Annotated in this window: 49 protein-coding genes and 1 other RNA gene (2 of these 50 running past the window's edge); 27 read left to right on the forward strand and 23 right to left on the reverse strand. The window is 64.2% G+C overall.

What is annotated here, in order from left to right:
• Positions 1-261, reverse strand: the 5' portion of a protein-coding gene (locus SO180_RS00830; protein WP_449376947.1) for a YebC/PmpR family DNA-binding transcriptional regulator. The gene continues 486 nt to the left of window position 1, outside the view; 261 of the gene's 747 nt are visible here — the first part of the coding sequence; the start codon lies at positions 259-261; its stop codon lies beyond the left edge, outside the window.
• Between the two features lie 212 nt (positions 262-473).
• Here SO180_RS00830 and SO180_RS00835 point away from each other — a divergent pair, with 212 nt between their 5' ends.
• Together SO180_RS00835 and SO180_RS00840 are read left to right on the forward strand one after the other, a co-directional pair.
• The gene (locus tag SO180_RS00835; protein ID WP_449376948.1) at positions 474-2,216 is read left to right on the forward strand and encodes a methyl-accepting chemotaxis protein; all 1,743 of its coding nucleotides are present in this window, start codon (positions 474-476) and stop codon (positions 2,214-2,216) included.
• Between the two features lie 219 nt (positions 2,217-2,435).
• A complete protein-coding gene (locus tag SO180_RS00840; RefSeq protein WP_449376949.1) occupies positions 2,436-3,860 on the forward strand; it encodes a methyl-accepting chemotaxis protein in 1,425 nt (474 codons plus the stop codon).
• 199 nt (positions 3,861-4,059) lie between these two features.
• Here the strand turns inward: SO180_RS00840 and SO180_RS00845 are convergent, their stop codons facing one another.
• The 5 genes from SO180_RS00845 to SO180_RS00865 form a co-directional block, all read right to left on the reverse strand.
• On the reverse strand, positions 4,060-4,884 hold the full coding sequence (locus tag SO180_RS00845) for a TIGR00282 family metallophosphoesterase (protein WP_449376950.1): 825 nt from the start codon (positions 4,882-4,884) through the stop codon (positions 4,060-4,062).
• Positions 4,862-5,458 (reverse strand): 5-formyltetrahydrofolate cyclo-ligase, encoded by a 597-nt coding sequence (locus SO180_RS00850; protein WP_449376951.1) that lies wholly within the window; start codon positions 5,456-5,458, stop codon positions 4,862-4,864. Before SO180_RS00850 ends, SO180_RS00845 begins: the two co-directional genes overlap by 23 nt.
• A 208-nt stretch (positions 5,459-5,666) precedes the next feature.
• A non-coding RNA gene (gene ssrS / locus SO180_RS00855) (6S RNA) lies at positions 5,667-5,827 on the reverse strand.
• A 49-nt stretch (positions 5,828-5,876) separates the two neighbouring features.
• Positions 5,877-6,260 (reverse strand): cell division protein ZapA, encoded by a 384-nt coding sequence (locus SO180_RS00860; RefSeq protein ID WP_027521843.1) that lies wholly within the window; start codon positions 6,258-6,260, stop codon positions 5,877-5,879.
• Positions 6,257-6,577 (reverse strand): DUF4164 domain-containing protein, encoded by a 321-nt coding sequence (locus tag SO180_RS00865; RefSeq protein WP_449376952.1) that lies wholly within the window; start codon positions 6,575-6,577, stop codon positions 6,257-6,259. The genes SO180_RS00860 and SO180_RS00865 overlap by 4 nt, the downstream gene beginning before the upstream one ends.
• A 370-nt stretch (positions 6,578-6,947) precedes the next feature.
• On the opposite strand from SO180_RS00865, the gene tkt reads away from it, so the two are divergent.
• The 8 genes from tkt to SO180_RS00905 all read left to right on the forward strand — a co-directional run bounded on the left by tkt (position 6,948) and on the right by SO180_RS00905 (position 16,594).
• Positions 6,948-8,930 (forward strand): transketolase, encoded by a 1,983-nt coding sequence (gene tkt / locus SO180_RS00870; RefSeq protein WP_449376953.1) that lies wholly within the window; start codon positions 6,948-6,950, stop codon positions 8,928-8,930.
• 147 nt (positions 8,931-9,077) lie between these two features.
• Positions 9,078-10,085 carry a type I glyceraldehyde-3-phosphate dehydrogenase gene (gene gap, locus SO180_RS00875; protein ID WP_449376954.1) on the forward strand — a complete coding sequence of 336 codons (1,008 nt, stop codon included), beginning with the start codon at positions 9,078-9,080 and terminating at the stop codon, positions 10,083-10,085.
• A 138-nt stretch (positions 10,086-10,223) separates the two neighbouring features.
• Positions 10,224-11,420 carry a phosphoglycerate kinase gene (locus tag SO180_RS00880; protein WP_449376955.1) on the forward strand — a complete coding sequence of 399 codons (1,197 nt, stop codon included), beginning with the start codon at positions 10,224-10,226 and terminating at the stop codon, positions 11,418-11,420.
• 39 nt (positions 11,421-11,459) lie between these two features.
• Positions 11,460-12,527: a class II fructose-bisphosphate aldolase gene (gene fba / locus SO180_RS00885; protein WP_449376956.1), complete on the forward strand. Its 1,068-nt coding sequence runs from the start codon at positions 11,460-11,462 to the stop codon at positions 12,525-12,527.
• A gap of 244 nt (positions 12,528-12,771) precedes the next feature.
• On the forward strand, positions 12,772-13,797 hold the full coding sequence (locus SO180_RS00890; protein WP_449376957.1) for a class I fructose-bisphosphate aldolase: 1,026 nt from the start codon (positions 12,772-12,774) through the stop codon (positions 13,795-13,797).
• A 3-nt stretch (positions 13,798-13,800) separates the two neighbouring features.
• On the forward strand, positions 13,801-14,475 hold the full coding sequence (locus tag SO180_RS00895) for a thiamine phosphate synthase (RefSeq protein ID WP_449376958.1): 675 nt from the start codon (positions 13,801-13,803) through the stop codon (positions 14,473-14,475).
• A 9-nt stretch (positions 14,476-14,484) separates the two neighbouring features.
• On the forward strand, positions 14,485-15,600 hold the full coding sequence (locus SO180_RS00900; RefSeq protein WP_449376959.1) for a tetratricopeptide repeat protein: 1,116 nt from the start codon (positions 14,485-14,487) through the stop codon (positions 15,598-15,600).
• A gap of 199 nt (positions 15,601-15,799) precedes the next feature.
• Positions 15,800-16,594 (forward strand): inositol monophosphatase family protein, encoded by a 795-nt coding sequence (locus tag SO180_RS00905; protein ID WP_449376960.1) that lies wholly within the window; start codon positions 15,800-15,802, stop codon positions 16,592-16,594.
• Positions 16,595-16,717: 123 nt separating this feature from the next.
• Here SO180_RS00905 and SO180_RS00910 read toward each other — a convergent pair whose 3' ends face one another.
• The 3 genes from SO180_RS00910 to SO180_RS00920 form a co-directional block, all read right to left on the reverse strand.
• Positions 16,718-19,870, reverse strand: coding sequence for a multidrug efflux RND transporter permease subunit (locus tag SO180_RS00910; RefSeq protein WP_449376961.1), 3,153 nt, complete (start codon positions 19,868-19,870; stop codon positions 16,718-16,720).
• 6 nt (positions 19,871-19,876) lie between these two features.
• On the reverse strand, positions 19,877-21,067 hold the full coding sequence (locus SO180_RS00915; protein WP_449376962.1) for an efflux RND transporter periplasmic adaptor subunit: 1,191 nt from the start codon (positions 21,065-21,067) through the stop codon (positions 19,877-19,879).
• Positions 21,068-21,445: 378 nt separating this feature from the next.
• Positions 21,446-21,607 carry a hypothetical protein gene (locus tag SO180_RS00920; protein WP_449376963.1) on the reverse strand — a complete coding sequence of 54 codons (162 nt, stop codon included), beginning with the start codon at positions 21,605-21,607 and terminating at the stop codon, positions 21,446-21,448.
• Between SO180_RS00920 and SO180_RS00925 the strand changes: the two genes are divergently transcribed.
• Complete coding sequence (locus SO180_RS00925) at positions 21,597-21,842, forward strand: hypothetical protein (protein ID WP_449376964.1); 246 nt, start codon at positions 21,597-21,599, stop codon at positions 21,840-21,842. The genes SO180_RS00920 and SO180_RS00925 overlap by 11 nt on opposite strands.
• A gap of 299 nt (positions 21,843-22,141) precedes the next feature.
• Positions 22,142-23,044: a polyphosphate kinase 2 family protein gene (locus SO180_RS00930; RefSeq protein WP_449376965.1), complete on the forward strand. Its 903-nt coding sequence runs from the start codon at positions 22,142-22,144 to the stop codon at positions 23,042-23,044.
• 25 nt (positions 23,045-23,069) lie between these two features.
• Here the strand turns inward: SO180_RS00930 and SO180_RS00935 are convergent, their stop codons facing one another.
• Positions 23,070-25,820, reverse strand: coding sequence for an HAD-IC family P-type ATPase (locus SO180_RS00935; protein WP_449376966.1), 2,751 nt, complete (start codon positions 25,818-25,820; stop codon positions 23,070-23,072).
• A 366-nt stretch (positions 25,821-26,186) separates the two neighbouring features.
• The gene (locus SO180_RS00940) at positions 26,187-27,215 is read right to left on the reverse strand and encodes an SAM-dependent methyltransferase (protein WP_449376967.1); all 1,029 of its coding nucleotides are present in this window, start codon (positions 27,213-27,215) and stop codon (positions 26,187-26,189) included.
• 435 nt (positions 27,216-27,650) lie between these two features.
• On the opposite strand from SO180_RS00940, the gene SO180_RS00945 reads away from it, so the two are divergent.
• The 3 genes from SO180_RS00945 to SO180_RS00955 all read left to right on the forward strand — a co-directional run bounded on the left by SO180_RS00945 (position 27,651) and on the right by SO180_RS00955 (position 30,297).
• The gene (locus SO180_RS00945) at positions 27,651-28,670 is read left to right on the forward strand and encodes a flagellar motor protein MotA (protein ID WP_449376968.1); all 1,020 of its coding nucleotides are present in this window, start codon (positions 27,651-27,653) and stop codon (positions 28,668-28,670) included.
• 155 nt (positions 28,671-28,825) lie between these two features.
• Positions 28,826-29,854 (forward strand): peptidoglycan -binding protein, encoded by a 1,029-nt coding sequence (locus SO180_RS00950; RefSeq protein ID WP_449376969.1) that lies wholly within the window; start codon positions 28,826-28,828, stop codon positions 29,852-29,854.
• A complete protein-coding gene (locus SO180_RS00955; RefSeq protein ID WP_449376970.1) occupies positions 29,854-30,297 on the forward strand; it encodes a GNAT family N-acetyltransferase in 444 nt (147 codons plus the stop codon). The genes SO180_RS00950 and SO180_RS00955 overlap by 1 nt, the downstream gene beginning before the upstream one ends.
• 139 nt (positions 30,298-30,436) lie before the next feature.
• On the opposite strand, the gene SO180_RS00960 is transcribed toward SO180_RS00955, so the two are convergent.
• Positions 30,437-32,281, reverse strand: a complete 1,845-nt coding sequence (locus SO180_RS00960; RefSeq protein ID WP_449376971.1) for an ABC transporter ATP-binding protein/permease — start codon at positions 32,279-32,281, stop codon at positions 30,437-30,439.
• A 198-nt stretch (positions 32,282-32,479) separates the two neighbouring features.
• Here SO180_RS00960 and rpmE point away from each other — a divergent pair, with 198 nt between their 5' ends.
• Positions 32,480-32,707, forward strand: coding sequence for a 50S ribosomal protein L31 (gene rpmE / locus SO180_RS00965; protein ID WP_027521816.1), 228 nt, complete (start codon positions 32,480-32,482; stop codon positions 32,705-32,707).
• Between the two features lie 189 nt (positions 32,708-32,896).
• Here rpmE and rcdA read toward each other — a convergent pair whose 3' ends face one another.
• Positions 32,897-33,406 (reverse strand): protease adaptor protein RcdA, encoded by a 510-nt coding sequence (gene rcdA, locus SO180_RS00970; protein WP_449376972.1) that lies wholly within the window; start codon positions 33,404-33,406, stop codon positions 32,897-32,899.
• A gap of 513 nt (positions 33,407-33,919) precedes the next feature.
• Complete coding sequence (locus SO180_RS00975; RefSeq protein WP_449376973.1) at positions 33,920-34,111, reverse strand: DUF1192 domain-containing protein; 192 nt, start codon at positions 34,109-34,111, stop codon at positions 33,920-33,922.
• A gap of 116 nt (positions 34,112-34,227) precedes the next feature.
• Here SO180_RS00975 and SO180_RS00980 point away from each other — a divergent pair, with 116 nt between their 5' ends.
• Together SO180_RS00980 and SO180_RS00985 are read left to right on the forward strand one after the other, a co-directional pair.
• Complete coding sequence (locus SO180_RS00980; protein ID WP_449376974.1) at positions 34,228-35,226, forward strand: NAD(P)H-quinone oxidoreductase; 999 nt, start codon at positions 34,228-34,230, stop codon at positions 35,224-35,226.
• 141 nt (positions 35,227-35,367) lie between these two features.
• Positions 35,368-38,244 (forward strand): EAL domain-containing protein, encoded by a 2,877-nt coding sequence (locus SO180_RS00985; protein WP_449376975.1) that lies wholly within the window; start codon positions 35,368-35,370, stop codon positions 38,242-38,244.
• Between the two features lie 99 nt (positions 38,245-38,343).
• Here SO180_RS00985 and SO180_RS00990 read toward each other — a convergent pair whose 3' ends face one another.
• The gene (locus SO180_RS00990; RefSeq protein ID WP_449376976.1) at positions 38,344-38,607 is read right to left on the reverse strand and encodes a DUF7662 domain-containing protein; all 264 of its coding nucleotides are present in this window, start codon (positions 38,605-38,607) and stop codon (positions 38,344-38,346) included.
• 146 nt (positions 38,608-38,753) lie between these two features.
• Here SO180_RS00990 and SO180_RS00995 point away from each other — a divergent pair, with 146 nt between their 5' ends.
• Entirely contained in the window at positions 38,754-40,253 is a 1,500-nt protein-coding gene (locus tag SO180_RS00995) for a diguanylate cyclase (RefSeq protein WP_449376977.1), read from the forward strand.
• Between the two features lie 149 nt (positions 40,254-40,402).
• Here SO180_RS00995 and SO180_RS01000 read toward each other — a convergent pair whose 3' ends face one another.
• Positions 40,403-41,278: a UTP--glucose-1-phosphate uridylyltransferase gene (locus tag SO180_RS01000; protein WP_449376978.1), complete on the reverse strand. Its 876-nt coding sequence runs from the start codon at positions 41,276-41,278 to the stop codon at positions 40,403-40,405.
• Between the two features lie 234 nt (positions 41,279-41,512).
• On the opposite strand from SO180_RS01000, the gene SO180_RS01005 reads away from it, so the two are divergent.
• On the forward strand, positions 41,513-42,868 hold the full coding sequence (locus SO180_RS01005) for a lytic murein transglycosylase (RefSeq protein WP_449377021.1): 1,356 nt from the start codon (positions 41,513-41,515) through the stop codon (positions 42,866-42,868).
• Positions 42,869-43,028: 160 nt separating this feature from the next.
• Positions 43,029-44,738 (forward strand): SGNH/GDSL hydrolase family protein, encoded by a 1,710-nt coding sequence (locus SO180_RS01010; RefSeq protein WP_449376979.1) that lies wholly within the window; start codon positions 43,029-43,031, stop codon positions 44,736-44,738.
• A gap of 18 nt (positions 44,739-44,756) precedes the next feature.
• Here SO180_RS01010 and SO180_RS01015 read toward each other — a convergent pair whose 3' ends face one another.
• Together SO180_RS01015 and SO180_RS01020 are read right to left on the reverse strand one after the other, a co-directional pair.
• Complete coding sequence (locus SO180_RS01015; RefSeq protein WP_449376980.1) at positions 44,757-45,131, reverse strand: CsbD family protein; 375 nt, start codon at positions 45,129-45,131, stop codon at positions 44,757-44,759.
• A 64-nt stretch (positions 45,132-45,195) separates the two neighbouring features.
• Complete coding sequence (locus SO180_RS01020; RefSeq protein ID WP_449376981.1) at positions 45,196-45,930, reverse strand: SDR family NAD(P)-dependent oxidoreductase; 735 nt, start codon at positions 45,928-45,930, stop codon at positions 45,196-45,198.
• Positions 45,931-46,030: 100 nt separating this feature from the next.
• On the opposite strand from SO180_RS01020, the gene SO180_RS01025 reads away from it, so the two are divergent.
• The 3 genes from SO180_RS01025 (at position 46,031) to SO180_RS01035 (ending at position 49,458) form a co-directional block, all read left to right on the forward strand.
• Complete coding sequence (locus tag SO180_RS01025; RefSeq protein ID WP_449376982.1) at positions 46,031-46,810, forward strand: SDR family NAD(P)-dependent oxidoreductase; 780 nt, start codon at positions 46,031-46,033, stop codon at positions 46,808-46,810.
• 107 nt (positions 46,811-46,917) lie between these two features.
• Complete coding sequence (locus tag SO180_RS01030) at positions 46,918-47,802, forward strand: TauD/TfdA dioxygenase family protein (protein WP_449376983.1); 885 nt, start codon at positions 46,918-46,920, stop codon at positions 47,800-47,802.
• A gap of 588 nt (positions 47,803-48,390) precedes the next feature.
• Positions 48,391-49,458, forward strand: coding sequence for a lysozyme family protein (locus tag SO180_RS01035; protein ID WP_449376984.1), 1,068 nt, complete (start codon positions 48,391-48,393; stop codon positions 49,456-49,458).
• Between the two features lie 220 nt (positions 49,459-49,678).
• On the opposite strand, the gene SO180_RS01040 is transcribed toward SO180_RS01035, so the two are convergent.
• On the reverse strand, positions 49,679-50,188 hold the full coding sequence (locus SO180_RS01040; protein WP_449376985.1) for a YqgE/AlgH family protein: 510 nt from the start codon (positions 50,186-50,188) through the stop codon (positions 49,679-49,681).
• A 207-nt stretch (positions 50,189-50,395) separates the two neighbouring features.
• Between SO180_RS01040 and SO180_RS01045 the strand changes: the two genes are divergently transcribed.
• The 3 genes from SO180_RS01045 to SO180_RS01055 all read left to right on the forward strand — a co-directional run bounded on the left by SO180_RS01045 (position 50,396) and on the right by SO180_RS01055 (position 53,882).
• Positions 50,396-51,235, forward strand: coding sequence for a protein-disulfide reductase DsbD domain-containing protein (locus tag SO180_RS01045; protein WP_449376986.1), 840 nt, complete (start codon positions 50,396-50,398; stop codon positions 51,233-51,235).
• 210 nt (positions 51,236-51,445) lie between these two features.
• Positions 51,446-52,822, forward strand: coding sequence for a flippase (locus SO180_RS01050; RefSeq protein WP_449376987.1), 1,377 nt, complete (start codon positions 51,446-51,448; stop codon positions 52,820-52,822).
• A gap of 235 nt (positions 52,823-53,057) precedes the next feature.
• Positions 53,058-53,882, forward strand: a complete 825-nt coding sequence (locus tag SO180_RS01055) for a sulfite exporter TauE/SafE family protein (RefSeq protein ID WP_449376988.1) — start codon at positions 53,058-53,060, stop codon at positions 53,880-53,882.
• Positions 53,883-54,120: 238 nt separating this feature from the next.
• On the opposite strand, the gene SO180_RS01060 is transcribed toward SO180_RS01055, so the two are convergent.
• From SO180_RS01060 to SO180_RS01075, 4 genes are all read right to left on the reverse strand, one after another.
• Positions 54,121-54,909 carry a 3-hydroxybutyrate dehydrogenase gene (locus tag SO180_RS01060; protein WP_449376989.1) on the reverse strand — a complete coding sequence of 263 codons (789 nt, stop codon included), beginning with the start codon at positions 54,907-54,909 and terminating at the stop codon, positions 54,121-54,123.
• Positions 54,902-56,092 (reverse strand): DUF3734 domain-containing protein, encoded by a 1,191-nt coding sequence (locus tag SO180_RS01065; protein WP_449376990.1) that lies wholly within the window; start codon positions 56,090-56,092, stop codon positions 54,902-54,904. Before SO180_RS01065 ends, SO180_RS01060 begins: the two co-directional genes overlap by 8 nt.
• A 79-nt stretch (positions 56,093-56,171) precedes the next feature.
• Positions 56,172-56,675, reverse strand: a complete 504-nt coding sequence (locus tag SO180_RS01070) for a CAP domain-containing protein (protein ID WP_449376991.1) — start codon at positions 56,673-56,675, stop codon at positions 56,172-56,174.
• Positions 56,676-56,847: 172 nt separating this feature from the next.
• Positions 56,848-57,456 carry the 3' portion of a sulfate/molybdate ABC transporter ATP-binding protein gene (locus SO180_RS01075; RefSeq protein ID WP_449376992.1) on the reverse strand. It continues 429 nt past the right edge of the window, so only the last 609 of its 1,038 coding nucleotides appear in the window; its start codon lies off the right edge, out of view — the gene reads right to left on this strand; it ends in the stop codon at positions 56,848-56,850.

A 57,456-nucleotide genomic window follows, 5' to 3' on the forward strand; every position in this document is an offset into this window, starting at 1 on the left:
CTCGTAGCGGATCTCGTCATAGTTCTCGCCGTCGCTGCCGAGCGCCTTCTTGATGGCGCGTTCGATATTGTCCTTCGGCATGTTCTCCTGGCGCGCCGCGATCACGGCCGCGCGCAGGCGCGGATTCATGTTGGGATCCGGCGTGCCGAGCTTGGCCGCGACGGTGATTTCGCGAGCGAGCTTGCCGAAGAGCTTCGACTTCTGCGCATCCTGCCGCCCCTTGCGGTGCATGATGTTCTTGAATTGGGAATGTCCGGCCATGCGTGGTCTCTCGAGGAATCGTCAGCCAAGGTCAGGGGCAATGTAAGGGATCGAAGCGCGGGCCTTATAGGCCGCGAGCCCCCTGGAATGAAAGAGTATACTTGAAGGTAGCATCGTAGGGCCAGATGCCGCGCCATCAGGCACCTGTTAACCCTGACTTCATTTCGGGATGTGAAAATATCCACATCCCGTCCCCCGACAAGAGCAACCTGATGGCCTTCGGATTCCTTCGGAAGCGTCTGCCGGAACAGGCCGCGGCAGCGCCGCAGGTGACCCAGGCCGTGGCCGAGCCCGTTGCTGCGCCGGAAGGCGATTCGGCCAAGGAAATTCTTGAGCTTCTGGAACTCGAGCTCGGCGCGATGATCCGCCAGCTCGAGCGCGCCGCCCAATCGGTCGCCGGCGGGGCGGAAGCGACCGCCAACACGCTCGCGACGATCCGCGAACGCACCGATGCGCTCACGGGGCGCAGCAGCGCCGCGCAATCGACCGCCACCACCTTTGCCACCGCGGCCGACAAATTCACCCAGTCCGCGCGGGGCATCGGCGCCCAGGTCCGCGAGGCCGGCAAGCTTGCGGATGCTGCCAGCGCCGCCGCGCAGGAAGCCCGCGCCAATGTCGACCGCCTGCGCGAATCCTCCGCCGCGATCGGCAACGTCGTCAACCTGATCGCGCAGATCGCGCGCCAGACCACGCTGCTCGCGCTGAACTCGACCATCGAGGCGGCGCGCGCCGGCGCTGCCGGCAAAGGCTTTGCCGTTGTTGCGACCGAGGTGAAGGCGCTCGCGGTGCAGACCCAGAGCGCGACCGACGAGATCACCAGGAAGATCGAAGCGCTGCAAAAGGATGCAGAAGGCTCGGCGGAAGCCGTGCACCGCATCTCGCAGGCGATCGAGGCGATCCGCCCGGTGTTCGACACCGTCAACGGCGCCGTCGCCGAGCAGACCGCGACCACCAGCGAAGTCTCCGGCAACGCCGCGACCGCATCCCAATTCATCGTATCCGTCGGCGACAGCGCCGCCGAGATCGATGCCGCCACCAAGGCGGCGGAAGCGCATGGCGAAAGCGTCTCCAGCGCCGGCAAGGCGGTCACGACGTTCGCGCAGAAGCTGAAATCGCGCTGCACGGTGCTGCTCAGGCAGAGTGACGGCGACGACCGCCGCAAGACCGAGCGCCTGCCCTGCCATCTCAAGCTCGAGATCAGGGGTGGCCGCGCATTGATGCCGGTCTACGAGATTGCGATGGACGGCGTCCTGATCGGCGGCGCGGACGCAGCGAGGCTTTCGGTGCACGAGACCATCGACGGCCTGCTCCAGGATATCGGCGCCTGCCGCCTGCGCGTCGCCGAGCAGTCCAAGGCCGGCGCGCGGGCGCAGTTCCAGGCGCCGAATGCCGAGCTGCGCGAAAAGATCGAGGACAAGCTCTGGTCGATCCACGAAGAGAACACCGAGTTCGTGACCCGCGCAATGGAAGCGGGCGCTGCGCTGACGAGGATCTTCGAGCAGGCGGTCGCGCGCGGCGAGGTCAGGCTCGACGATCTCTTCGACACCGACTACGCGGAAATATCAGGCACCAATCCGCAGCAGTACCGCACAAGATATCTCGACTGGGCCGACCGCGCCCTCCCCTCCTTCCAGGAAGCATTCCTGGCGAAGGATCCACGCATGGCGTTCTGCGCCATGGTCGACCGCAACGGCTTCCTGCCGGTGCACAACAAGATCTATTCGCATCCGCAGTGCCCGGGCGATGTCGCCTGGAACACGGCAAACAGTCGCAACCGGCGCATCTTCAACGACCCCGCGGGCCTCGCTGCGGCGCGCAATCTGCGCTCCTATCTGGTGCAGAGCTACGCGCGCGACATGGGCAACGGCAACACGGTGATGATGCGCGAGATCGACGTGCCGATCCGCGTGCAGGGCCGACACTGGGGCGGGTTCCGGACCGCCTACAAACTTTAAAGCATGATCCCGGAAAGTACGGAGCGCTTCCGAAAAGACCGTGCACGAGCAAAGACCTGAAGCGCGATGACAATTCACCCTGACGTTATCGCGCACCTAGTGCACGCTCAGGCAAGACGGCAAAGCGCGAATCAGCATTAAAACGAATCACGCTTTGAAATGGGAATGGGAATGCCGTTGGTGAGTCGATAGGCGACTCCGACTGGAGGAAGTTCAAACATGTCCGTCGTGCAGCGTGCAGTCATGGACGCGTCATCCAACCGGACGCTGGCCGAACGCCTCATAGACCAGCTCGCCGATCGCATTGGCGGCCTCGGGGTTGAGCTCGCCGACATCGCCGGCAACGTCCAGGAGGTCGCCAACCGCGTCGCCGGTCAGTCGGAGCGGTTCCACCATCTGCAGAAGACGGCCGAGACCATGGTCTCGGCCAATCGCGAGATCGCCAATGCCTCGCAGGCGGTGCAATCGACGACATCCACCGCGGTCGGCGAGATCGCGCAGTCGCGCGACGTGGTCGAGACCGCGGTCAGCCACATCTCCGAGCTCGTTGCAGCCGTCGCTCGCATCGAGGCACGGCTTGCCGCGGTCGGCTCGGCGCTGAGCCAGGTCGCCAAGGTCTCCGGCTCGATCGAGGCGATTGCGAAGCAGACCAACCTGCTCGCGCTCAACGCCACCATCGAGGCGGCACGCGCCGGCAGCGCCGGCCGCGGCTTCGCCGTCGTGGCGAGCGAGGTGAAGAGCCTTGCGGAAGCAACCCGCCAGGCCACGCAACAGATTTCGGACACCGTGCGCGATCTCGACGGCCAGATCGGCAGCCTGATCGGCGAAAGCGGTGATGCCTCGCTACGTGCGAAGAACGCCGGCGACGGCGCGCAGCAGATCTCCGGCATCATCAGCCGCGTGCAGCAGGGCTTTGCGTCCGTGGGGGCGGAGATCGACAGCGTCGCCCGCGCTGCGACCTCCAATCTCGGCCATTGCGACACCGTGATCTCGGAGCTCAGCGAGCTCGCCAAGGGCGTCGATCTCTCCTCGCGCGATCTCAGGAATGCCGATGAGCGGGTGGCAAAGCTGCTCGACACCTCCGAGAGCCTGATCGCGCTGATCGCCGACAGCGGCGTGGAGACGTCGGACGCGCCTCTGATCCGCGTCGTCGTCGACACCGCCAAACGCATCTCGGCCGAGTTCGAGGCAGGGATCGACCGCGGCGAGATCACGCTCGATCAGCTCATGGACGAGAAATATCGCGAGATTCCCGGCACCGATCCCAAGCAATTTCTCACCAGCTACGTCGACTTCACCGACCGCGTGCTGCCGGCGATCCAGGACCCGATCCAGAAGTCGGACCCGCGCATCGTGTTCTGCGTCGCCTGGGCGAAGGGCGGCTATCTGCCGACCCACAATCCGAACTATCGCCTGCCGCAGGGCAAGGACCCCGTCTGGAACAACGCCAATTGCCGCAACCGCCGCCTGTTCAACGACCGCGCGGTGAAGAAGGTCGCGGCGAACACAAAGCCGTTCCTGCTGCAAACCTACCGCCGCGACATGGGCGGCGGCCAGTTCGTGCTGATGAAGGATTTGTCCTCGCCGATCATCGTCAAGGGAAAGCACTGGGGTGCCTTCCGGATGGGGTTTAGGCAGGGGTGAGCGGCAGGAAGTGCCGTGCAGTGGAGACACGGTGCAATGCTCCCCCAACGTCGTCCTGGCGAAAGCCAGGTCCCATAACCACAGGCAGTCGTTTGGCGAAGACTGGTCGGGGACTAGCACTAACCATAATCGATAGATCACGCGGTATGGGTCCTGGCTTTCGCCAGGACGACACCGAGCGGGTGGCGTCGCGGATCAGCTAACTCAACCAGAACCTCGGCGTCGCCGGCTCGAGCCGGCCACCCGCGCGCACCGGCGCAATCTTCAACGCCAGCCCCGTTGCATCGTCCGTCTCCACCGCGACCCCGCTCAGCGTCGCCGTGCCCATCGCCGGCTCGAACCGGCCGGAGGGAATTCCTGACGTGAAGCGGCGCAGCGGCTCTTCCTTCTGCATGCCGATGATCGAATCGTAGTCGCCGGTCATGCCGGCATCGGTCATGTAGGCGGTGCCGCCGGGCAGGATCTGGTGATCGGCGGTCGGCACATGCGTATGTGTGCCGACGACGAGGCTGGCGCGGCCGTCGCAGAAGAAGCCGATGCCCTGCTTCTCGCTGGTCGCCTCGCAATGGAAATCGACCACGATCGCATCGGCCGCCTCGCGCAGCGGACAGGCGCTGAGCTCGCGCTCGAGCGCGGCGAAGGGATCGTCGAACGGCGTCATGAAGACACGGCCCAGCGCATTGACGACGAGCGCGCGGCGGCCGTTCTTGGTCTCGACCAGGGCGGCGCCGCGGCCCGGCGTGCCACGCGGATAGTTCGCCGGCCGCACCAGGCGCTCGGCGCGCTCGATGAACACCAGCGCCTCGCGCTGGTCCCAGGAATGGTTGCCGAGCGTGACCGCGTCGGCGCCAGCGTCGAGCAACTCCTGATAGATTGCTTCCGTGATCCCGAAACCGCCGGCGGAATTTTCGCCGTTGACGACGACGAAATCGAGCGACCAGTCGCGAACCATGTTGGGCAGGTGTTCGGCGATCGCCGCGCGGCCGGCCCGGCCGACGACGTCACCCACGAAGAGAATGCGCAACTTCAGAACTCCGGAAATCGAACACGTCCGTTTCCGTTAGCACATAATCCAGCGCGACGTCGTGCGATAGTGCGGGGACAGTCTCGATCTCCTGCGCCGCGAATGCGAGCCCGACGCCGACGACGTGCTTGGTCTTGCGCAAATGCGCGAAGGTGAAGTCGTAATGTCCCGCGCCATAGCCGATGCGGTGGCCGAGACGATCGAACGCGGCAAGCGGTGTCAGCATGATGTCGGGGATGACCTCGGCCGCCGCCGGCGAGGGCTCGGGAATGCCGAGCGGGCCGAGCATCAGCCGGTCGCTCGGATGCCAGATGCGGAAGATCAGTGACTTGCCACGCGTGGTGACGCATGGCAGCGCCAACCGCGCGCCGTCGGCCGCGAGCTTCTGCATCAGGGGCACCGGATCGATCTCGCTGCGGATCGGCGAATAGCCGGAGACGATGCTGCCGGGCGCGATCTCGAACGGCAGGCCGCGCTTGCCGAGCTTCGCGGCGGCAGCACTGCGCTTCTTCTCGCTGAGCGCATCGCGCTTGGCGAGAGCCTTGGCACGGAGTTCGGCTTTGGAGTTGGTCATCAGCGTTTTCCCTGAGGCAGAAGCCTGTTCTGCCGTCATCGCCCGCGAAAGCGGGCGATCCAGTATTCCAGAGACGCCAGAGCATGAACCTCGACAGCGCGGCATACTGGATGCCCCGCTTGCGCGGGGCATGACACCGAGACTAACTTCAACCGCAGGCGTGTCGGGGACGCAAATTAGACAGGCACAAGTCGGAAGCAAACAAGAGCGCGAAGCCGTAAACGCCGTTGAAGCACTCGATCCCGGAGTTCCCTACGAAAGTAGGTGGGCACCATATGTCCGAGCCCACGGGCCCGGCCAGGGACAGTTCCCTAAAGGATCGATAAGGCCCCGGGGATATATGGCTCCTGACGCGCGCCACAGCTTCGCTCGAGGCAATGTAGCAACGACGCTGGCGAATCGCCAGCCCGCTCCTTGGTCAGCCGATCGCAATCCCGTTGCCGACGGTCCGGTTCAGGACCTGGGTCGATTTCTCGATGCGCTCGGCCGCGGCGTTGAGCGCATTGACCACCGCGGTCTGCGTCATCCGGGCGCGCTCGGCGGCAGCATTGCGGAAATCCCGCAGTTCGTTCACCTCGGCTTCCAGCGTGCGGATGCGGTTGCCGGCATCGACCAGCTCGTCGCATGCGGTGAGCGCCGCCATCACGGTGAGCCGCGCATCGCCGATCTCGCCGAATTTTCCGCGCAGGTTCTGAATCCGCGATTCCAGGCCTTCGGCGAGCTTCAGCAGCCGCACCTCCTGCCCTTCCTCGCAGGCCATGCGATATTGCCGGCCGTTGATGGTGACGTTGATATGGCTCATCCATCCTCTCCGGTATCGAGCACCGAGCGTATCGTGACGATCGCCGAATCCAGCCGATCGGAGATTTCGCGATTGGTGCGCTCGAGCTTGCGCGCCTTCATCAGCGCACCGTCGAGCTCGTCCGCGAGTCGCGAGCGATCCGTGCCCAACGCCTGAATGCGCGTCGCGAGCTCGTTCTCGTCGCGATCGGCATCGCGCCGTCGCTCGACCGCGCTCTCCAGCGCATCGAGCGCCGCCGTGAGTCTGCGCGTCGCGATCTCGATCTCGACGGCGGCGGACTCCGTCATAGCGGAACTGTTGGCAGCGCGATCGCTCATGCAGTCAGCGACGGACCTTTGTGTTGGCCTTTTCACCGGGACTTGCCGCCCGGCAAAAGACTCGGTTCGGCAAGCGCTTAGAAGCAGAAATTTACGTGGCAGGGAAGCGAAGCGCAACGCCGCCGCGAAACTATGCACCGATAGATCGGGATCGAGCATCCCGCCCCGACCGGTTCCTGTCGCGCGCGATCACGGTCGCTGCCTTCCGGATCGCGCCTTGAAGCAACTTTTCGCCCGGGGATGACGTTCGATTGCCTTGGACTCCCGGAACCGAGATGCTATCCACCCCCCGACCTTCAGCGGCCGAAAGGCTCCTTCCCGCGCGGGCGTACACCGCCACCAAGCGCCTCATTTCAGACGGATTTCAGACATGACGCAGGTCGATCCCACCCGTATGGCCAATGCGATCCGCGGGCTCGCGATGGACGCGGTCGAGAAGGCCAAGTCCGGCCATCCCGGCCTGCCGATGGGCGCCGCCGACGTCGCGACCGTCCTGTTCACACAGTTCCTGAAATTCGACGCCCAGGCCCCCGCCTGGCCCGACCGCGACCGCTTCGTTCTGTCGGCCGGCCACGGCTCGATGCTGCTCTATTCGCTGCTGTTCCTGACCGGCAATCCGGACATGACGCTGGACCAGCTCAAGCACTTCCGCCAACTGGGATCGCTCACCCCCGGTCACCCCGAGAACTTCCACACCAAGGGCATCGAGACCACCACCGGCCCGCTCGGCCAGGGCATCTCGACCGCAGTCGGCATGGCGCTCGCGGAGAAGATGCTGGCCGCCGAGTTCGGCAAGAAGATCGTCGACCACCACACCTACGTGCTCGCCTCCGACGGCGACCTGATGGAAGGCGTGTCGCAGGAAGCCATCGCCATGGCCGGGCACTGGAAGCTGAACAAGCTGATCGTGCTCTATGACGACAACGGCATCTCGATCGACGGCCCGACCTCGATCGCCGATTCCGTCGACCAGGTGAAGCGCTTCAAGTCGGCGGGCTGGGCCGCCGAGAAGATCGACGGCCAGGACCAGGCCGCGATATCAGCCGCGATCACGCGCGCGAAGAAATCCAACAAGCCGACGCTGATCGCCTGCCGCACCACCATCGGCTACGGCGCACCGCATAAGGCCGGCACCGCGAAGGTGCATGGCGAGGCGCTCGGCGCCGACGAGCTCAAGGCCGCCAAGGAAAATCTCGGCATCTCGCTCGAGCCGTTCTCGGTGCCCGACGACGTGCTCAAGGCGTGGCGTGAGGTCGGTAGCCGCGGCGCGGTCGCACGGCAGGAATGGGAAGGACGGATCAGTGAACTTGGCAGCCGCAAGCGCGCCGAGTTCGAGCGCCGCCTGCGCCACGAGCGCCCCGCTTCGCTCGCAAAGGCGCTGAAGGCGCACAAGAAGGGCCTTCTGGAAAACCCGCTCAACGTCGCGACGCGCAAATCCTCGGAAGCGGCGATCGAGGCGATCGCGGCCGCGATGCCGATGGAATTCTTGGCGGGTTCAGCCGACCTCACCGGCTCCAACAACAACAAGGCGAAGTCGGCCGTCGCCTTCTCCGCCAGGACGCCGAAGGGCCGCTTCATCCATTACGGCATCCGCGAGCACGGCATGTGTGCCGCGATGAACGGCATCTTCCTGCACGGCGGCTTCGCGCCGAACGGCGCGACCTTCCTGGTGTTCACGGACTACGCACGGCCTGCGATGCGGATTGCCGCCTTGATGGGCGCTGGCGTCGTCTACGTGATGACCCACGATTCCATCGGGCTTGGCGAAGACGGTCCGACCCATCAGCCGGTCGAGCATCTCGCAGCGTTGCGCGCGATTCCGAACATGCGCGTGTTCCGCCCGTGCGACTCCATCGAGGTCGCCGAGTGCTGGGAGCTGGCGCTGAACCGCATCGACGGGCCGACGGTGCTGGCGCTGACGCGCCAGAATCTGCCGCAGCTCCGCACCAGCGCCAACGACAACCCCTGCCAGTACGGCGCCTACGAGCTGGTCGCAGCCCAAGGCGAAGCCAAGGCGACGCTGTTCGCCTCGGGCTCCGAGGTGGAGATCGCGGTCGCCGCCCAGAAGCAGCTCGCCGAGCGCGGCATCCCGACGCGGGTGGTCTCGGTGCCCTCGCTCGAACTCTTGTTAGCGCAACCAGAGGCCAAGCGTGCGGCCATCATCGGCGACGCTCCCGTCAAGGTCGCGATCGAGGCCGCAGTGCGCTGGGGCTGGGATGCCGTGATCGGCCAGGATGGTGAATTTATCGGCATGCACTCCTTCGGCGCGAGCGCGCCTGCCAAGGACCTTTTCAAGCACTTTGGAATTACCGCCGAGGCTGCGGTTAACGCTGTCCTGAAGCGCGTTTCCTGAGAGTTGAGCTTGCCGGAAAAAAGGACTACCAAGCTCCCCATATGATCAAGTACCGCCCGGCCGAACCGGGCGTCCGCCCTAAAAAACCCTCGCATGCGCGCTAGCTGCGTTCTGCGGGATGACAACGGTCATTGAAGGAGACGAAAGATGGCAGTCCGCGTTGCAATTAACGGTTTTGGCCGCATCGGCCGCAACATCCTGCGGGCCATCGCCGAGTCCGGCCGCAAGGACGTCGAGGTGGTCGCCATCAACGATCTCGGACCGGTCGAGACCAACGCGCATCTGCTTCGCTTCGACTCCGTGCACGGCCGCTTCCCGGGAACTGTGACTGTCGACGGCGACACGATCAATCTCGGCAACGGCAAGATTAAGGTGACCGCCGAGCGCGATCCCTCGAAGCTGCCCTGGAAGGATCTCGGCATCGACATCGCGATGGAGTGCACCGGCATCTTCACCGCCAAGGAGAAGGCCTCCGCGCATCTGACCGCAGGCGCCAAGCGCGTGCTGGTCTCCGCGCCCGCTGACGGCGCAGACGCGACCATCGTCTACGGCGTCAACCACGAGACGCTGACCAAGGATCATCTGGTCGTCTCGAACGGCTCCTGCACCACGAACTGCCTCGCGCCGGTCGCCAAGGTACTGAACGACGTCGTCGGCATCGAGACTGGCTTCATGACCACCATCCACGCCTACACCGGCGACCAGCCGACGCTGGACACGCTGCACAAGGACCTCTACCGCGGCCGCGCCGCGGCGATGTCGATGATCCCGACCTCGACGGGTGCCGCGAAGGCGATCGGCCTGGTGCTGCCCGAGCTGAAGGGCAAGCTCGACGGTGTATCGATCCGCGTACCGGCCCCGAACGTCTCGGTCATCGACCTCAAGATCGTCGCCAAGCGCGCGACCGACGCGAAGGAAATCAACGCGGCGATGAAGCGCGCCTCCGAGCAGCAGCTCAAGGGCATCCTCGGCTACACCACGGCGCCGAACGTCTCGATCGACTTCAACCACGACCCGCACTCCTCCACGTTCCACGAGGACCAGACCAAGGTGCAGAACGGCACGCTGGTGCGCGTGATGTCCTGGTACGACAACGAGTGGGGTTTTTCGAACCGCATGGCGGACACCGCCGTCGCGATGAGCAAGGTGATCTAAGCAAGCTTTCGTGTCCCGGACGCGGTGCAGCGCATAGCGCCGCTCCGCAGAGCCGGGACCCATGTCACCGTCGTAGGTCCCGGTTCAGCACAGCGGCACTTCGCGCCGCTAGTAGCGCCCGGGACAAGAGAGCCGAACATGACCAAGACATTCCGCACCCTCGACGACGTCGACGTGAAGGGCAAGCGCGTGCTGCTGCGCGTCGATCTCAACGTGCCCATGGACAACGGGCGCGTCACTGACGCAACGCGGCTCGAGCGCGTCGCGCCGACCATCACCGAAATCTCCGACAAGGGCGGCAAGGTCATCCTGCTCGCGCATTTCGGCCGGCCGAAGGGCCGCGACGCCAAGGACTCGCTGAAGCCGGTTGCGGATGCGTTGTCCAAGGTGATCAAGAAGCCCGTCGCGTTTGCCGACGACTGCATCGGCGAGCCCGCGGCCAAGGCCGTTGCGGCATTGAACGAGGGCGACATCCTGTGCCTGGAAAACACGCGCTTCCACAAGGAAGAGGAGAAGAACGATCCCGCCTTCGTCGCGGAGCTCGCAAAGCTCGGCGACGTCTGGGTCAATGATGCCTTCTCCGCCGCGCACCGCGCCCACGCCTCGACCGAGGGCCTTGGCCACAAGCTGCCGGCCTATGCCGGCCGCACCATGCAGGCCGAGTTGGATGCGCTGGAGAAGGCGCTGGAAGCGCCGACCAAGCCCGTGATCGCGATCATCGGCGGCGCCAAGGTCTCGACCAAGATCGACCTTCTTGAAAACCTCGTCAGCAAGGTCGATGCGCTCGTGATCGGCGGCGGCATGGCCAATACCTTCCTGCACGCCCAGGGCGTCGCGGTCGGCAAGTCGCTGGCCGAGAAGGATCTCGCCGCAACGGCGGTGCGCATCATGGAGAAGGCAGAGGCCGCGAATTGCGCCATCATCCTTCCCGTGGACGCCACCGTTGCCTATCATTTCGCTGCCAACGCGCCATCGCATGCCTATGGCCTCGACGCGATCCCGGCCGACGGCATGATTCTCGACGTCGGCCCGCAATCGGTGGTGCGCATCCATGCCGCGATCGACGATGCGGCCACACTCGTCTGGAACGGACCGCTCGGGGCTTTCGAGTTGCAACCATTCGACCGCGGCACCGTGGCCGCCGCCAAGCACGCCGCCGAGCGCACCAAGGCCAAGAAGCTGATCTCGATCGCAGGCGGCGGCGACACCGTCGCGGCGCTCAACCAGGCTGGTGTCGGCTCCGATTTCACCTATGTCTCGACCGCCGGTGGCGCATTTCTTGAATGGATGGAAGGCAAGCCCCTGCCCGGCGTCGAGGTTTTGCGCACCAAGTAAGTTAGTTGGCCGGAAGGCCCAAACGGGAGAAAAACACAGATGGCTCGGATCACGTTGCGTCAATTGCTCGACCATGCTGCGGAGAACGATTACGGCGTACCGGCCTTCAACATCAACAATATGGAGCAGGCGCTGGCGATCATGGACGCGGCCAACCAGGTCGACGCACCCGTGATCATTCAGGCCTCGCGCGGCGCGCGCTCCTACGCCAACGACGTCATGCTCAAGCACATGATGGACGCGGTCACCGAGATCTATCCGCATATTCCGGTCTGCGTGCATCTCGACCACGGCAACGAGCCCGCGACCTGCATGACCGCGATCCAGGCCGGCTTCACCTCCGTCATGATGGACGGCTCGCTGAAGGCCGACGGCAAGACGCCTGGCGACTGGGGCTACAACGTAGGCGTCACCAAGACCGTGACCGACATGGCCCATCTCGGTGGCATTTCGGTGGAAGGCGAGCTTGGCGTGCTCGGCTCGCTCGAGACCGGCATGGGCGACAAGGAAGACGGCCACGGCGCCGAGGGCAAGCTGAGCCACGACCAGCTCCTGACCAATCCGGACGAGGCCGTGAAGTTCGTCAAGGAGACCCAGGTCGACGCGCTCGCGATCGCGATGGGCACCTCGCACGGTGCCTACAAGTTCACCCGCAAGCCGGACGGCGACATCCTCGCCATGAACGTGATCGAGGAGATCCACCGTAAGCTGCCGAACACGCATCTTGTGATGCACGGCTCCTCGTCGGTGCCGCAGGAGCTTCAGGAGATCATCAACGCCAATGGCGGCAAGATGAAGCCGACCTGGGGCGTGCCGGTCGCGGAGATCCAGCGCGGCATCAAGAACGGCGTGCGCAAGATCAACATCGACACCGACAATCGCATGGCGATGACCGGCCAGATCCGCAAGGTCCTGAAGGACAATCCGGAAGAGTTCGATCCGCGCAAGTACCTGAAGCCGGCCATGGAAGCCATGACCAGGCTATGCAAGCAGCGGCTCCAGGAGTTCAACACCGCGGGCCAAGCCTCCAAGATCAAGCGCGTCCTGACCACAGCCGAAATGGCCAAGCGCTACGCCAAGGGCGAGCTCAACCCGAAGATCGCGTAAAGCCGGGAAACACACTCCTTCGTCATTCCGGGGCGCCGCAAAGCGGCGAGCCCGGAATCCGTAACCACAGTCCGGGGTTATGGATTCCGGGCCTGCGCCTTACGGCGCATCCCGGATGACACCGTGCTTTGTGACACGACTCTCCCTCCCACCCTTTTACCCTGCGACCAACGTTAACTCGGCAATTGCCCGAGAACGGTCTATTTTCGCGGGCAAGGCAGCATCGTTTTGGGAGGACCTCTCGATGAATCTGACTGAGCTCAACAAGGTCGCACAGGCCATGGTTACGCCCGGCAAGGGCATCCTCGCCGCCGACGAATCCTCCGGCACCATCAAGAAGCGTTTTGATGCAATCGGCGTTGAATCCACCGAAGACAACCGCCGCGACTACCGCGAGATGCTGTTTCGCGCCAAGGACGCCATGAGCCAGCACATCTCCGGCGTCATTCTCTATGACGAGACGATCTGGCAGAACGCCAAGGACGGCACCCCGCTGGTGAAGCTGATCGAAGCGAGCGGCGCCATTCCCGGCATCAAGGTCGACGAAGGCACGCAGGCCCTGCCGATGTGCCCGGGCGAACTCGTCACCGTCGGCCTCGACAAGCTCGCCGAGCGGCTGAAGAAGTACTACGAGCGCGGCGCGCGCTTTGCCAAATGGCGCGCGGTGATCGACATCGGCAGCGGCATTCCCTCGATGACCGCAATCGGCGTCAACGCGCACGCGCTGGCGCGCTACGCGGCGCTGTGCCAGGCCGCGCAGATCGTGCCGATCGTCGAGCCGGAGGTGCTGATGGACGGCGACCACGACATCGACCGCTGCTATGACGTCACGCAGCGCGTGCTCAACAAGACGTTCCAGGAGCTGCGCGTGCAGCGCGTCGCGCTCGAAGGCATGGTGCTGAAGCCCAACATGGCAGTCTCAGGCAAGAAGTGCCCCAAGCAGGCCTCCATTGCGGAGGTCGCGGAGAAGACCGTGCGTCTCCTCAAGGCCTGCGTGCCGGCCGCAGTGCCCGGCATCGCGTTCCTCTCGGGCGGGCAGTCGGACGAGGAGGCAACAGCGCATCTCGATGCCATGAACAGGCCCGGGCCACTGCCTTGGCGGCTGACCTTCTCCTATGGCCGCGCGCTCCAGGCCGCGCCGCAGAAGGCCTGGTCGGGCAAGGCGGAAAACGTCGCGTCCGGTCAAAAAGCCTTCTCCCATCGTGCGCGGATGAACGCGCTCGCCAGCCGCGGCGAATGGGACAGCGGGCTCGAAAAGAAGGCGGCCTAGACTTTGTCGAACAATTCCGCTCCCGCGCGCCCGGCGCCGCGGCTTTATCTGGCGACGCCGCTCGTCGACGATCCGGCTTCGCTTGTCGGCGAGCTGCCAGCCCTGCTCGCCGCCGCCGACGTCGCGGCCGTGCTGGTACGATTGAAGGAAACCGACCAGCGCACGATGATCTCGCGGGTGAAGGTGCTGGCGCCGGTCGTGCAGAAGGCCGGCGCGGCGCTGCTCGTCGACGGCCATGTCGAGCTGGTCGCGCGCGGCGGGGCCGACGGGGCGCATCTGATCGGCATCGCCGCATTCGAAGAAGCCGTGCCGTCGCTGAAGCCGGATCGCATCGCCGGCGTCGGCGGACTCGCCACCCGGCATGATTCCATGAGCGCAGGCGAGATGGGCGCGGATTACGTGCTGTTCGGCGAGCCGGACGCGAACGGCCAGCGGCCCTCGGTGCAGGCGATCGCGGAGCGGCTGGACTGGTGGGCCGAGCTGTTCGAGCCGCCGTGCGTCGGCTTCGCCACCTCATTGGCGGAAGCCTTCGAATTCGCGGCTGCGGGAGCGGATTTCGTACTGGTCGGCGATTTCATCTGGGCCGATCCGCGCGGGCCGAAGGCTGCACTCGTCGATGCGGAAGCCGCGATCAAGAAGGCCTATGCGGATGCGCCCGCGGGCCGGGGGCATGGCTAGCAGCCGATCATGAAGCCCCTGCTCTCCACGTCGTTCCTGGCTCTTTTGCTCCTCGCCGCGCCTGCGGCCGCGCAGCTCTCGTTGACGCCGCCGGCGGCAACGCCCAGCCCTGCGCCCGAGAAGCCCAAGGAAAGCTCCAAGGAAAGCTCCAAGGAAAATCCCAAGGAAAAATCTACGGCCAAGCCGCACGCGATCACCAAGAAGAAGGAGGCTGCGCCTGCGCCAAAGCCCTCGGCCTCGCCCAGCCCGCCAGCGGCCGCGACGGTGATCCCGGCGCCGCCGACCGACAATTCCAATGCCGACCTGGTGTACGGCGCGTATCAGCGCGGCCAGTACAAGACCGCCTTCGATCTTGCGATCACGCGAGCGCAAGCCGGCGATCCCAAGGCGATGACCATGCTGGGCCAGCTCTATTCCAACGCCCTCGGCATCAAGCGCGACTATGTCAAGGCCGCCGAATGGTACAAACGCGCGTCGGATGCCGGCGACCGCGAGGCGATGTTCGAGCTCGCGATGATGCGCATGGCCGGCCGCGGCGGCCCGGTCGACAAGGGCGATGCGGTAAAACTGCTCGCTTCATCCGCCAAGCTCGGCGCGCCCAAGGCCGCCTATAATCTCGCGCTGCTCTATCTCGACGGGCAGACGCTGCCACAGGACGTCAAGCGTTCCGCTGAGCTGCTGCGCCAGGCCGCGGACGCAGGCCTGCCCGAGGCGCAATACGCGCTCGCGACCTTCTACAAGGAAGGCACTGGCGTGCCGAAGGACGTCGAGCGGGCCGTGCGGCTCTTGCAGGCGGCCTCGCTCGCCGACAATGTCGATGCCGAGCTCGAATATGCCATCGCGCTGTTCAACGGCACCGGCACGCCGAAGAACCAGCCCGCGGCAGTGGCGTTGCTTCGCAAGGCGGCCCGACAAAACAGCCCGATCGCGCAGAACCGGCTGGCTTGGGTGCTGATCAACGGCATGGGGACCCCGGCCGACAAGATCGAGGGCTTCAAATGGCACCTGGTCGCAAAGACCGGCGGCAAGGGCGATCCCGATCTCGACAAGCAATTGGCCGATCTGCCGCCCGAGGACCGGGCCAAGGCCGAGGCCGCCGCCAAGAAATGGCTCGGGACCAAATGACTTGACGCCAGCCCGGCCGCAGGGCACCCAGTCCCCAAATCCAGCGGCTAGAGCATGATCCGGACCCGGTGGGCCGCGTTAGCGCAAAGTGCGTAGCGGTTTTCCGAAAAAATCATGCTCAAACAACAACCTGAAGCGCGATGACGATTTATCCCAATCGCGCCTTAGGGCCGAATTCCCGCAAATCAAGACTGATCTCATGCTGTATTCCGCAACTATCAACGTCATGGTCAAAGCCGCGCGTCGCGCCGGCCGCAGCCTCAAGCGCGATCTCGGCGAGATCGAGCACTTGCAGGTCTCGCTGAAGGGACCTGCGAATTTCGTCTCGCTCGCCGACAAGCGCGCCGAAGAGATCCTCTACCAGGACCTCGCCAAGGCCCGCCCCGGCTATGGTTTCATCGGCGAGGAAGGCGGCACGCGAGAAGGCACCGACAAGAGCCACACCTGGATCGTCGATCCCCTCGACGGCACCACCAACTTCCTGCACGGCATTCCGCAATTCGCGATCTCGATCGCGCTGGCGCGCGAGGGCACGGTGATCGCGGGTGTGATCTACAATCCCGCCAATGACGAGCTCTACATCGCCGAACGCGGCAAGGGCGCCTTCCTCAACGATCAGCGGCTGCGGGTGGCCGGCCGGCGCCAGCTCAACGAATGTGTCATTGCCTGCGGCCTGCCGCATATCGGCCGCGGCGACCACGAATCCTTCCGCCGCGAGATGACCGCGATCCAGGACCAGGTCGCAGGCCTGCGCCGCTTCGGCGCCGCCTCCCTCGATCTCGCCTTCGTCGCTGCCGGCCGCCTCGACGGCTACTGGGAGCGTAATTTGCAATCCTGGGACATCGCCGCCGGCCAGATCATGGTCCGCGAAGCGGGCGGCACCGTCAGCGACATCGAAACCCCTGGCGATGCGCTGGTCACCGGCCACGTCGTGTGTGGCAACGAGTTCGTGCACCGGGAATTGGTGAAGATTTTGCGCAAGTCGGCCGGGTAGGCACAAGGGCTGCGCCGCGTCCTCCGCTGTCATCATCCGCGACCCGGCTACGCCAAGGCTTCGCCGAGGTTTACACGCTTGGCCCGCCGAAGCTTTAGCGAAGGCGGGGCATGACACCGTACTTTATGACTTCACCGGAGACGGCGGCCCATACGCCTCGCCTTTCCCCGTCGCCACCTTCTCCCGATCTCCCGCCAGCACACGCTGCACGGACACGAAGAACACCGGCACCATCAATAGGGCGAGAATGACCACCGCGATCATGCCGCCCATCACGACGGTGCCGAGCGATTGCTGGCTGGCGCCGCCGGCACCATGCGCGATCGCCATCGGCAGCACGCCGCAGATGAAGGCAAGGCCAGTCATCAGGATCGGGCGGAAGCGCAGGCGGCAGGCCTCGATGGTGGCTTCCACCAGCGGCTTGCCTTCCTTACGCAAATCCTTGGCGAACTCGATGATGAGGATCGCATCCTTTGCCGCAAGGCCGATGATGGTGATCAGGCCCACGGTGAAATAGACGTCGTTCGGCAGGCCTCGCAGCATCGCCGCGATCACGGCACCGGTGACGCCGAGCGGCACGGTCAAGAGCACCGCGAGCGGAATGGTCCAGCTCTCATAGAGCGCGGCCAGACACAGGAACACCACGAGCACCGACAGCGCCAGCAGGAACGGTGCCTGCGAGCCCGACAGCTTTTCCTGCAACGACTGACCGGTCCATTCATAGCCGAAGCCGCGCGGCAATTTGCCGGCAAGCCGCTCCATCTCGGCGATCGCATCGCCCGAGGTGAAGCCGGGTTTTGCCTCGCCCGATATGCGCACCGCCGGATAGTAGTTGAAGCCCGCGATCTGCGTTGGCCCACGCGACCATTCGACCGTCGCGAAGGAGGAGAACGGCACGAGCTGGCCGCGGCTGTTCTTGACGTTGTAGTTGAGGATGTCCTCGGTCTTCATGCGGTCGCGTGCGTCGGCCTGCACCACGACACGCTGCATGCGACCGCGGTTCGGGAAGTCGTTGATGTAGTTCGAGCCGAGATTGGTCGAGATGGTGTTGTTGATGTCTTCAAACGTGACGCCGAAGGCGCCGGCCTTCTCGCGATCGATCACGAGATTGACCACGCCCGCCTCGGGCAGGCCCTCGATATAGACTTTTTGCAGCACCGGGCTCGCATTGGCTTCCGCGATGAGCTGGTCGGCCGCGCGCATCAGCGCCGCATAGCCCTTCTGGCCGCGATCCTGAAGGCGGAACGAGAAGCCCGAGGAGTTGCCGAGATTGTCGATCGGCGGCGGCTGCAGCGCCGAGATCTTTGCGTCGCGGATCGACGACAGGTCACGGTTGATGTCGGATACGATCGCGGCGGCAGACTCCTTCGGACCGCGCTCCGACCAGTCTTTCAGCGTGATGAAGGCCTGCGCTGTGTTCATGCCCTGGCCGGAGAAGCTGAAGCCGGTGAGGAAGGTGACGTCCTTCACACCGGGACGCATCGCGAGATATTTTTCGACCTTTTCGATCACGGCCTCGGTGCGGGCATAGGACGAATCCGACGGCGCCTGCACGTCGGTGGTGACAAAGCCCTGGTCGTCGACGGGCAGGAAGCCGCCGGGGAGGTTGACGAAGGCCCAGGACAGGCCGACGAGGAGCGCGGCATAGACCAGCATCAGCCGGCCCGTGCGCTTCAGCGAGAAGCCGACGGTGCGGGAATAGCCTTCCTTGCCGCCTTCGAGCATGCGGTTGAACCAGCCGAACACGCCCTTCTTCGCGTGACCGTGGCCGGCCGCGACGGGCTTGAGCAGCGTGGCGCACAGCGCCGGCGTCAGCGACAGCGCGAGGAACGCCGAGAAACCGATGGCGGCGACCATGGTGACCGAGAACTGACGGTAGATGATGCCGACCGAGCCCGGGAAGAACGCCATCGGCACGAACACCGCCATCAGCACCAGCGTGATGCCGATGATGGCGCCTGATATCTGCGACATCGCCTTGCGCGTCGCCTCCTTCGGCGGCAGGCCTTCCTCGGCCATGATGCGCTCGACGTTCTCGACCACGACGATGGCGTCGTCGACGAGGATGCCGACCGCGAGCACCATGCCGAACATCGAGAGCATGTTGATGGAATAGCCGGCGAGCAGCAGCGCGGTGCAGGCGCCGAACAGCGCCACCGGCACGACGATGGTCGGAATGATGGTGTAGCGGATATTCTGCAGGAACAGGAACATCACCACGAACACCAGCACCACGGCCTCGACCAGCGTCGACAGCACCTTCTTGATCGAGGCCTCGACGACAGGCGTGATGTTGTAGGGAATTTCATAACTGATATTGGCGGGGAAGAAGCGCGACAGCTCCTTCATCTTGGCCTCGACTGCGCTCGCAGTCGCCAGCGCATTGCCTGTCGGAGACAGCAGCACCGAGAGGCCCGCGGTCGGCTTGCCGTTCAGGCGGGTGTTGAACTGATAGCTGAGGCCGCCGACCTCGACCCGCGCGACGTCGCGCAGCCGAACGGTCGAGCCATCGGGATTGGCCCGCAGGATGATGGCACCGAATTCATCCGGGGAGGAGAGCTGGCCCTTGACCAGCACCAGCGCGGAGATGCGCTGGTCGGCCGTCGACGGCTCGGCGCCGATGCTGCCCGAGGCGACCTGCGCGTTCTGCGCGCTGATCGCCTTGTTGACGTCATCCGCCGTCAGCCCGTAGCCGACGAGCTTGGCCGGATCGACCCAGACGCGAAGCGAGCGCTCCGTCGAATACAGCGTGGCGCGGCCAACGCCGGGGATACGGCGGATCTCGCCGAGCACGTTGCGGATCATGAAGTCGCCGAGCCCGACCTCATCCAGGCTGCCGTCGGTCGAGTTCAGCGTGATGATCTGAAGCACCGCGCTGGAGGCTTCCTCGATCAAAATGCCCTGCTGGATCACCGCGCGCGGCAGGCGTGCCTCGACGCGCTTGATTCGGTTCTGCACCTCGACCGAGGCCGCGCCCGTATCAGTTCCCGGCACGAAGTTGGCGATGATCTCGACCTGGCCGAGCGAGTCGCTGGTCGATTCGAAATTCAGGATGCCGGAGGCGCCGTTGAGCTCCTCCTCGATCAGTCGCGTGACGCTGTTGTAGAGATTTTCCGGCGAGGCGCCGGGATAGCTCGTCGAGATCGAGATCGAGGGCGGCGCGATGATCGGATATTGCGCGACCGGCAACAGCGGGATCGAGATCGCGCCGATCAAGCAGATGAACAGCGCGACCACCCAGGCGAAGATCGGCCTGTCGATGAAGAAGCTCGGCATGGCGCGCTACCGCAACGTCTGCGCGTGCTGGGCATCCGCCGTGGCGTCGGCCTCGGCCCAGGACTGCGGCTTGACCTTGTCGCCGGCAGCGAACTTCTGGAAACCTTCGACCACGACCTTGTCGCCGGCCTTCAGTCCGTCGGTGACGAACCAGATGCCGTCCTGCACCGAGCCGGTGCGCACCGGCTGCACCGCGATGCGGTTGTCGTCCTTGACGACGAACACCTCGCTGCCGCCGCCGCCATTGCGCTGGATTGCCTGCTGGGGCACCGCGATGGCATCGGAATCGATGCCCTGATCGATGCGGACGCGGACATACATGCCGGGCAGCAATTCGCGCTTGGGATTGCGGAACTCGCCGCGCAGCGTCACCTGCCCGGTATGGGCGTCGACCTTGGCGTCGGAGAACAGGAGCTTGCCGTCGAGCGAATAGGTCGTGTTGTCGTCGAGCACGAGGCGGACTTTTGCGGCATCGGCCGCGATGCGATCGAGATCGCCGTTCTCGAAGGCACGGCGAAGCTGGTTCATCTCGGTGACCGACTGGGTGAAGTCCGCATAGATCGGATCGAGCTGCTGCACGGTGGCCAGATTGGTCTCGTTCTGCACCACGAGCGCGCCTTCGCTCACGATGGCCGCACCGACCACGCCATCGATCGGCGCGCGCACGGTGGCGTAATCGAGGTTGAGCCTGGCGCGCGCGAGCTCCGCCTTGCGGCCCTCGACCTCGGCCTGGGCCTGGCGCTCGGCGGCAATCGTCTTCTCGTTCTCGGCTTCCGGCGCGGCGCGCTGGCTGGTGAGCGTGGCGATACGGCGCGCCTGCTGCTGCGCCTGCATCAGCGCGGCCTCGGCCTTGGCGAGCCCGGCCTCGTTCGCCATCACCTCGACCTCGAACGGCCGCGGGTCGATGCGATAGAGCGCTTCTCCGGCCTTCACCTCGCTGCCCTGGCGGAACAGGCGCTCGACGACAATGCCGGAGACGCGCGGCCGCACCTCCGCGACGCGTGTCGGCGCGATGCGGCCGGGCAACTCGCGCACCACGGCGCGCGATTGCGGCTTGACGACGACGATGCTGACATCGGGTTCGGAAGGTTGGGTGGCGGAGACTGCAGAGCTGGATTCATCACAGCCCGCAAGCAGCGGCGCAAGGGCCGCGAGCATCATTGCAACGCATGCCGATCGCGCTCGAAGTCCTGACATGAAGTGGGGTGCCCCGGTATTGTTGAACAAAGCAGCACGCACGATGTCGAAGAGATTCCGCGCGGCTGACATGGTCAAAATAGAATGCACGTGCTGCGACGCAAAGCATGAAGCGGGCGGCGCAATGTCACACGCGCTAGGGCGCTGAGTTCGTGGTCGTTTTCAGAGCTCACTGGATTGTGAGTCGGGCGCCGTGCCGCCCTGCTGCGACAGAACATCGCAAGGGAGCGCTACGAGCCCGGCGTGCACGGTAAAGATGTAGATCATTCGACTTCTGACGGCTGAGCCGAATCTCGCGATCAATCAGCGTTGCCGCTTGTGCCCCTGAACGGACACGGCAGATCCAAATGCCCCCCGTGCGGTCCGACGCGATCGGCCCTAACTCCTGCCGTACTGGTCTTGATCGCAGGCCTGCAGGATGCGGACAAAATCGGCCATGCTGGATCGATCCCGATTGTCGGCCATCGCCGCGACCTGAGTATTGGACGCGGGCTGGCTTCCTTGCCAAAACCGCATGAGGAGGTCGGCGATGTTTCTCATGACGCACTCTCCGCAACCAACTGTGGCAGTCGACACCAATGACTGCGGCTCGATCAAGGCAAAGGCCGGCGGGCGTTACACCGCCGACCTTGTCCTGCAACTGCCTGCTCGCGGGCCGGTTCCGTTGCTTTTCGCTCTGCGTTCGTTAGGTAGCACCGGGCACTTGGATGACGCCATTGCGCGCGAGTATGAGGTGACCGTGCTGAGGTACGGCCTGGCTAGTGACTCGGTATAACTCGACCAGACGTCGGTTTAGTCCCAAGTATCGTAGTGCCAAGTATTCTGGTCCCAGGCATTCTAGTCCCAGGCCCCAAGGATTCGGACTGGCATCGATACCGTCTCATGATCGACGGACGAAGCCTCGTTCCGCGTGGGATTGCCGCCATGCGCCCGCGCGGCACCCGCCGCGACGCACGTAGCCCTGCCACCATGATAGGATGACGCACTGCCCATCAAGGCTGTCGGAGAGCGGGTCAAGCCCGGGCCGGCGCAGACAGCGCGAGATTGTCTTTGTCTTAAGACGGAGGACACTCCATGCCGAGAAAAGAGATTCTCGACCAGATCCAGAAGTACATCCACCCGTTCCGTATCTCCAGCGGCAAGGGCTTTCAGCTCGGAGATTTCGACCCCGGCGACACGCGCGGTCTGAACATGGAAAAGGGCGAAGCTGCCGACCTTCTTCAGCGGGGCACTCGGTGGCTCGCAGAAGAACAGGACATGCTTTACGCCCAGGACCGTTGGTCGCTCCTGCTCGTGTTCCAGGCCATGGATGCGGCTGGCAAGGACAGCACCATCAAACACGTCATGTCGGGGGTAAATCCGCAGGGCTGCCAGGTCTTTTCGTTCAAGCAGCCCTCACAAGAGGATCTCGCACATGACTTCATGTGGCGCTACGTCTCGCGTCTGCCGGAGCGTGGACGGATCGGAATCTTCAATCGTTCCTATTACGAGGAGGTCCTCATTGTGCGCGTTCACGAGGATATCCTGAAGCGGCAGAGGCTGCCGTCGTCGTTCGTGGGCAGGAGGATCTGGGGCGAACGGCTGGCAGACATCGCGCGCTTTGAGGATTACCTCACCCGGCAGGGCACGGTCATCCTCAAGTTCTTTCTGCATGTGTCGCGCGCAGAGCAGAAGAAACGCTTCATGAAGCGCCTCGACAATCCCGAAAAGAACTGGAAGTTCTCCGCGTCGGACGTGCGCGAGCGCAGGTACTGGGCCGATTACATGGGCGCGTACGAAGCGGCGATCACGGCCACTGCATCGGAGCAGGCGCCGTGGTACGTGGTGCCGGCCGACAACAGGTGGTTCACCCGTCTTGTCGTCGCCGCGGCAATCGTGGAGGCAGTGGAGAAACTCGACCTCGCCTATCCGAAGGTAAGTTCGGAGCAGAAAAAGGAGCTGGCCACGGCGCGTGCGGAACTTGCACGTGAAGCTTGACTGCCGAGGCGCAAGACGAGCCGTCTCATTCGCCTGCTTCCGCTGCAAGGACAACCTTCCGCAAGGCGCTTGACGAGCGGATGACGAGCTTCTCTGCCTCGACCACGAGGAAGAACAGCAATCCGCCCGCGAGAAGCCAGGGCCACACCCAAAGCGGAACAGATTCGTTGCCAAACATCGCCTGGACCGGTGGCACGTAGGTGAAGATCAGTTGCAGGATCACGACGGCAGCGATGCCGAGCGGCAAGTACGCGTTGCCCATGTGCGCCTTCAGGGAGAGCGACGAATCGAGCAGGTAGCGGCTATTCAGCAAATAGAAGACCTGGCCGATTGTGATGGCGTTGACCGCTACCGTTCGGGCCAGCCCATCCGATGCGCCTTGCTTCGTCATCCAGAAGAACGCCAGCAAGGTGTAGGCAAGGAGCGCCAGGCCGACAAAGATGATCCGCCAGATGCCGAAGCCGGTCACGATCGGGCGGTCTACTGCGCGCGGGGGCCGTTGCATCACATCGATCTCGTGCGGCTCGAAGGAGATGACGAGGCCCAGCGCGACCGAGGTGACCATATTGACCCAGAGCACTTGCGGAGCCGTGATCGGCATGGTGAACCCGACAAAGATCGCCACCGCAATGACCAGCGCCTGCGCGACGTTGGTCGGCAGCATGAATAGCATGGCCTTCTCGATATTGTTGTAGACGGTGCGCCCTTCCTTCACCGCCGCCGAGATCGAGGCGAAGTTATCGTCGGCAAGGATCATTTCAGCAGCTTCCTTCGTGACCTCGGTGCCCTTGATACCCATCGCGACCCCGATGTCGGCTTTCTTGAGAGAAGGCGCGTCGTTCACACCGTCACCCGTCATCGCCACGATTTGATTGTTGGCCTGGATCGCTTTCACCAGGCGCAGCTTGTGTTCGGGGCTGGCGCGCGCGAAGACGTCGACGGCGCGAACTCGTTCCTGCAGCGTCGCGCTGTCCATGTCCTCGATTTCGGCGCCCGTGATCGCGGTCTTGCCGTCGCCGAGCCCAAGCATCTTGGCGATGGCCGCGGCGGTGATCTTGTGATCGCCGGTGATCATGGTGACGCGGATGCCACCACCTTGGCACTCCTTCACGGCTTCGATCGCCTCCTTGCGCGGCGGATCCAGGAGGCCGATCAGGCCGAGCAGGACCAGCGTCCTTGGCAGATCGGCCGCGGTGAGACTGCCAGCCTTCACATTCGGGTTCCGGAGCCACGCGAACGCCAGCACACGTTCACCTTGGGCCGCGAGCCTGTCCGATTGTTCCGAGAAGCGATTGCGGTCGAGCGGGCTCGACTGGCCATCGCCGGTCTGCTGGCGATCGCAGTGTTCAAGAATGACTTCCGGAGCGCCCTTGACGAGCAGGACTTGCTCGCCGTTCGCATCTCTCTGGAGCGTTGCCATAAACTTGTGCTCGGATTCAAACGGAATGGCGTCGATACGCGGAGATGCAGCCTGCTCGAGCTGCCGATCCATGCCGAGCTTTGCCGCGAACGGATAGAGTGCGCCCTCGGTCGGATCGCCCTCCACCTTCCAGGTGCCCTCCTCCTGGAACAGTTCCGCGTCGTTGCAGAGCAGGGACACGCGCCCCATCAGCGCAAGGACCGGATCCTTGCCGGCGGGCTGTCCGTCCTTTTTGATTTCTCCCGCGGGAGAATAGCCATCGCCGGTGACCTGATACGCCGACTCGGCTGTGACGGCGGATACCACCATCATCTCCATGAGCGTCAGCGTACCCGTCTTGTCAGAGCAGATCCGCGACACGGAGCCGAGCGTCTCGACTGCGGGCAACCGCCGGATAATCGCGTTGCGCTGGGCCATGCGCTGGACGCCGATGGCCAGGGTGATCGTGATGAGTGCAGGTAGTCCTTCCGGGATAAGCGATACGGCGATGCCGACGACTGCCTGGAAGAGCTCCACAAAGTCGATCCCTTTCACCCACTTGCCGTAGGCGAAGATCAGGACGCTGATCACCCCGATTGCCGCGCTGATGGCGTAGCCAAATTTCTTGATCTGGCGCAGCAGCGGAGTCTCGAGCGGGCTGACGTCGGCGAGCAACTGGTTGATGCGGCCGAGTTCGGTCTGAGTGCCGGTCGCGACGACCAGTCCGGTCGCACGACCGGATACGACCATGGTGCCGGAAAATGCCATGTTCTCGCGATCGCCGACCGTCGCGTTCGCAGGCACCGCGTCGACGCCCTTTTCTGCCGGCACCGATTCACCAGTGAGGGCCGCCTCTTCGGTCCGCAGGTTCTTTGTCTCGAACAGTCGCAGATCCGCAGGAATCTTGTCGCCCGACTCCAGGAGCACGACGTCGCCCGGAACGAGCTGCTCCGCTGGAATCATGCGGGTTTCCCCACCGCGTACCGCCCTGGCCTCGGCGGTCAGCAAATTGCGGATGGAATCCAGTGCCTTCTCGGCCTTGCCCTCCTGAATGAATCCGAGGAGCGCGTTGAGAACGACCACGCCAAAGATGATCGCCGCGTCGACCCACAGGTTCAGCATCAACTTGGTGAACCCCGCGGCGAGCAGCACGTAGACCAGGATGTTGTTGAACTGTGCGAGAAGCCTCGCAAACGCGCCGCGTTTCCTGCCTTCGGGCAAGCGGTTCTGACCGAATTTCTGAAGTCGGGCCGTAGCCTCGGCCGGAGCAAGCCCTTTCTCGCAGCTGGTAGCAAGTCGCTCGACGACCTCATGCTGAGGTATCGCGTGCCAGGGCACCACCTCGTTGGTCGTGTTCGCATTCGCTGCTGCGCTCATGCCATTCTGCCTATCGGCCGACGTCTAGAACCGGTCAAGGCCGCTCAAGGGGTCGACATCCGACATTTCTTTCGAAGCCGCAATGACATGGGTTGTGATCCGCAAGTCCCTTGATCTGAATCAAGGGACTGAGACCCGTTGAAAGACCGGTTTCAATGCGGAGAAACCCTCACCCAACTTGGGGCTTCGCAGTATGGTTTGACGAGCCCCTCCGATGACCAACCGGTTCCGCGCTTGGTTTGGCGCGCAGACTTCGGATATCGGCCCCAACTCAGACCTGGTCTGAGCTCCGCTATCGCGCCGCGATCAGAGGCACAGCAGACCCGTGCACACCATCCGCGGCACGCCTGATGGCGAGCACGCGCCCTATGCCACCGCCTTCATGCGGTAATGGCTGACGCCCCATTCGGTGCCGTCGGCGTGGCCGAACAGGCCTGCGGTGGCGAGGAAAAACCAGCGCCAGCGACGCATCCACAATACGGTGTCGTTGCCATAGACCTGGCGCAAGGCCGCTTCAATGGCTTCACGATTGCGGTCGAAATTGACCAGCCAGTCGTTCGCGGTGCGCTGATAGTGCGTGCCGCTCCAGCACCATTCCTTCTCGACCTCGAACAGGTCGGGATATTGCCTGACAAGGTGATGGCTCGGCATCACGCCGCCAGTGAAGAAATGCTGCGCAACCCAGTCGTCGCGGTCGGTACGGTCGAACAAATACGAGCCCGAGCGATGGGTGAAGATATGCATGAAGAAGCGTCCGTCGACATCGAGCCAGGAGCGAACGTTCGTCAGGAGCTTGCGCCAGTTCATCATGCGCTCGAACATCTCCACCGAGACGATGCGATCGAAGCGGCGGTCGGGTGCGAACACGTTCATGTCAGACGTGACGACGCGGAGGTTTTGCAGGCCACGCCGTCGCGCCTCCTCCTCGATATGGTCGCGCTGCGAATGTGAGTTCGAGACCGCCGTCACCTCGGCATGCCGAAACTGCCGCGCCATCCACAGCGACAGCGAACCCCAGCCGCAGCCGAGCTCGAGGATCGACTGCCCGTCGGCAAGATCGGCATGCGCGACGGTCTGGCGCAAGGCTTCTTCTTCCGCCTCCTGCAACGTGGTCGCAGCCGTGTTGTAGAAGCAGGACGAATATTTGCGTTTGGGGCCGAGCACCGCCGCGAAGAAAGCAAATGGCACCTCGCAGTGCTGGATGTTGGCGGCATCGGCATGCTCGGCGATCGGCCGCAGCATCATCTGGCCGGCGAAAGCCGTGTCATCCGCCGCCGTGCGGTCAGCAAGGCGCGTCGCGGTGCGCGAGCACAGCCGCTGAATCGCGGCGCGGACGACCACGTCAGGTAACGGCACGCGTTCGGCGGTCTCGATGATGGTGGAGACGAAGCTCATGGGGTCGCTCCCTTGACCGTGGCTCTGAGCAGGAGTGGAAAAAGGCGCTGGTTCGCGCCTGACAGGCGCGGTAGCGATCGCCGGCGCAGGCTCGGAGACCAGCCAACGAAGACTGCCGGCGCCGACCAGTCCGGCCGAAAAAGCCCAGATGACGTCCACCGGGCCGGAATTGCTGGTCCGCTGCCATCCAGGCGAACGTCGTCGGAATCGCAGGCGAAAGCGCGCGAAGCGCCCCGCGATAGGTCATCATGCAAAAAATCCGACTTGAGTCTTCGGGAACGCCGGAGTTTTACAAAGTACCAAAGCTTCAAAGCCCGGTTTCAGCTTTAGGTTCCCTGGTTACCCCTGAAATCGGCCCCTTCCCGCTTTTTTTGGGCTGGCTCTGTGCCATAGTGCAGGCTGCAATTCGAGGTTTCGCAACGGATGACATCGGCCATGAAGCCTGGCACTTCGCCCCGCTCCCCCATGGACATCAACTACATCAAACTATCCTCCCCCAGCGTGTTCCTGGTCCGGATGCTGGTGTTTCTGGTGCTCTGCTCGCTGGTCGGGGTCGTGCTCTACAAGCAGATCATCACCGCCTTCTTCGCCAATCCCGGGCTGAACGCCCTGATCGGCGGTGTGCTGTTCATCGGCATCATCCTGGCATTCCGGCAGGTGATCCGGCTCTATCCCGAGGTCTCCTGGGTCAACAATTTCCGTATCGCGGATCCCGGGCTTGCGCCGTCGCGCCATCCGAGACTGCTGGCCCCGATGGCGGCGATTCTCGGCGGCGAGCGGTCCGGGCGGATGAGCATCACCCAGCAGACCATGCGGCACCTGCTCGATTCGATCGCGACCCGCCTGGACGAGGCCCGCGACATCTCCCGCTATATGACGGGATTGCTGGTCTTCCTCGGCCTGCTCGGCACCTTCTGGGGCCTGATCGAGACCGTTGGCTCAGTCGGCAAGGTGATCGACGGATTGAAGGTCGGCGGCGACGCCGGCGCTCTCTTCGATACGCTGAAGGAAGGCCTAGCTGCCCCGCTTGGCGGCATGGGTATCTCGTTCTCCAGCTCGCTGTTCGGCCTCGCCGGCTCGCTGATCCTCGGCTTCCTCGACCTGCAATCGAGCCAGGCGCAGAACCGCTTCTACACCGACCTCGAAGACTGGCTCGCCACCACCGTGCGCGAATATGGCAGCGGCGAGGTGGCGGCCGTCGCCAGCGGCGGCGGTGTGGCTTCCGGCGAGCTCCAGGCCGCGGTGGAGCGGCTGCGCTCGGTGCTCGAGGAAGGCAACGCGAGCCGCGGCACGACTGCGGCGATGGCAAGCCTTGCCGAAGCCATCCAGGCGCTGGTCTCGCACATGCGAACCGAGCAGCAGATGATCCGCGAATGGGCCGACGGCCAGGGCGAGCAGAACCGCGAGATCCGCCGCCTGCTCGAGCGCCTCGCCCGCCAGCCGGAGAAGAGTTGAGTACTCGCTGGGCTACCGTGCCCCGGACGCAGCGCAGCACGCAGTGGCGCGCTGCTGAGCCGGGGCCCAGCGTTACTTGAAATGTGGGTCCCGACTCTGCGGAGCAGCGTTGCACGCTGCGCCGCGTCCGGGACAAGAAAGTGGAGACAAGCGAGATGGCTCTTGCCCGCGCCCGCCGCAGCGAAGGCCCCTTCAACTACTGGCCCGGTTTCGTCGACGCGCTGTCGACGCTGGTGCTGTCGATCGTGTTCCTGCTCTCGGTCTTCCTGGTCGTGCAGTTCTTCCTGTCGCAGGAGGTCACCGGCAAGGACAAGGCGCTGGAGCAGCTCAACGCCAAGATCGCGCAGCTCAACGAGTTGTTGTCGCTGGAAAAGCTCGGCAAGCTCAGCCTCGACGACCAGGTGTCGCAGCTCAAGGCTGGCCTCGCCTCGGCCGAGTCCGAGCGCAACCGCCTCAAGGGCCTCTATGAGGGACTTGCGAATGCCGGCAACGATGCGCAGGGCAAGACCACCGAGCTCAGCAAGGCGCTGGACTCCGAGAAGCAGGTGTCCGCGCGCGCGCTGGCGCAGATCGAGGTGCTGAACCAGCAGATCAGCGCACTGCGGCGGCAATTGGCAGCGCTCGAGGAAGCACTCGACGCCTCCGAGAAGCGCGACAAGGAATCGCAGACGCGGATTGCCGATCTGGGTTCTCGCCTCAACGTGGCTTTGGCCCAGCGGGTGCAGGAATTGTCGCGCTATCGCTCGGAATTCTTCGGCCGCCTGCGCGCGATCCTCGGCAACCGTCCCGACATCCGCGTCGTCGGCGACCGCTTCGTGTTCCAGTCCGAAGTGTTCTTCGACACCGGCCAGGCAACGCTCCTACCCGAGGGCCGCACCGAGCTCGACACGGTCGCAAGCGCGCTGAACGAGCTCAACGGCAAGATCCCGAGCGAGATCCCCTGGGTGCTGCGCGTCGATGGCCATACCGACGTGCGGCCGGTCAGCGGTGCCAACTTCAAGTCCAACTGGGAATTGTCATCGGCCCGCGCGATCTCGGTGGTGCAATACCTGATCTCGCTCGGCGTGCCCGCCGAGCGCCTGGTCGCCGCCGGCTTTGCCGAATTCCAGCCGCTCGACACCGGCAACACCGAGGACGCCTTCAAGCGGAACCGCCGCATCGAGCTGAAGCTAACGGAGCGGTAGTGAGCTTCCACCTCCGCCCCTATCGCGCCGAGGACGAGGCGGCGGCGATCGATCTGTGGCATCGCACCTGGCAGCAGGCCTATCCGCAGATCGACTTCGCGGCGCGGCGCGACTGGTGGCGCGAGCGCTGGCGCAAGGATCTGGTGCCGAAGGCGGCGATCGTCGTCGCCGAGCAGGACGGCGCGCTGATCGGCTTCGTCACCATCGACGGCGAAGGTTATCTCGACCAGCTCGTGGTCGATCCCGGACAATGGGGTTCGGATACTGCGCGGCTTCTTGTGGATGAGGCCAAGCGCCTCTCGCCGAAAGGCGTCACGCTGCTCGTCAACAAGGACAACACCCGCGCCATCCGCTTCTACGAGCGCAACGGCTTTGCCCACGCGGGCGACGACGTGAACCCGACCTCGGGACGGCCGGTGCTGAAGATGGAATGGAAGCCGTAGGCGCGGCAGCCAGCCCCGCACCCGGCCGTCATTGCGAGCGCGGCAATGACAGGAACTTGAGGCACTTACGCCCCGCCACCGGCAACTGCCGTTCTACTTTGCATGGGGTTGTTTTCGAGGTTTGGACCGGGAGGCGCCCTCACGCCCCCTCGAACTGCAACCTTGCCAGCCGCGCATAGAGCCCGTTCGCCGCGACCAGCTCGGCATGCGTGCCCTGCTCGACGATCCGGCCCTGGTCCATCACCAGGATGCGGTCGCATGACAGCACGGTGGCGAGGCGATGGGCGATCACGATCGTGGTGCGATGGCTCATCAGCTCTTCCAGCGCAGTCTGAACCAGCGTCTCGCTTTCCGCGTCCAGCGACGAGGTTGCTTCATCCAGCAGCAGCAGTGGCGCATCGCGCAGGATCGCGCGCGCGATCGCGATGCGCTGGCGCTGGCCGCCGGACAGCGTCACGCCGCGCTCGCCAAGCGGGGTCTCAAACCCTTCCGGCAGGCGGCGGATGAACTCGGCGGCGTGCGCCAGCTCGGCGGCACGCTCGACCTCGGGGTCGGTCGCGTCGGGCCGGCCGAAGCGGATGTTCTCGCGGGCGGTAGCGGCGAACACCACCGATTCCTGCGGCACCAGCGCGATGCGCGCGCGCAACTCACGCGGATCAGCCGATCTGACCGGCACGCCGTCGAGCGCGATCGCGCCCAGCTTCGGATCGTAGAACCGCAGCAGGAGATGAAACAGCGTGCTCTTGCCGGCGCCGGACGGACCGACGATCGCAACCTTCTCGCCGGGGCGTACGTTGAGCGAAACGCCATCGAGCACCTTGACGTCGGGCCGCGCCGGATAGGCGAAGCTCACCTTGTCAAAGCCGACCTCGCCGCGCGCGGGCGACGGCAGCGCGCGCGGCATCGCCGGCGCCGTGATCTCCGGCTGCACGTGCAGGATCTCGAACAGGCGCTCGGCGGCACCGGAGGCGGCCGCGACCTCGCCCCAGACCTCGCTGAGCTGGCCAAGGCCGGCGGCGGCAAATGCCGCGTAGAGCACGAACTGACCGAGACGGCCGGGCGTGATCGAGCCGATCAGGACGTCATGCGAGCCGATCCAGAGGATCGCGACCACGCTCGTGAACACGATGAAGATGATGATGGCGGTCAGCACTGCGCGCGCCTGTGTCGAGGTGCGCGCCGCCTCATAGGCCTGCTCGACCTCGCCGCCGAAGCGCTTTCCGGCGAGCTGCTCGCTGGTATAGGCCTGCACGGTGCGGATGGCACCGACCAGCTCGGAGGCATAGGCCGAGGCGTCGGCGAGCGTATCCTGCGCGTTGCGCGACAGCCGCCGCACCCAGCGCCCGAAGGCGACCAGCGGCAGCACGATCAGGGGAATGGCGAGCAGCACGAAGCCCGAGAGGCGTGGGCTCGTGATCACCATCATCGCGACCGCGCCCAAGAACATCATCATGTTGCGCAGTGCGATTGACACCGACGCGCCGACCGCGGACTTGATCTGGGTGGTGTCGGCGGTGAGCCGCGAGACCAGCTCGCCGCTGCGTGCGGAATCGAAGAAGGTCGGCGAGAGCGAGAGCAGATGGCCGAACACGTCGCGGCGGAGATCGGCGACGATGCGCTCGCCGATCGTCATCACGAGGTAGTAGCGCGCCGCGCTTGCCAGCGCGAGCACCGCGACCACCGCGATCATCACCGCAAAATAGCTGTTGATCAGCGCGATGCCTTCCGGCGTGAAGCCGAAATCGATCATCCGCCGCACCGCGACCGGCACCAAAAGCGTGGTCAGCGCGGCAATCGTCAGCGCGACGAAGGCAAGCGCCGCGCGGCCGCGATAGCGACCCACATAGGGCGCCAGCGCCATCAGCGGCCGCAGCTTTGCCCGACCTTTGGCCGGCTGCTCGATCAGCTCGGCCTCGATCGAAGGGGTGTCCGCGGCGTTCATCTCGCCCTGATCGACGTCATCAAGCCGTTCCACTGCGCTCATGAGATCCGACCCATTGGATTAGTCCGCTCCCAATAGGCTGGTGCAAAGGTAGTAGCAAATCCGGGATGTCCCTTAGGGGCAAGCCCGGTTCGCTCATCCCGCAATGGCTTGTTTTGCGAGGTTTCGTGGGGTATAGAGCCGCCCAAATCCGTCATTCGCTAGCCACTCAATGAGGCGCCGGGGCGCCGAGGAATTGCCATGAAAGCCGAGATTCACCCGAATTATCATACGATTACCGTCGTGATGACCGACGGTACCGAGTACCAGACCCGCTCCACCTGGGGCAAGGAAGGCGACAAGCTCCAGCTCGACATCGACCCGAAGTCGCACCCGGCCTGGACCGGCGGCTCCGCCCAGATCATGGACCGCGGCGGCCGCGTCTCCCGGTTCCAGAAGAAGTTCTCGGGCTTCCTCAAGAAGGATTGATCCGGCCGATCAGGCCGCGACGAAAAACGCCCCTGGGAGACCAGGGGCGTTTTTGTTTGAGCCCTCAAACGAGCCAAAGGTCTGTAGGGTGGGCAAAGCGAAGCGTGCCCGCCATTTCTCGCGACGATCTGAAAGGATGGATGGTGGCAAGGCGCAGTTGCGCCTTTGCCCACCCTTGCGCCTGAACGCTTACCCCTCGAACGCGGCCTTGAGCGCGTTGAGCTGGGGCACCAGGGGATTGCCGATCGGCATGCGGTCCGTCGGCGGGGTGTGGATGCTGGTGTCGAGGCGGCGCACGCGCGTCTGCAGGCTCATCGAGCGGGTGATCAGGTCCTGCAATTGCTGCGGCAGCTTCTCGATCGTATCGGTGGGGCCGGGATCGGCCGCGGTCAGCTTGACCTTGGTCTTTTCGCGGTTGGCCTGAAGCAGCGTCATCTCGCCTTCCTTCACCGCGCGGTGCAGGAGCAACCAGGATGCGAGCTGCATCAGGCGGGTGGTGAGACGCATGCTTTCGGTGGCGTAGGTCAGGCTGACGGCGCGGTCGAGCGCCTTGGCCTCGGTACGGCCGGCGCCGTCGAGATAGGCGGCGGTCTCTTCGACCAGGTCCATGCCTTCGCGGAACAACGCACCGAACGCAGCCGAATTGGTGAACCGTTCGCTGAGTTGAACGAGAGCGCCGTCGGCTTGCAAACGTTCCATGGTTAACGCCCCTTACGCAACTGTTTACCATCCGGCTTTGGCGCCGGCTTATGATGAACAAATCATTGCGCGGGCCGGCCGCGAAGTCCAGCAGCAACCGCGTTTATGGTTTCCGCGCCTGATTGCACCAAGCCGGGACACGCAAGAAGCAAAACAAGGGCAAAAAAAGAGCCGCCGGAGACCGGCGGCTTTGAAAGTTGATAACAGGGAGGCGTCAAACAGAGTGGACAGGAGCCACTCGGTGTCCAAACGAGGACGGTTCCAGTCATAAACGCGAAAGCTTAATCGACCGTAAACGAGCGATTTTTTTGAGGGTTCGTTAGCCATGTCGGCCATTGGCCGAGGGGGGGTGCGGAACAGTCTCAAGGACAGCGGCTTCAGCGGGCGGACCATCAATCCTCATGGTGAGGAGCGCGCATCGCGCGCGTCTCGAACCATGAAGGCCCGGTTTCCGCGGCCATCCTTCGAGACGCGGCCTTCGGCCGCTCCTCAGGATGAGGACTGCAAGTGTTGCTACGTCTTGAAAACGCTATTCGCGGCATCGCGCGAGGCGCGCTTCTTGGTTGCCGCTTCCTCGAGCCTTGCAATCTCGGATTTCAGCAGTGAAATGCGCTCGGTCAATTCCTCGACCGATAACAGTGAGAGGTCCTGTCCGATCTCGTGGGTGATCTTCTTGCGTGGCCGGTCGTCATCGTCCATCGCCATCATCTCTCCTCCATCACAACCGAACCCGAAGCGGTTGCCAGCGCGTAGCCCGCTGGCTAATCAATTGCCTCGTTCTTCCTGCACCCCTAAGGCACGGGGACAATCAAGGACAAATCATGGAAAAGCTGCCTGCGCAAATGACCGTGGTCGCCATCTCCAAGCCCGGCGGCCCCGAGGTGCTGGTGCCGGAGCAGCGTGCGCTGCCACAGCCGGGTCCCGACGAGATCCTGATCAGGGTGATGGCCGCCGGCGTGAACCGGCCCGACGTGGCGCAACGCTCCGGCGCGTATCCGCCGCCACCCGGCGCCAGCGATCTGCCGGGGCTGGAGGTTGCGGGCGAAGTAGTGGCGGTCGGCAACAACGCCAAGCGGCACAAGATCGGCGACAAGGTGATGTCGCTGGTCGCAGGCGGCGGCTACGCGCAGTACTGCATCGCCCAGGACGCCCAGGCCATGAGCGTGCCGCCGGCGCTGTCGATCCAGGAAGCCGGCGCGCTGCCGGAAACCCTGATGACGGTCTGGCACAACGTGTTCGAGCGCGGTGGGCTGAAGGCCGGCGAGACGCTGCTGGTCCATGGCGGCTCCTCCGGCATCGGCACGATGGCGATCCAGCTTGCGAAAGCGTTCGGTGCGAAGGTCATCGTCACCGTCGGCTCGCAGGACAAGATCGATGCCTGCCTCAAGCTGGGCGCCGACCGCGCCATCAACTACAAGACCGAGGACTTCGTTGCCGTGGTCAAGGCGGAGACCGGCAATGCCGGCGCCAACCTGATCCTCGACATGGTCGCCGGCGACTATGTCGACCGCAACTATGATGCCGCCGCGGTCGACGGCCGCATCGTACAGATCGCAACCCTCAACGGCCCCAAGGTCAACGTCAACATCGCCAAGGTCATGGTGAAGCGCCTCACCCATACCGGCTCGACGCTGCGCCCCCGTAGTAATGCGGACAAGGCGGCGATGGTGGCCGCGATCGAGGCCAAGGTGATGCCGCTCTTGCGCGAAGGCCGCATCAAACCGCTGATGGACAGCACTTTCCCGCTGGAAAAGGCGGCAGAGGCGCACCGGCGGATGGAGACGAGTGCACATATTGGCAAAATTGTGTTGGAGGTCTAACCCGCACGACCCGCAGGCGAGGCGGAAACCCTTTGATTTTCCTCGCTTTCGTGGCATCTATCGCGAAGCGCCGAACCATCTCGTTACGTTCGGAAATGCGGTTAGCACTGAAGAGTTTGCGTCGAACGCGGAGAACTGACCTTGCGTCTGATCAGGTGCCTCGCGCCCATAGCGCTGGGCCTCATGATTCTTGTCGCCGCGTCGCCTGCACGCGCGCTTGATGCCGTCAGCGTCCGCAGCGACGCGCCCGCGATCGACCTCACCGCCGTACTCGAGCACCAGCGCAGTGACGCTGACCGAATCCAGGTGTCCACCGCACCCGGCACCGACGGCATCGTCCGCCGCATCGAGGTGCGCGCGCGCGAGGGCGGCCAGAACTGGGTGGTGTTCGCGCTCGCCAACAACACCGACGACCAGCTCGATCGCCTGATCGTCGCGCCGCATTACCGCATCGTCTCGTCGGGCCTGCTGTGGCCGGACCTCGGACTGTCGCGCATCGCGACCATCACGCCCTCGATCGGTGACCGGCCCGAGCGCCAGGAGAGCGCGACCGCAGACGTCTTCCGCATCACGCTCGACCCCGGCTCCGTCGTCACCTTCGTCGCGGAGCTGCGCACCGACAAGCTTCCTCAGCTCTATCTGTGGGAGCCGGAAGCCTACAAGGACAAGGTCAACTCGTTCACGCTCTACCAGGGCATCGTGATCGGCATCTCGGGCCTGCTTGCGCTCGTGCTCACCATCCTGTTCGTGGTGAAGGGCAGCATCATGTTCCCGGCCGCCGCGGCGCTCGCCTGGGCAGTGCTTGTCTATATCGGCGTCGATTTCGGCTTCTGGGGCAAGGTGCTCGACATGTCGAACAACGCCGAGCGCATCTGGCGCGCGGCGGGCGAAGCGATTTTGGCCGCGACGCTGCTGGTGTTCCTGTTCGCCTATCTCAACCTCAGCCGCTGGCATGTGCGCTATTCGCACATCACCGTGGGCTGGCTCGCGTTCCTGGGCTCGCTCGTCGCGCTCGCGCTGTTCGATCCAGCGGTCGCCTCCGGGATCGCGCGCATGTCCCTGGTGCTGATCGCCTTCGCCGGCTTTGCGCTGATCGTCTATCTCTCGACCCATGGCTTTGACCGCGCGGTGTTGTTGATCCCGACCTGGTTCCTGCTCGTGATCTGGGTGGTCGCGGCCGGCATGACGGTCGCGGGCTCCGTGACCAACGACATCGTCGGACCCGCGCTGCTCGGCGGCCTGGTGCTGATCGTGATGCTGATCGGCTTCACGGTCATGCAACACGCCTTCGCCGGCGGCGGCGCCACCACCGGCGTCGTATCCGACATCGAGCGGCGGGCGCTCGCGCTGGCCGGCTCCGGCGATCTGATCTGGGACTGGGACGTTTCCGCCGACAAGGTGTTCACCAGCCCCGAGACCGAGGCGCTGCTCGGCCTGAAACGCGGCACGCTGGAAGGGCCGGCTGCGACCTGGCTGGAGGTGCTGCATCCGCTCGACCAGGATCGCTTCCGTGCCGCGCTCGACAGCGTGCTCGACCAGCGCCGCGGCCGCCTGGTGCAGGATTTCCGCTTGCGCACTCCGGACGGCCATTTCATGTGGTTCGCACTGAAGGCACGTCCCGTGGTCGGCTCCGACGGCGAGGTCTCGCGCGTCGTCGGCACGCTCACCGATGTGACCGAGCTGCGCAATGCCGAGGAACGCCTGCTGCACGATTCCGTGCACGACAATCTGACCGGCCTGCCCAACCGCAAGCTGTTCATGGACCGCCTCGGCGCGGTCGCCAATTTCGCCAAGACCATGCCGACGCTGCGGCCGACGCTGATGGTCATCGATCTCGACCGTTTCAAGCAGGTCAACGATTCCGTCGGCATCGCGGTCGGCGATTCCATCCTGCTCACGCTCGCCCGCCGCCTCACCCGCATCCTGAAGCCGCAGGATACGCTGGCGCGGCTCGCCGGCGACCAGTTCGGCCTGATCCTGCTGTCCGAGCAGGACCCGGCCCGCATCACCGCCTTTGCCGAGACCATCCGCAAGACCATCCGCGCGCCAATCGCCTTCAACGACCGCGAGATCTTCCTCACCGCCTCGATTGGCCTCGCGCTCTCTGATCCGCAAGTCCAGCTTACGGACGAGATCATCAAGGACGCCGAGCTTGCGATGTATCATTCCAAGCGGATCGGCGGCGATCGCATCGACGTCTACAAGCCGGCGATGCGCGCGCGAAAAACCGACCGCCTGACGCTGGAAAGCGAGCTCCGCCGGGCCATCGAGCGGCAGGAGTTGACGATCCTCTACCAGCCGATCGTGCGGCTGGAAGATCGCTCGATCGCCGGCTTCGAGGCGCTGTCGCGCTGGGATCATCCAAAACTGGGACGGATGTCGCCCTCGGAATTCATCACGATTGCCGAAGAGACCGGCCTCATCGTCGACCTCGGCCTCTTCGTGCTCGACCAGACCGCAAAGCAGCTCTCGGTCTGGCAGCGCGCAATGCGCTCACGCGAGCCGATCTTCGCATCCGTCAACGTCTCCTCGCGGCAATTGCTCCGCCACGACCTCATCCACGACATCCGCACCGTGCTGTCGCGCTCCTCGGTCGCGCGCGGCACGCTGAAACTGGAATTGACGGAATCGCTGGTGATGGAGAATCCGGAGCACGCAGCCCAGATGCTGACTCGGATCCGCGAGCTCGGCACCGGGCTTTCGCTCGACGATTTCGGCACCGGCCATTCCTCGCTCGCCTATCTCCAGCGCTTTCCGTTCGACACCATCAAGATCGACCAGTCCTTCGTGCGCACCACGAGCCGCGGCACCCGCCCCGTGATCCTGAAGTCGATCATCGCACTGGCGCACGATCTCGGCATGGACGTGGTGGCGGAAGGCGCGGAGACCGACTCGGACGCTGTCGAGCTCTACCAGCTCGGCTGCGAATACGCGCAGGGCTTCGCCTTCGGCGAGCCGATGGACGCCGACGCCGCGATGCGGCTGCTTACGGAAGTGCGGCTGGAAGCAGCGAGCTGATCTCGCCGCGTGTCCGGTATCGTATCGTGGGCAAAGGCGCACTTGCGCCGTGCCCACCCTACGATACTGTTGGATGGGGAGAGACCGCCGATCGTCGCGCTACCTCCGCCGGTCGTTCTTCCGCTTCGTAAACCGCACGCTCGCACCATCAGGCATCCGTGTCGCCACGAAGCCCGCGGCGAGGCAGGCTTCGCGCTGCGGCATCTGGATGTCGGGGCTGCGCAGACTGTCCCACCATGAGGCGCGCTGCGCCGCACGCGGCAGGGCTGCGCCGATGATCTCCTCGATCTGGTCAAAGCTCAGCACGAGCTCCATCTGCTTCTGCCGCTTCAGGTAATCGCGCAACGCGTCGTAGTCGTTCACCGTCGTCCTCGATCGTTCGTCGGGGGCCCGCCCTTGCCGAAAAGCGTTAGCCCCGGAAACCGTTTCTTAACTGATTGCGGCACCGGCGTCTCAGTTTAAAGACTACTCAAGATTTCAGGTGCATCCACTAGTGTCGGGAGCAAGTGATGCTGGCTGGATGGCGCGAAGGCACGGCCCGGCGGCCGTGGCGAATCTCGGCGAAGTTGCTGATCATCTCGTCGGTCGTGACGGTGATCGGCTTTTCCGCCATTTGCGTCAACGTGATGTTGGACATGCGCCGTGGCGAGGAGGCGCTCGCCCGCCAGACCCTGGAAAACCTGACTACGACCATCGAAGCCGACATCAGCCGCAACATCGAGATCTACGACCTGTCGCTTAAGGCGGTGGCCAGCAACATGCTGCTGCCCGAAATCGGGACGGTCAGCAAATCGATCCGGCAGCTCATCCTGTTCGACCACGCCACAACCGCCAAGCATTTTGGCGCCATTCAGGTGTTCGACACCGACGGCAAGCTGACCATCGATGCATCCACGCTGGACCCGGTCCCGGAGAATCGCTCCGACGAGGAATATTTCCGGGTTCATCGCGACAACCCCAATGCAGGGCTGTTCATCAGCCGGCCGATGCTGTTTCGCGGCGCCTATGCCATCGTGCTGAGCCGGCGGGTCAGCGATCAGGACGGCGGCTTCATGGGCGTCGTCGCGGGCTCGATCCGCTTCAGCTACTTCCACGAGCTGTTCGAGCGGCTGAGCCTCGATCCGCAGGACACCATCACCGTGCTCAAGCGCGACCGCACCATTATGATGCGGCGGCCATTCGATCTCGACGTGATCGGCAGAAATCTGGCCGACCGGCAGAACTGGAAGGCGGACAATCTGAAGGAAGGCGGTTCTTTTGCGGGACAGGGCCCGGTGGATACGACGCCGCGCCTCTATGTCCGCAGCGGCAGTACCACCACCCCCCTGTTCGTCGTCGCCGGCAAGCCGCTCAGCGCCGTGTTCGAGCTCTGGCAGAAGGAAGCCTTGCGCATCGGCGCCGTGGTGTTGGTGCTCGCATTGTTCGTGCTGGGCTCGACGGCGGTGCTGGCGCGCGAGATCGGCCGACGCGCCAAGGCGGAAAACAAGCTCGAGGAGATGGCAACCACCGACGCGCTCACGGGCCTGCGAAACCGTCGCAAGTTCGATTCCGTGATCGACGTCGAATGGCGGCGCGCCATGCGGCAGAAGACGCCGGTCGCCCTCTTGATGATCGACGCCGATCACTTCAAGGCTTACAACGACACATTCGGCCACCAGGCCGGCGACCAGGTGCTGGTCGGCATCGCCATCTGCATCTCCGATTCCGTTCGCCGCGCCGGCGATTGCCCCGCGCGCTATGGTGGCGAGGAATTTGCCGTGCTGCTGCCGGGCACCTCGGAAGCGGACGCGTTCAAGATCGCCGAGACGATCCGCTGCAAGGTGCAGGGCTGGTCCGACGACCAGGCGAGCACGACGGTCTCCTGCGGCATCGCCAGCCTCGTCCCCACGGCCGGCATGGACTGGTCCATCCTGGTGACCGCCGCGGATAAAGCGCTTTATGCCGCCAAAGCCGGCGGCCGCAACCAGTCCGTGGTCGCGAACATTCCGAAACTTTCGCTGGTGGCGTGAACACGCCACACCGTCATTGCGAGCGAAGCGAAGCAATCCAGGCTGTCGCCGCGGAGAGATTCTGGATTGCTTCGTCGCGGAGCCTGTCATCCGGCCCGCCAAGGCGGGACCGCGTGGCTCCTCGCAATGACACCCGAGGCGAGAGTTCGCTATCCGCCCAGATACTTCTTCATCTCCGCGAGCAGGCCGTCGCGCAGTTCGGGGCGCTTCAGGCCATAGGCGATGTTGGCGCGCAGGAAGCCGGCCTTGGAGCCGCAATCATGGCGCTCGCCTTCGAACTCGACGCCGTAGAACTTCTGCGATTTGGCGAGTCCGATCATGGCGTCCGTGAGCTGGATCTCGCCGCCGGCGCCACGCTCCTGGGTCTCCAGGATCTTGAAGATCTCGGGCTGCAGAATGTAGCGGCCGGTGATCGACAGGTTGGAGGGCGCGGTGCCTTTCGGCGGCTTCTCCACCATGCCATCGACCTCGAAGATCTTGCCGCTGCGTTTTCCCACGCCGCAGATGCCGTATTGATGCGTGAGATGGTCCGGCACGGCCTCGACAGCGAGCACGTTGGACTTCTCGCCAAGCTGGCTTGCGGCCTCGATCATCTGCTTCAGGCACCCCGGCGTATTGAGCACGAGCTCGTCGGGCAGTACGACGGCAAACGGTTCGTTGCCGACGATGTCGCGCGCACACCAGACCGCGTGGCCGAGGCCGAGCGGTGCCTGCTGGCGGGTGAAGCTGACCGCGCCGGCCTCCGGCTGGTTTTGCGCGAGGACTTCCTGCTCGACCCTCTTGCCGCGCGCGGCGAGCGTCGAGTCGAGCTCGAACATGCGGTCGAAGTGGTCTTCGATGACGTTCTTGTTGCGCCCGGTGACGAAGACGAAATGCTCGATGCCGGCCTCTCTCGCTTCGTCATAGACGTACTGGATCAGCGGCTTGTCGACGATGGTGAGCATTTCCTTGGGCATCGCCTTGGTGGCGGGCAGCACGCGGGTGCCGAGGCCGGCGACGGGGAATACGGCTTTGCGGATTTTCATGGGATTGATCGAATACCTTGGGACGTGCGGACGGAGAGCAATGACATCTTGCTAGCCGGTTTGCAGCCGGTAACAAAGGCGGATGTTGGGCCCCTGCCCCGGGATTCAAAGGAAAAGGCCATCTACAAAATTTCACTTTCGTTAAGGTGTTGGCAACCGTAACAACGGCCTCCTGCAGCCGGATTTTGGCCGCACAGCTGGGACATGAGGCGATCGATGGCAGGACTTGCAGGAATGACCGGCGCAACCCTGATTGCGGCCGCCCTGCTGTTCCCGCTTCAAGCGCGCGCGCAGGGATCAAATGGCTTGTCGAACCTGTTCGGCGGCATCTTCTCCGGCTCCAACCCGTCGCCGGCGCAACCTGCACCCGGTCCGGGCGGCGCGCAGGCCGGAAGTCAATCTTGGAGCGGCGAGGACGGCGCTTCCGGCCACCCCCTGATGACCGCAGCCGCGATCCGGGAGGCCGCCGCGAATTTTGACAATTGCGTTGCATCGATGTGGCCTGATGCCGCACGCCGCAACATCACGCAGGAGAATTTTCAGCAGTTCACCGCCGGGCTCACACCCGACCTGCGCATCATGGATCTCCTGGACTCGCAGCCGGAGTTCACCAAATCGATCTGGGACTATCTCGACATCCTCGTGAACGACAACCGCCTCGCCAAGGGCAAGGAGATCCTCGCCAAGTACAAGGCGCAGTTCGACGCCACGGAGAAAGCTTATGGCGTCGACCGCTACATCATCGCGGCGATCTGGGGCATCGAATCCAACTACTCGACCCAGATGGGCGACCGAAGCGTGCTGCAATCCACCGCGACGCTGGCCTGCATCGGCCGCCGCCAGGCCTATTTTAGGGATGAGTTCCTCTCCGCGCTGGAAATCCTCAACCGTGGCGATCTGCGGCCCGAACAAATGCGCGGCTCCTGGGCCGGCGCGTTCGGCCCCACGCAGTTCATGCCGACCGCGTTCAAGCGCTTTGCCGTGGACGGCGACGGGGACGGCCGGCGCGACGTCGTCGACAATCCTTCAGACCTGATCGCGTCCACCGCCAACAATCTGAAGAAGGACGGCTGGCAGAGCGGCGCTAGCTGGGGCTACGAGGTGATGGTGCCCGACGGCTTCAACTACATGCTGGCCGACCGCGCCAAGGCGATGACGATCGCGCAATGGGAGAAGCTTGGCATCACGCGCGCGACCAGCCAGCCCTTCCCGCACCCGGCCGACAAGGCCTACCTGCTCGCACCGGCCGGCGCCCAAGGGCCGCGCTTCCTGATGCTGCAGAATTTCCGCGTGATCATGAAGTACAACCCGGCCGAGGCCTACGCGCTGGCGATCGGCCATTTCGCTGACCGGCTGCGGGGTGGCCAGCCCTTCGTGCAGCCCTGGCCGCGGCAGGAGCGGGAGCTGTCCCGCGCCGAGCGGTTGGAATTGCAGCAGCTCCTGGTCCAGCGCGGCTTCTACAAGGGCACGCCCGACGGCCAGTTCGGCGGCCAGACCCGCGACGCCTTGCGCAACTTCCAGGCCTCGATCGGGGCGCCCGCGGACGGATTTGCCTCTTCCGACATGCTGGAACGGCTGCGCGGACGGTAAATCCGTCCCGAAAGTAACCCTGAACACGAAATCCGGCCTCCGGCCTTGACGAGGGCGGCAGTTCCCCGGTGTATGGCGCAATCAAATCTGCCCGTTTGCGGCCCGATTCCGCTATTATATCGGGCCTATTCCGAAACCGTGGCACGTGCCTCAGAACTGCATGTCGAAGCCGAAATCATTTTTCAAGGCGCTGACCGAGACCGGCCCGTTGATCGCGCTGGGGACGGCGCTTGCGATCATGGTGTCGATTGCGGGCCCTGCGTCGGCGCAGTTCTTCAACTTCCCCGGCTTCGGCGGTCCGCCGCAGCGGTCTGCGCCACCGCGCAGTGGTGGTGGCTGGTTCGGCGGCGACTTCTTCGCACCATTCCAGCAGCCTCAGCAGCAGCAGGCCCCGCGCCAGGATTTTTCGCGTGCGCCCGCGCCTGCCAAGCGCGACACGACTCCCGAGAAGAACGTTCTCGTGATCGGCGACGCCATGGCCGACTGGCTCGCCTATGGCCTTGAGGACGCCTACACCGAGCAGCCTGACATGGGTGTGATCCGCAAGCACAAGACCACGTCCGGCCTGATCAAGTACCAGCCGAAGGGTGAGCCCTCGGACTGGGCTACCGCGGCCAAGGGCATTCTCGAGACTGAGAAGCCCGACGTCATCGTCGTCATGCTCGGCCTGAACGACCGCCTGGCAATCCGCGAGCCCGCCGCGGACAAATCCGACAAGCCTGCCGACAAGAAGAACGACAAGGGCGCGCGCGCCAAGCCGCAAGGCAAACCTGCGGACGGCAAGACGGACACCAAGCCCGGCCCGGATGCTGCCGCCAAACCCGACGACAAGCCGGCAGACCCCGACCTGCCGCAGGACGACGCCGACAATGCCGATGCACCGCAGACCGCCGCGCCGGAAAAAACCGCGCGCTCGCCGAACGGGCTCTATGAATTCCGCGACGACCGCTGGGTCGAGCTCTACGGCAAGAAGATCGAGGAGCTGATCGGCGTGCTCAAGGCCAAGGGCGTGCCGGTGCTCTGGGTCGGCCTACCCGCGATCCGCGGTCCGAAGGGCACCGCGGACATGCTGTTCCTGGATTCGCTCTATCGGGAAGGCGCAGCAAAGGCCGGTATCACTTATGTCGACGTCTGGGACGGCTTTGTCGACGAAGCGGGCCGCTTCCTCCAGAAGGGCCCGGACTTCGAAGGCCAGATCCGTCAGCTCCGCACCTCTGATGGCGTCTATTTCACCAAGGCCGGCGCACGCAAGCTCGCACACTATGTCGAGCGTGAGATTACGCGTCTGCTGGCTGGGCGCTCAGGCCCGATCGCATTGCCGAGCGAGCCGGCAACGCCGGATACCAGCGCCGAGCCCGGCAAGCCCGCGCCGCGACCGCTTGCGGGGCCGATCGTGCCGCTCGTTGCGGCCTCGATTTCCACCGATCAGTTGCTGGGCGGACCGGGATCGCGTCCGGCGGCCGTCGATGCACTCGCGGCCAAGACGCTGGTGAAGGGCGAGCCACTGACACCGCCGGCAGGCCGCGCCGACGACTATGCCTGGCCACGGCGCGAGGTCGGCCGCGAGCAGGCCAAGGGTGATACGCCGGTCGCAGCGACGACGCCTGAGGGCGGCGCCACTAATCCAAGTGCGGGCACCGCGCCGAATGCTGCTGCCGCGATTGCGCCGCCAAAGCCCGCGCCGAAGAAGCCGCCGGTCCAGCAACCGGCGCAGGCAACGCCATCGCTGCGCGATTTCTTCAGCTTCGGCTCGCCATCGCCGCCGCGTCAACTGGCGCCGCAGCCGCCGCGCAATCCAAATCCGGCGATCCCGCGTCCGCCGGGCAACGTTGGGCGATCGGCGGAATTCTGGGGTAATCCGCCGCGATAGATAGTCGTCTCGAGTAGGCTAGCTGTAGTAGCGCCAGCGGGGCGGCGGGCGGCGGGCTGGCCGCGACATCAACAGCGCGAGCGCAAAGCCGATGCCGCCGGCGATCAGCAGCGCGCCGAGCGGGTTGTCCTGCACTCTCTTTGCAAGTGCCTGCGTACCGTCGCGGAATGTATCCTGGCCAGCTTCATACGCATCCTTCGCGTAGCCGGCAGCGGTATCCGTAGCATCGCGCGCGGCATCCTTCGCCTGGCCGTACAGGTTCTGCACGGTGCCGGCCGCTTCGCGCGCCTTGGCCGAGGCCTGCGTCTTCGCGTCTCCCGTCATCTCACCGACCGCACCTTCGACGCGTCCGGCAAACTCCTTGGCTGATCCGGCAATCCGATCGTTGTCCATGGTGGTCCTCCTCGAGGGTCAGCCGAAGTAACCGATCAGCCGCAGCGCAGTTCCGCATCGTCGCTTAGAGAATGAGCCCGCCGTCGACGACGATGGTCTGACCAATGATGTAGGACGACAACGGCGAAGCCAGGAACAAGGCCGCACCGGCCATATCAGCCGGCGTGCCCAATCGCCGCAGCGGAATGCGTGACAGCGCTCCCTCGAGCCGCTGGGGATTGGAGGTCGTGACTTTGGTCATCTTGGTATCGACGAGCCCCGGCGCGATGCCGTTGACGCGGATGCCGTCCTCAGCCCAGGCTTCGCCCAGCGTCCGCGTCAATCCGACCGCACCGGTCTTCGAGGCATTGTAGGCCGGATTGCCCATGGTGGAGTGATAGGCGGCGGTCGACGAGACGATGATCAGCGACCCCTGCGCATCCCGCAACATGGGATGAAAGCGCGTGGCACAGGCCATCAGGCTCATGAGGTTGACTTCGACCACCCTGCGGAAACCGGCCATCTCGAATTCGCCGCGGTGATAGATCACTGCACCCTGTGCCAGCACCAGCACGTCGAGACGTTCGAACGACGGCTTGAACGCTTCGATCGCCCTGGCATCGCTGACATCGAGCTGGGCGTAAACAAGGCCCGTGAGATCCGATCCCTCCTCCGCCGAATAGTCCTTCGCATGGGCGCGCGTGCCGTAGACCGCAACTTGCGCGCCCTTGCCACGAAAGGCCTGTGCGATGCCGTTACCGATGCCGCTGGAACCGCCGACGACCAGAACCTGCTTACTCGAGAAATCGAGCTCGTTCATCGCGGCCTCCCTTTGCTTTTGCTTTGTTTGACGTGTGTGCGGATCGATGCCAGCCTTGTCAATCACACAACAATAGACAAGCGGGCCTCGAGGAAACTGCATGCCAGAGTTCAAGCAGCTCAGCCGATCCGTCAGGGGATTGACCGTTCTCATTACGGGTGCGGCAAGCGGCACGGGACGCGCCACCGCACGCGTGTTCGCCGCGGAGGGCGCCAATGTCGCCGTGACCGACTACGATGCGGATGGCGCGCAAGCCGTCGCCAGGGAGATCACCGCCAGCGGCGGCTCCGCCGAGGCGTGGAAGCTCGATGTTGCCAACGCCAAGGAGATCAGCCGCGTGGTGGGCGACGTCGCCGCGCATTTCGGCGGGCTCGACATCGTCGTCAACAATGCCGGCATTTCCGTGCGCGTCGCGATCGACGACGAAGCTTACGAAGATGCCTGGGCCAAGGGCATTGCGGTGATGTTGACGGCGCATCCGCGCATCATCCGCGCGGCCCTGCCCTACCTGCGCAAATCGAAGAGCCCGCGCATCGTCAATATCGCGTCCACAGAGGCGCTCGGCGCAACCGCGCTGCACAGCCCCTATTCGGCCGCCAAGGGCGGCGTTGCGAGCCTGACGCGCTCGCTCGCCGTCGAGCTCGGCCGCGAGGGCATCACCGTGAACTGCATCTGTCCGGGGCCGATCCGCACCGCGATCACCGACCGGATTCCGGAAGATCACAAGACGATCTATGCCAAGCGCCGCACCGCACTTGGCCGCTATGGCGACCCCGAGGAGGTCGCGCACATGACCTTGAGCCTGTGCCTGCCGGCAGCCTCGTTCCTGACCGGCGCGGTGATTCCGATCGACGGCGGCCTGATGGCGCGGAACGCGTGAGAGCCATGCGCGCATAGCGTTGACAGCGGCAGGCGCGGGGATACCCTTTTCACGAACAGAGCGGGCAAACCGCTTGCAGGCCCCGGGAGAGCGCCAGGAGAATCGCAATGACGATCGCCATCCGGCAGCTTCAGAAGCATTTTGTCGGCGAGGTCTCGGGCCTCGATTTGCGCCAGCCGCTCACAAAGGATGAGGCGCGCCAAATCGAGGCTGCGATGGACAGATACGCGGTGCTGGTTTTTCACGACCAGGACATCACCGACGAGCAGCAGATGGCCTTCGCGCTGAATTTCGGCCAGCGCGAAGATGCGCGCGGCGGCACCGTCACCAAGGAAAAGGACTATCGCCTCCGCTCGGGACTGAACGATGTCAGCAATCTCGGCAAGGACGGCAAACCGCTGGCGAAGGACAGCCGCACGCATCTGTTCAATCTCGGCAATTGCCTCTGGCATTCCGACAGCTCGTTTCGCCCCATCCCCGCAAAATTTTCGCTGCTGTCGGCGCGCGTGGTGAACCCGAAGGGCGGCAACACTGAATTTGCCGACATGCGCGCGGCCTATGATGCGCTCGATGACGAAACCAAGACAGAGATCGAGGATCTGATCTGCGAGCATTCGCTGATGTATTCGCGTGGCTCGCTCGGCTTCACCGAATATAGTGACGAGGAGAAGACGATGTTCAGGCCGGTGTTGCAGCGCCTGGTGCGCACGCACCCGGTGCATCGCCGCAAGTCGCTGTATCTGTCCTCACATGCCGGCAAGATCGTCGGCATGAGCATGCCCGAGGGCCGGCTCTTGCTGCGCGATCTCAACGAGCACGCAACACAAGGAGAATTCGTCTACGTGCACCAATGGAAGCTGCATGATCTCGTGATGTGGGACAACCGTCAGACCATGCACCGCGTCCGCCGCTACGACCAGGCGCAGCCCCGCGACATGCGCCGCGCAACGGTGGCGGGCACCGAGCCGACGGTGCAGCAGGCGGCGGAGTAGGCCAAGCGCTGCGTCACCTGCGAAGGTGAACGCGACCATCAGTAGCCCTGAGGAAATCAGGCATGCGCGGTCACTCCCAAAATTAAAAGTCGAAAACAACCCCATGCAAAGTAGGACAGCCGCCGCCAGCAAGGATGTTTGGTGGAGCGGACGTTTGACACGTCGGGCAAGTCGGCAAAACAAATCCCTCATCGCGCCCAGTTGCTTTTGGGCCAAAGCAACCCTCAGGTTGCAGGCAAAGCCCGCCGAACAGTCGAAAATGACCCTGAGCAGGCTCAGATGACGCCGCTACAGCGAGCGCGCCGTCGCGACGATCGGCGCGTGGTGCGGTTACGGCTTGCACCTCAAGTGACATGGCGTTCGCTTAGACGGCAAACGGGCAAAAAAAAAAATTCCAAGATAGGTCAGTATCGCTGTCCAGTGCGTCTTTACCGCAACAGCCGGTGAGAAAATCGAGCCGTCAAGCCTCACGCCTTCGTTGTGGCAAATCCAAAAGCTACGTCGATGCAGGATTGGGGCCCCCAGACTGAACACGGGGATCTGTGGTTGGGATTGAATGGGGAAACCGCGGCCGCGCGGTTGGCGACATTGAAGATTTGGCAAGTAAGCTGTATTGCCGGCGCACTGGGCGCAACTTCGCTTGCCGCGATTCATCAGATCGCGGCGACGCCCACGAGCGTCGCAACGCCGAATGCGAGAGTTGCCGATGCATTTGGCATCATCCCGCTGAACGTGACGACGCTGCTGACGAACGCCAGCGCGGAGTTGCCGGCTCCGGTCATCGAGGCGAAATTCGACACAAGATCATCGGCCAATGCGATTGTTGCGGCGGGGTTCGCAGACGCGGCGCCGGACTCGGTGATGCCGTCCGAAGTGACCAGTTCGCCGCCGCAAGGGCCAACGTTGCAGACCAGTGCGAGCCTCGATGCTACGCCGCCCACGAGCGAGTCAACGCCGCAGCTGGACCCGCCGCATGCTGCTTCTCCCAAGCCGGACGAAGGCGAGCTGCCGTATCTGAAGTACTACGTCTACTCGGAAGTTCCTCCGCCTGAGAAACCCGCGAAGATCGCCTTGGCGGCATTCGGCGACGTTCCGCTCGGAACGCCGGTCCAGGAGATCGAACGCGCGGCCAAAGCATTTGGAGTCGATGCCAATTTCATGAAGGCGGTTGCCAAAATCGAATCCGATTTTGATCCCAGGCAACGCACCGGCTCCTATATAGGTCTGTTCCAGCTGAGCAAGTCTGAGTTTAGGACTTACGGGTCGGGCGACATCCTCAATTCTCGCGACAATGCTGTGGCCGCCGCCTACAAGTTCATCACCGAGGCTGCGCTATTCGAAGCAACGACGCACGAGGAGCTGACGTTCGCCAATCTTTATCTGATCCACCAGCAGGGCTGGGAAGGAGCCGCCCAACACATCAGCCATCCGCAGCGGATTGCCTGGAAGTCGATGTGCGCGACTCGCGAGGGCATCGAGAAGGGCGAGAGATGGTGCAAGCGCGCCATCTGGGGCAACACGCTGCCGGCGGTCAAACGCGAATGGAAGTCGGTCGATCGCCTCACCTCGGGCGCGTTCGTGACGATGTGGCGGGATCGCGTCGAGACGCTCTATGCCCGCTACCCCGCGCCGACGCCGCGGCGGCGGGACGCTTGAGAGCTTTCGTTTGGTCGGGAACGTGTTCCGGCAATCTTCGAGTCCGATTTCCAGCGCCGGATTAGGTTTGCGTTTCGCTTTGAGACCACGCGGTTGCTCGCCCAGCGGCCCGATTGACCCAAGGATCGATCGCTGCCGCCTCCGAGACTAGAACCTAGCAGCCTGTCATCGGGTCGCCGAAGGCGAGACCCGGTGACGGGGCATGACCGCGCGGGTGTAACTACGCGTGCCCGGCCTCGTTCGAGAGCATGCCGGGATCGATGCCGATCTTGTGCAAGGCACGCGCGTACTTGTCCTCGACGTCGTCGCCGAAGATCAAATCCGCATCGGCATCGCAATGCAGCCAGCCATTGCTCTGGATCTCGGTCTCGAGCTGACCCCTGTCTCTTATACACATCACGAAGCCGCGCCCCGTATCGACCGGGCCACCGCGCAATACCTTCATGCTCTCGGCGTTCTCCGGCAGTTTGATCTGCGCGCCTTTCTTGATGATACCGAGCTGCTCCAGCAACTCCGGAAAATCGATGCTGCCGGCGGGATGATTGACGATGATGCCCATCGCGCCCTCGGCCGAATGGGCGCAGAGATAGATCACCGAGCGCTCGAAGCGGGGGTCGCCCATGACCGGCATGGCGATCAGGAGCCGCCCGTCGAGATAGCCCGCCGAATTAGAGACGGTAGGGCCGATCGCCGGGGTGCTATCGCCAGTTCTCTTGCCTGCAGAACCCATCGGTGAAGCACTCCCTCTCGGTTCATATCCTGATGTCGGGCTTGTCCGCTGTCAAATCAAGGCTTGCGTGGACCGAAATCCCCGAGCCTAACTCCCAAGCCGAATTCCCAAGCCGAATTCCCAAGCCGAATTCCTAAGCCTGCTGCCGGTTCATCCATCACAAGCAATTCAATGGTTTGCCCCGGATCGACCCTGTAAAGACGTACCATGCTCACCATAGTTCCCAAGCACGCTGCGACCATCGTCGCCGCAACCTTGCTCGTGTCGGCGCAGCCCTCGAGCGTCCGCGCCGACGACGCCTCGCCCTGGCAGCGCGACGGCCATTCTGCCGTGCGCCTCTTGGCGGGATCGCGCAGCGGCCCGGTGCTGCTCGGCGGCATCGCATTCCAGCTTCAACACGGCTGGAAGACCTATTGGCGCACGCCCGGGGACTCCGGCGTTCCGCCGCGGTTCGACTTCTCCAAGTCCGAAAATGTCGAAGCTGTGACGGTGATGTGGCCAGCGCCGCTGAAATTCGACGACGGCGCCGGCGGCCATTCGATCGGCTATCACGACCAGATCGTGCTGCCGCTGCGCATCGTCGCCAAGGCACCGGACAAGCCCGTGACCCTGCGCGCGGAGATCAACTACGCGGTCTGCGAAAAGCTCTGTATCCCGGTTGAGGCCAGCGCCGAGCTCGGCTTCAACAGCGTCGCCTCGACCGAGGACGGCACGCTGTTCGCGGCGCTCGACAGCGTGCCGAAGCCCGCCAATATCGGCGATTCCGCTCCGCTAACCATCCGCGACGTCAAGCGCGAGGGCGCGACGAAGGTGCTGGTCGACGTGGCCACGCCCGATGGGCGCAACGTCAACCTGTTCGTGGAGGGGCCGACACCCGACTGGGCGCTACCGATCCCCTCGCCCGTCGAGCACAGCCCAGCAGGCGTCAAGCGCTTCGCCTTCGAGCTCGATGGCCTGCCGCCCGGCGCCAAGCCCGACGGCGCCGCGTTGAAGTTCACGCTGGTGGGGCCGGAGAAGTCGTACGAGTTCAATATCAATCTGGATTGAGCCAAGGTGTCCTTCCGGGGCGCGCGTAGCGCGAACCCGGAATCTCGCGCCACAAGCTCTAGATTCCGGGCCCGATGCGGCGCCTGTCATCGGGCCGCGCTTTGCGCGGACCCGTTGGCATCGCCCCGGAATGACTGATGGCACCGTTTCTTAACGAATGGTTGCTACGCCAACCCTGCCGCATCTTGCGGGGGCGCAGGGATCTTCGACGTGGCCGTGACGGACGCACAACCCGCAACGAGTGAGCCCGTCGGGTCCTTCGCACGTTTGCGTGCCAGATGGACCGGCGTGGGCGGCGCCACGAGCGAGGCGTCGCTGACGCGACGGCTCGCTGGTACCATCTTCCTCATCCGTGTGATCAGCGCAGGTCTTGCCTATTTCTCGCAGATCCTGCTGGCGCGCTGGATGGGCACGTCCGACTACGGCGTCTATGTCTACGTCTGGACCTGGGTGCTGCTGCTCGGCAGCATGATGGATTTCGGTATCTCGGCCTCCGCACAGAAAATCATTCCCGAATATCGCACCAGCGGCGCGCACGCGCTGCTGCGCGGCTTCCTCTCCGGTAGCCGCTGGCTGACCTTCGTGGTCTCGATCCTGGTCTCGCTTGTGCTGGCAGGCATCATCTTCCTGCTCTCGCCATGGATCGATCCGGCCGCACGGCTGCCGCTCTATATCGGCTGCATGACGCTGCCGGCCTTCGTCGTCGCCAACACCCAGGACGGTATCGCCCGCGCGCATGACTGGATGCAGCTCGGCCTGATGCCGCAATTCATCATTCGCCAGGCGCTGATCATCGGTATCACCGCGTCCGCCTTCCTGCTCGGCTTTCATCTCGGCGCTACCGCCGCGATGGTGGCAAGCGCGGGCGCGGTATGGATCGCGATGACCGGCCAGATGGTGGCGCTGAACCACAAGCTCGCGGACCATGTTGAGGACGGCCCCAAGGCATACGACGTCAGGGGCTGGCTAGCGATCTCGCTGCCGATCCTGCTGGTCGAGAGCTTTTATCTGCTGTTGTCCTACACCGATGTGCTGGTGCTTCAGCAATTCCGCCCCTCCGACGAGGTTGGCGTCTATTTCGCCGTGGTGAAGACGTTGGCGCTGGTGTCCTTCATCCACTACGCGATGTCGGCGACGACGGCGCATCGCTTTGCCGAATACAACGCGCTCGGCGACAAGAACCGTCTGTCGGCCTATGTCGCGCACGCCATCAACTGGACGTTCTGGCCCTCCCTCGCCGCGACCGCCGTGCTGCTGGCACTCGGCAAGCCGCTGCTCTGGCTGTTCGGACCGCAATTCGTGATCGGCTACGACATCATGTTCATCGCCGCGGTCGGGCTCGTGGTGCGCGCCGCGATCGGGCCGGTCGAGCGCCTCCTCAACATGCTCGGCCACCAGAAGATCTGTGCGCTCGCCTACGCGCTGGCCTTCGTGATGAACGTCATCCTCTGCATCGCACTGGTGCCGCACTTCGGCGGCCACGGCGCGGCGGCCGCAACGTCGATCTCGCTCAGCTTCGAGACCGTGCTGCTGTTCTGGATCGTCCGGCAGCGGCTCGGCCTGCATGTGCTGGCCTTCGGAAACTAACGCCGGTTGCTGGTCCGCGACCCGGCCAGCAAGAGGTCTGTGCAAAATGCTTCACCTGGATTGCCTCCCTCGAAACGTGCGTTTCGCGGAATGCTTGAGAATTGGACGAAATACCCCCTCGCCATCCACCCGCAGCATGTTTTTTCTTATTTGATCCAAGCAGTTGCAGTTCAGGGGAAGTTTATTCTACGTCGTATTGCCCTGTAGACGAGATAAACCTAGATTCCTCCCAGACATGATTGATCCGCTCTACGTCGCTTCGGGATTCGGCGTCGGCCTGCTTGTCGGGATGACCGGCGTTGGCGGTGGCTCGCTGATGACCCCGCTGCTGATCCTGTTGTTCGGCGTCCACCCATCGACCGCGGTCGGGACCGACCTGCTCTACGCCGCCGGCACCAAGACGGGCGGCAGCGTGGTGCATGGCTGGTCGCGCAGCGTGCATTGGCCCGCCGTGCTGCGGCTGGCCTGCGGCAGCATTCCGGCAAGTGCTCTGACGCTGTTCGTGCTGTGGAAGCTCGATCTCAAGAGCGACGCCGAGCGCGGCCTGGTCAATCTGGTGCTGTGCTTCGCGCTGCTGCTCACCGCAACCTCGCTGATCTTTCGCAAGGCGATCATGGAGCGCTATCGCAGGACGCTCGAAGGCGTCGACGACCGCACCACCGCGATCGCGACCGTGGTCACCGGTGCCGTGCTCGGCGTGCTGGTCTCGATCTCGTCGGTCGGCGCCGGCGCGGTCGGCGTGACCGTGCTGCTCCTGCTCTACCCGCGCCTGCCGATGGCGACCATCGTCGGCTCCGATATCGCCCACGCCGTGCCGCTCACGCTGGTGGCCGGCACCGGACACTGGGCGCTTGGTGACGTCGATTGGGCGCTGATGGGCGTGCTCCTGATGGGCTCCCTGCCCGGCATCGTGCTCGGCAGCTTCAGTGCCACGCGCGTGCCGGAGACGGTGCTGCGCCTGACCCTTGCCAGCGTCCTCTTCGTGGTCGCCGGCAAGATCATGTTTGCGGAGCTGAACCTGTCGTCCGCGATCGTCACCGCGCTGGCCTGGACTCATTGAACGCAGATCGGCCGCACAACTCACGCTGTCATCGACCAGCTTGCCGCCTCCGCTGAAGCTTCGGCGAGCCGAGTTTGCGAGCCTTGTTGGAGCCTTGGCGGAGACGGGACCGGGCGAAACCGCCCAGTACTCGGCTATGATTGAATCGACAGGCCGTGGCGTACTGGACGCCCCACCGGGGCCCGTCATCGGGCTCGCCGAAGGCGAACCCCGGTGGCGGGCCTGACAGAGAGTGGATTTACTCCGCCGTCCAGCCGCCGTCGATCGAGAGATTGGTGCCGGTGATCTGCGCGGCATCATCGCTGCACAGGAACAGCGCCAGCGACGCCACCTGCTCGGACGTGACGAACTCTTTCGTCGGCTGCGCGTCGAGCAAAACGTCATGAATGACCTGCTCGCGCGTCAGATTGCGTGCCTTCATCGTGTCCGGGATCTGCTTCTCGACCAGCGGCGTCCAGACATAGCCTGGGCTGATGCAGTTGCAGGTGATCTTGTGGGTCGCAACCTCGAGCGCCACGGTCTTGGTGAGGCCGGCGATGCCGTGCTTGGCCGAGACGTAGGCCGACTTGAACGGCGAAGCGACCAGCGAATGCGCAGATGCCGTGTTGATGATACGGCCCCAGCCCTTCTTCTTCATGCCGGGCACCGCGGCGCGGATGGCATGGAAGGCCGAAGAGAGATTGATCGCGATGATCTGATCCCACTTCTCGACCGGGAACTCCTCGATCGGCGAGACGAACTGGATGCCGGCGTTGTTGACGAGAACGTCGACCGAGCCGAAGGTTTTCTCGCCGAGCGCGATCATCTGCGCGATCTCGGCGGGTTTGGTCATGTCGGCGGGCGAATAGATCGCCTTCACCTTGAAGTCGGCCTCGATCTTGGCGCGCTCCTTCTCGATATCCTCGGGCGAGCCGAAGCCGTTGATGACGACATTGGCGCCCGCCCCAGCGAAGGCACGCGCATATGCGAGCCCGATGCCGCTGGTCGATCCGGTCACGACGGCGTTCTTGCCTGACAGACTACCCATTTTCGTTCGCTCCTTTTGAGGCCGGGGGCGCGGTGACGTCCCCCGTGAGATCATAGGTCACCATGGTCTCGCCGGATTGCGGCTTTTCGAGCCAATCCTTGTGGCGCATCGACAGGTGCACGTCGCGCACGCCGGCTTCCCAATGCTCGACCATGGCGACATGCGAGAAGTCGTAATCCTTGGACGAGGATTCATAGTTCTTGCTGCGGTAGATCAGATGCACCACGGTCACGGTACTTTCGCGCGATGCCTTGGCGAGGAATTCGACGGAGGGATCGTTCTTCAGGTAATCCGGCAATTTGCTGATCAGGTCGCGCACGGCCCTGCGGGCATTGTGCAACTGCCTGTTCTTGTCGGTGTTCATGCGCGTACGGCTGGAAAAGCGGATGTCCTTCTCGCGCTCGGCCGCCTCGAGCAGCGAGTTCGGCAGCTCACCACGCGCGCTGAACAGGTCGACCTGGAAGATCAGGAGGTCGCGTTCGAGCTCCGCGTCGAGCACATAGTCGAGCGGCGTGTTCGAGGCGATGCCGCCGTCCCAGTAATGCTCGCCATCGATGACGACGGAGGGAAAGCCCGGCGGCAGCGCGCCCGACGCCATGATGTGCTCGGGCCCGATCTTCTTGCCGAGCCTCTTGAACTCGTAATTGTCGAAGTAGCGAAAATTGCCGGAGGTGACGCCGACCGCGCCGACCGACAGACGCGTCTTTAGATCGTTGATGCGGTCGAAATCGACCAGCCGTTCCAGCGTCTTCTTCAGGGGCGCGGTGTCGTAATAGCTCTCCGATTCCGGATGACCCGGTGGCCAGAGTGGCGCCGGCGGGACCCGAGGGACGAAGAAGCCGGGCACGCCGAAGGTCGCAATCAACGCGGCACTCGTGGAGTTGAACAGCTCGCGGCTGTGATCACTCTTGCCGATCGGCTTCCACGGCACCGGCGCCGACACCATCTCCCAGAATTCCTTCAGCCGCTTGATGCGGGTCTGGCCCTCATTGCCCGCAATGATGGCGGCGTTGACCGCGCCGATCGAGATGCCGGCAACCCATTCCGGCTCGAAGCCGAAATGGCACAGCGACTGATAGGCGCCCGCTTGATAGGAGCCGAGCGCACCACCGCCCTGGAGCACCAGGACACGCTGCGCATTGGCGGGGATTCTGTTCGATGCCGGGCCTTGATGATCGGTCATGAGAGGATCAATGGACTGAGGGCAGCCCACCGTGACCCCAGTTCACGGCGGCGTCAATGTTTTGGGGATCAAGACTGGCTTATCGGGGCTCGGTAGCCGCCATAATCATCGTCCAGAACACCTTGTATTTGGTGTTCGGAGCATAGCTCGCCGCTATACCCAATTTTGTGACACCGCTTTTGAGCATGTTGGCACGGTGTGGCGGCGAGTCGCGCCAGCCGGAAAATGCTTCCGCCAGCGTATGATAACCGGCCGAGATGTTCTCGACCGCGACGGTCGCCGGATAGCCGCCGGCGGCGAGCCGCTTGGCGAGCGGCGCACGGACGTCGTGGTCCATCTTGTTGGCGGTCGCCATCGCCTGGGACTGGGATTCGGCCAGTCGCATCAGGTCGGGATCGATGACGATGGTGCCGAGGCCGTTGTTCTGGCGGTACTGCGAGATCATCACGGCCGCGGCCTGCGCATCGAGCCGAGCGCCTGAGACGGCCATGTCGGCATACATCGACGGCTGTTCGACCGGCGCTTCGTTACCCGCGCAACCGGCGAGAAGCAAAGCGATGAGAATTGCGGCCGTAGCGCGCATGAATCGGGCCCCCAAGAAGACGGGCCGTTGTTGCATACCAACCGTGGCTGAAAGGTGAATTTTACGGAAAATGCTGCCGTCGTTCCGGGGCGATGTGAAGCGTCGAACCTGGAATCTCGAGATTGTGGCACGGCTTCCGAGGCCGCACTATCGCACCCCGGAAATACCGGCCTCAGGCGCCCGCAAATATCCGGTAACGGCGGAGCTCCAGGCCGACCCTGTCGCCGGCGTACAACTCCTTGTCGCGGGGGGCGTCGATCTCGATGGTTTCGCCACCCAACAGCGCGACTTCGGCACGCTGCACAGGGCCGAAGTTCCGCACATGCTGCACGGCGCCCTCGAAGGCGCCACTGCCGGGCGGGCCGACGAGCATGTCGTGTCGCCGTACGAACAGCCGTGACGCGCCAGACGTGAGCCCATCAGCTGCGAGCCCGAGCGGCCGATCACCAAGCCGGACCACGCCATCGGCAACCTGAACCGGCAGCTCGATGGATTCGCCGATGAAACCGTGCACGAAGGCGGTTGCCGGTCGTTCATAGACGTCAGCGGGAGAGCCGATCTGCTCGATCTTGCCCTTGTCCATCACCACGACGCGGTTGGCGACTTCGAGTGCCTCCTCCTGGTCGTGCGTGACGAAGATCGAGGTGACGTTGATCTCGTGGTGTAGCGAGCGCAGCCATTTGCGCAGCTCCTTGCGCACCTTCGCATCCAGCGCACCGAAGGGCTCATCGAGCAACAGGATGCGCGGCTCGATTGCGAGCGCACGCGCCAGCGCAATACG

This window comes from Bradyrhizobium sp. UFLA05-112, assembly GCF_053572325.1.

Excerpts from the sequence above, each read along its gene's own strand:
- SO180_RS00835 (WP_449376948.1), top strand. The coding sequence starts at position 474 with ATGGCCTTCGGATTCCTTCGGAAGCGTCTGCCGGAACAGGCCGCGGCA.
- SO180_RS00940 (WP_449376967.1), bottom strand. The coding sequence starts at position 27,215 with ATGAGCTTCGTCTCCACCATCATCGAGACCGCCGAACGCGTGCCGTTA.
- SO180_RS01020 (WP_449376981.1), bottom strand. The coding sequence starts at position 45,930 with ATGAACGAGCTCGATTTCTCGAGTAAGCAGGTTCTGGTCGTCGGCGGT.
- SO180_RS00840 (WP_449376949.1), top strand. The coding sequence starts at position 2,436 with ATGTCCGTCGTGCAGCGTGCAGTCATGGACGCGTCATCCAACCGGACG.
- SO180_RS00920 (WP_449376963.1), bottom strand. The coding sequence starts at position 21,607 with ATGAGAAACATCGCCGACCTCCTCATGCGGTTTTGGCAAGGAAGCCAG.
- SO180_RS01025 (WP_449376982.1), top strand. The coding sequence starts at position 46,031 with ATGCCAGAGTTCAAGCAGCTCAGCCGATCCGTCAGGGGATTGACCGTT.
- rpmE (WP_027521816.1), top strand. The coding sequence starts at position 32,480 with ATGAAAGCCGAGATTCACCCGAATTATCATACGATTACCGTCGTGATG.
- SO180_RS00980 (WP_449376974.1), top strand. The coding sequence starts at position 34,228 with ATGGAAAAGCTGCCTGCGCAAATGACCGTGGTCGCCATCTCCAAGCCC.
- SO180_RS00995 (WP_449376977.1), top strand. The coding sequence starts at position 38,754 with ATGCTGGCTGGATGGCGCGAAGGCACGGCCCGGCGGCCGTGGCGAATC.
- SO180_RS00975 (WP_449376973.1), bottom strand. The coding sequence starts at position 34,111 with ATGGCGATGGACGATGACGACCGGCCACGCAAGAAGATCACCCACGAG.
- SO180_RS01065 (WP_449376990.1), bottom strand. The coding sequence starts at position 56,092 with ATGACCGATCATCAAGGCCCGGCATCGAACAGAATCCCCGCCAATGCG.
- SO180_RS01055 (WP_449376988.1), top strand. The coding sequence starts at position 53,058 with ATGATTGATCCGCTCTACGTCGCTTCGGGATTCGGCGTCGGCCTGCTT.
- SO180_RS01005 (WP_449377021.1), top strand. The coding sequence starts at position 41,513 with ATGACCGGCGCAACCCTGATTGCGGCCGCCCTGCTGTTCCCGCTTCAA.
- SO180_RS00935 (WP_449376966.1), bottom strand. The coding sequence starts at position 25,820 with ATGAGCGCAGCAGCGAATGCGAACACGACCAACGAGGTGGTGCCCTGG.
- SO180_RS00900 (WP_449376959.1), top strand. The coding sequence starts at position 14,485 with ATGAAGCCCCTGCTCTCCACGTCGTTCCTGGCTCTTTTGCTCCTCGCC.
- SO180_RS00915 (WP_449376962.1), bottom strand. The coding sequence starts at position 21,067 with ATGTCAGGACTTCGAGCGCGATCGGCATGCGTTGCAATGATGCTCGCG.
- SO180_RS00860 (WP_027521843.1), bottom strand. The coding sequence starts at position 6,260 with ATGAGCCATATCAACGTCACCATCAACGGCCGGCAATATCGCATGGCC.
- SO180_RS00890 (WP_449376957.1), top strand. The coding sequence starts at position 12,772 with ATGAATCTGACTGAGCTCAACAAGGTCGCACAGGCCATGGTTACGCCC.
- SO180_RS01015 (WP_449376980.1), bottom strand. The coding sequence starts at position 45,131 with ATGGACAACGATCGGATTGCCGGATCAGCCAAGGAGTTTGCCGGACGC.
- SO180_RS00960 (WP_449376971.1), bottom strand. The coding sequence starts at position 32,281 with ATGAGCGCAGTGGAACGGCTTGATGACGTCGATCAGGGCGAGATGAAC.
- SO180_RS00850 (WP_449376951.1), bottom strand. The coding sequence starts at position 5,458 with ATGACCAACTCCAAAGCCGAACTCCGTGCCAAGGCTCTCGCCAAGCGC.
- SO180_RS00865 (WP_449376952.1), bottom strand. The coding sequence starts at position 6,577 with ATGAGCGATCGCGCTGCCAACAGTTCCGCTATGACGGAGTCCGCCGCC.
- rcdA (WP_449376972.1), bottom strand. The coding sequence starts at position 33,406 with ATGGAACGTTTGCAAGCCGACGGCGCTCTCGTTCAACTCAGCGAACGG.
- SO180_RS00880 (WP_449376955.1), top strand. The coding sequence starts at position 10,224 with ATGACCAAGACATTCCGCACCCTCGACGACGTCGACGTGAAGGGCAAG.
- SO180_RS01010 (WP_449376979.1), top strand. The coding sequence starts at position 43,029 with ATGTCGAAGCCGAAATCATTTTTCAAGGCGCTGACCGAGACCGGCCCG.
- SO180_RS00910 (WP_449376961.1), bottom strand. The coding sequence starts at position 19,870 with ATGCCGAGCTTCTTCATCGACAGGCCGATCTTCGCCTGGGTGGTCGCG.
- fba (WP_449376956.1), top strand. The coding sequence starts at position 11,460 with ATGGCTCGGATCACGTTGCGTCAATTGCTCGACCATGCTGCGGAGAAC.
- SO180_RS01060 (WP_449376989.1), bottom strand. The coding sequence starts at position 54,909 with ATGGGTAGTCTGTCAGGCAAGAACGCCGTCGTGACCGGATCGACCAGC.
- SO180_RS01070 (WP_449376991.1), bottom strand. The coding sequence starts at position 56,675 with ATGCGCGCTACGGCCGCAATTCTCATCGCTTTGCTTCTCGCCGGTTGC.
- SO180_RS00945 (WP_449376968.1), top strand. The coding sequence starts at position 27,651 with ATGAAGCCTGGCACTTCGCCCCGCTCCCCCATGGACATCAACTACATC.
- SO180_RS00925 (WP_449376964.1), top strand. The coding sequence starts at position 21,597 with ATGTTTCTCATGACGCACTCTCCGCAACCAACTGTGGCAGTCGACACC.
- SO180_RS01000 (WP_449376978.1), bottom strand. The coding sequence starts at position 41,278 with ATGAAAATCCGCAAAGCCGTATTCCCCGTCGCCGGCCTCGGCACCCGC.
- SO180_RS00950 (WP_449376969.1), top strand. The coding sequence starts at position 28,826 with ATGGCTCTTGCCCGCGCCCGCCGCAGCGAAGGCCCCTTCAACTACTGG.
- gap (WP_449376954.1), top strand. The coding sequence starts at position 9,078 with ATGGCAGTCCGCGTTGCAATTAACGGTTTTGGCCGCATCGGCCGCAAC.
- SO180_RS01040 (WP_449376985.1), bottom strand. The coding sequence starts at position 50,188 with ATGGGTTCTGCAGGCAAGAGAACTGGCGATAGCACCCCGGCGATCGGC.
- SO180_RS01045 (WP_449376986.1), top strand. The coding sequence starts at position 50,396 with ATGCTCACCATAGTTCCCAAGCACGCTGCGACCATCGTCGCCGCAACC.
- SO180_RS01030 (WP_449376983.1), top strand. The coding sequence starts at position 46,918 with ATGACGATCGCCATCCGGCAGCTTCAGAAGCATTTTGTCGGCGAGGTC.
- SO180_RS00905 (WP_449376960.1), top strand. The coding sequence starts at position 15,800 with ATGCTGTATTCCGCAACTATCAACGTCATGGTCAAAGCCGCGCGTCGC.
- tkt (WP_449376953.1), top strand. The coding sequence starts at position 6,948 with ATGACGCAGGTCGATCCCACCCGTATGGCCAATGCGATCCGCGGGCTC.
- SO180_RS00930 (WP_449376965.1), top strand. The coding sequence starts at position 22,142 with ATGCCGAGAAAAGAGATTCTCGACCAGATCCAGAAGTACATCCACCCG.